This is a genomic window from Microbacterium sp. SGAir0570 (assembly GCF_005491085.2).
GTDB lineage: Bacteria > Actinomycetota > Actinomycetes > Actinomycetales > Microbacteriaceae > Microbacterium > Microbacterium arborescens.
Genome location: NZ_CP027929.1, coordinates 2,832,423 through 2,890,093 on the forward strand (window position 1 = coordinate 2,832,423; position 57,671 = coordinate 2,890,093).

Genomic DNA, 57,671 nt, shown 5'->3' on the forward strand with positions numbered 1-57,671 from the left:
CTCGGGCGAGGACACGAACGACGGAACCGCATCCACTCGGAAGCCCGACACCCCCAGCTGCAGCCAGAACCCCATGATCTTGGCCAGCTCGCGCTGCACGGCCGGGTTCTCGGCGTTGAGGTCGGGCTGGTGGGCGTAGAAGCTGTGGAGGTAGTACTGCTCGGTCCTGTCGTCCCATTCCCAGACGCCGTCCTCCTCGCCCGGGAACTGCGTCTCGCGAGGGTCGTCGGGGATCTCGTCCCGCCAGACGTAGAAGTCGCGGTAGGGCGACTGCCGGCTCTCGCGCGACGAGAGGAACCACGGATGCTGATCGGAGGTGTGGTTCATGACGAGATCGACGATGACCCGGATGCCGCGGTCCTCGGCGGTACGGATGAGCTCGACGAAGTCGCCGTGGGATCCCACCCGCGGATCGACCCCGTAGTAGTCCGACACGTCGTAGCCGTTGTCGCGCCCGGGCGTCGGGTAGAAGGGCATGAGCCACAGACACGTCACGCCGAGATCTGCGAGGTACGGCAGTCGCCGGGCGAGGCCCTGCAGGTCGCCGTCACCGTCGCCGTCGTCGTCGAGGTACTTCTCGACGTCCACGCAGTAGAGCACGGCGTTCTTCCACCACAGGTCGCTCGTGTCGGAGATCCTCATCCGGCACCTCCCGCGAGCTGGGTCTCGGCGCCCAGTCGTTCGCGCAGGGCTCCGAGGAGAGCACTGGCCCGCTCGCCGAGGAAGGCCCGCTGGTCCTGCGAGATCTCGTGGATGTAGAGCCGGTCGAAGCCGGCCTCGACGAGCTCGGCGAGACGATCGGCCAGGTCGGCGACGCCGCTCGGGGAATCGTCCGCGATGAGCACGTGCTCGGCGAGCTCGGCGTCGCTGGGGTCGCCGGCCCGGGCCGCGAAGTCCTCGGGCTGCGCGATGTCCCAGGCCTCCGGCGGCGTCACGACCCCGTGCAGCCACTGGTCGCGTACGAGCGCGGCGGCTTCCTCCCTCGAGCCGGCGAGCGCGATGTGCACCTGAAGGCAGGTGGGCCCGAGGCCTCCGGCATCCAGGTACGCGTCGACGATCTCGGCGACCTGGTCGCGGCTGGTGCCGACGGTGACGAGCCCGTCCGCCCAACCGGCGGCCCAGCGTGCGGTCTCGGGTGAGGCGGCGGTGGCCATGAGGGTCACCGGCCCGGTGGGCAGGCTCCACAGGCGTGCTTCGTGGACGCGGATGCGGCCGTCGTGATCGACCCGCTCGCCGGCCAGCAGTGCGCGCATGACCTCGACGCACTCCCCCAGGCGCGCCGTTCGTTCGTCCTTCGCGGGCCACGCGGCGCCGGTGACGTGCTCGTTGAGCAGCTCGCCGCTGCCGAGGGCGGCGAAATAGCGGCCCGGGAACATCTCGGCGAGGGTGGCGATCGCTTGCGCGCTGACGACAGGGTGGTAAAGCTGACCGGGGGTCGAGACCGACCCGATGGGGAATCGCGTCGAGGCCAGTGCGGCCCCGAGCCAGGCGATCGTGTTGCCCGAGTGGCCCTGGCGCGGGGTCCAGGGCGCAAGGTGGTCGGCGCTGAACGCCCCGTCGAAGCCGACGCGTTCAGCCGCGATGACGGCTTCCAGGAGCGCGCTGGGCGCGAGCTGTTCGTGCGAAGCGTGATATCCGATGAAGGCCATGCCCCAGTCTTTCGGCCGCGTGGAGCCGATGACCTCCGGTTGCCCGATCGGGCCTGTTGCGGTACGGGGCCGTGTCAGGCTCGGCCGGTGGCGTCGTGAAGGCGTGTCAGCGCGTCGCGCATCTCGGCGAGCCGGCCGCGCCCGACGGCGCGACGCCGGAGGCGGGCGAGGATCCACGCCCGCACGGTGCCCGCGCCCGCGTCGAACCAGCGCGCCTCGCGCCAGACGTCGAGGAAAGCCTGGCGCACGGCTTCCTCGGCGGCCTCCCGGCTCGCAGTCAGCCGCAGCGCGAGCCCGAAGGCGGCGCCGGCGGTGGCGTCGTACAGCTCGGCGAACGCACTCCGGTCTCCCGCGGCGACAGCGGTGAGGAGGGCGTGGAGCTGGGCCTCGGAGCCGGGACGTGAGGGCTCGTCCGCGGTCGTGTCCGGCGCGAGCAGATCGGTCATGAGGGAATCGTGCTGCGCGAACGGGCCGCCGGGAAGCGCTTGAGTCTCGGCACCTCCCGTGGTAGGTCGATGCAGTCAGGTGAATACATCCGTCGCGGGTGTGCCGGGCAGGCGGACAGCGAAGCGCCCCGGGGCCGAAGACCCCGGGGCGCTCGCGTGAGGAAGCGTCTTACTTGAAGGCGTCCTTGACGTTCTCGCCGGCCTTCTTGACGTTGGCGGCGGTCTGGTCCTTGTGGCCTTCGGCTTCGAGACGCTCGTTGTCGGTGGCCTTGCCGGTGGCCTCCTTGGCCTTGCCCGCGAGGTCCTGAGCTGCGTTCTTGATCTTGTCGTCGAGTCCCATATCGGCCCCTTCCGTCGATCTGCGTCCGGGTCTGACCCCGGATGCCGGGACGCTTCATCCCGGTTCCCACACGGTAGGTCGACCCGATCCGCACGCGCACCTGCTCGCGTTACGGCCGGGAATGCGGTATGGCCCGCCGTCAGTTCTGCATGTTGATCTGCTGCCCCTTCACGAGCGGATAGTGCACGAGCGAGTCTGCGTCGAGGTCCTCGCGATGCATGTCGACGCCGGAGATCTGGCTGTTCTCGTACGTCGTGTAGTAGTAGACGCCGGTGTCGGTGTTGCAGCACGACGAGTAGATCGTGATCTCGTACTTGCCCTCCTCGCCCACGTGCACGCAGCCGCGCTGCTGAGCCACCGATCCCAGGATCTGGAAGAACTGACTGATCGACTCCGACTCGGACTCGCCCGCGACGGAGTTCATCCTCGTGAACGCGGCTTTGACGAAGCGCGACGACGACGAGAGATCTCCGGGGAGCCCGATCGCGCCCATGCCGCGGCTGTACTGGTCCAGCCCGAGCTCGGGAGCGAAGGTGTTCTCGGGCGGATAGGTCGACAGGTGCATGTAGTCGTTGAGGCCGAACAGCTGGACGTCGAAGGTCGGGTTGTTCGTCAGCACGCCCACGGGATTGTCGTACACCCGCAGCCCTTCGCGAACGCTCTCGACCGTGATCGACCGTGATCGATCCGCGATGATCCAGTGCAGCGGCGACGCCGGGAAGGCGTCGCTGAAGGAGACGTCGGTGATGGTGACGTCGGCAAGCGCCGCCTCGACCTCGTCGACGGTCTCGAAACGACCGAGAACCCAGGGGATGAGCTCGAAGGACGCGATGTTGGTCGTGCCCGCTTTCTCGGGCTTGTAGTCGGCGTTGTCGGGGAAGTTCAGCCCCGCCATGCCGAGCCCGCGCTCGTTGACCGCGTCGTAGTACAGCGGATAGCCGTCGGCGATCGTCGCGATGCCGATGATCGCGTGGTGGCTCTCGAGCGCGTCGGTCGCCCGCAACCGGAAGGGGAAGTTGCGCGGGGTCACGACCACCTCCTCGTGATACGAGAACTCGAGGTCGAGATTGCGGCCGAAATAGTGGTTCTGAGTGGTGTAGCTGACACCTGTGCACACGGTGCACCTCCTGTCACGATGGGCCGCCCGTCGGCCCTCGCCCCACCCCTACCCGACGGCCGACACCGCTCGACAGGGCACTTGACACGCCCACGCCCGGCTTACGACCCGACACTCCCCGAGTCGCGTCCCCGGTGTGAGCGCTCACCTCTCCGTGACAGGATCTCGCACGCCCGCCGCTGACTGCCCCGCAGTTGCGGATTCGTTACCCGCGCAGCTCTTGACACGGCCCGCGTTGTGAGCGCTAACATTCGAGCGTCCCCCCGGGGTGACATGCATCAGAGATCCGGCGACGCCGCCGGACGAAACGAGGAGGTTTCCGATGTCCCAGGTGAAGTCCGTCGTCACCGCGATCGCCATGCTGGGCGTCGTCGCACTCAGCGCCACCGCGTGCGCGAGCTCCAGCTCGCCGGGCGGCTCCGGCGGCGACGACGTCATCACGGTCGGGTTCGCCCAGACCGGTTCCGAGAGCGGATGGCGCAGCGCCAACACCGAGTCGATCAAGGAGGCGTTCTCGGCCGAGAACGGCTTCGACCTGATCTTCAACGCCGCCGACAACAAGCCCGAGGCCCAGATCGCCGCGGTGCGCAGCTTCATCAACCAGGGCGTCGACGCGATCGTCCTCGCCCCCATCGTCAGCGACGGCTGGGACGACGTCCTCAAGGAGGCGAAGGATGCCGGCATCCCCGTCATCCTCGAAGACCGCACCGTCTCGGCATCCGAGGACCTCTACGCCAGCTGGATCGGGCTCGACTTCGAGCAGGAGGGCAAGACCGCCGGCGAGTGGGTCGCCGAGAACTTCGGCTCGAAGCCGACCAACATGGTGATCCTCGAGGGAACGACCGGCTCCTCCGCCGCCACCGATCGGCAGACCGGCTTCGACGCCGCCGTCGCCGGCACCGACATCACGGTCCTCGACTCGCAGACCGGCAACTTCACCCGCGCCGAGGGCAAGACGGTCATGGAGGGCTTCCTGCAGAAGTTCGGCTCCGAGATCAACGTCCTCTTCGCGCACAACGACGACATGGGCCTCGGTGCCCTCGACGCGATCAAGGCGGCCGGCATGAAGCCGGGCACCGACATCCAGATCGTCACGATCGACGCGGTCAAGGACGGCATGACCGCCCTGGCGAACGGCGAGTTCAACTTCATCGTCGAGTGCAACCCGCTGCTCGGCGAGAAGACCGCCGAGGTCGTGAAGTCCGTCGTCGCGGGCGAGTCGGTCGACAAGACCTACATCGTCGAAGACCAGAGCTTCACGCAGGAGCAGGCGAAGGAAGTCCTGGACAGCCGCCCCTACTGATCCGACACCACGAGTGGCGGCCGGTGCGCCGGCCGCCACTCTCCCCCTCCAGAAAGCGGGTCGATGATGACAACGGAACGCCCGGTCGCAGTCGCGATGCGCGGGATCACCATCCAGTTCCCCGGCGTGAAGGCGCTCGACGCCGTCGATCTCACGCTCTACGGCGGCGAGATCCACTCCCTCATGGGAGAGAACGGCGCCGGCAAGTCCACGCTCATCAAGGCGCTCACCGGCGTCTACGCGATCGACAGCGGCAGCATCGTCGTCGACGGACGCGAACGCTCGTTCCGCAGCACGGCCGACGCCCAGGCCGCGGGCGTATCGACGGTCTACCAGGAGGTGAACCTGTGCGCGAACCTGTCGGTCGCCGAGAACGTGATGCTCGGCAACGAGGTGCGCCGCGGCGGACGCATCGACTGGCGAGCGACCCACGAGGCGGCCGCCGGCCATCTCGCGGAGCTCGGTCTCGACATCGACACGCGTTCGGTGCTGGCCAGCCACTCGATCGCGGTGCAGCAGCTGGTCGCGATCAGCCGCTCGATGGTCATCGACACGCGCGTCCTGATCCTGGACGAGCCGACGTCGAGCCTCGACCGCGGCGAGGTCGAGCAGCTGTTCGCCGTCATGCGGCGCCTCCGCGACCGCGGCGTCGCCATCCTGTTCGTCTCGCACTTCCTCGACCAGATCTACGAGATCTCCGACCGTCTCACGGTGCTGCGAAACGGCGGGCTCGTCGGGGAGTACCCCATCGCCGAGCTCGGACGCGAGGCCCTCGTGGCGCGCATGATCGGACGCGAGCTGAGCGCCCTCGACGCCCTGTCGTCGACGGCGGAGCGCGAGATCGACCGCGACGCCGTCCCGGTCCTGCGCGCCCGGGGCGTCGGCCGGCGCGGCGTCATCGAAGCCGCCGACCTCGACGTGCACCGCGGTGAGGTCGTCGGGCTCGCCGGGCTGCTGGGCTCGGGCCGCACGGAGCTCGCGCGTCTGCTCGCCGGCGCCGACCGCTCGGACGGCGGCACCGTCGAGGTCGACGGTGCCGCCGCGCGCCTGACCAGCCCGCGGCACGCGCTCGACCGCGGCATCGCGTTCTCGTCCGAGGACCGCCGCTCCGAGGGCATCGTCGCCGATCTGACGGTCGCCGAGAACATCGTGCTCGGCGTGCAGGCGCGGCGCGGCGCGCTGCGCCGGGTTCCCCAGAGCGAGCGCGACGCGCTCGTCGCGGAGTACCTCGAAGCGCTCGGCGTCCGCCCCGCCGACCCCAACGCCCTCGTCCGCAACCTCTCGGGCGGCAACCAGCAGAAGGTGCTGCTGGCACGCTGGCTCGCCACCGCCCCCGAACTGCTCATCCTCGACGAGCCCACCCGCGGCATCGACGTCGGCGCGAAGGCCGACATCCAGCGCAAGGTCGCCGAGCTCGCGGCTCGGGGACTGGCCGTCGTGTTCATCTCCTCGGAGCTCGAGGAGGTGCTGCGCATCGCGCAACGCGTCGCGGTCCTGCGCGATCGCCGCAAGATCGGCGAGCTGATGACGCAGGATGTGGACGTCGACACACTGGTCGCCTTCATCGCCGAGGGCGACGCCGAGGACCCCTCGGGTAAGGAGAAGATCACGTGAAGAAGCTGTTCACGCACCGGCTCGTCTGGCCGGTGCTCGCCCTCGTGGCCCTGATCGCGGTCAACACCGTGTCGCGGCCCTCGTTCCTGAGCGTGACGGTGCAGAACGGGCAGCTGTACGGCTCGCTCATCGACATCCTCCGCAACAGCGCCCCGCTCATGCTCGTCGCCCTCGGGATGACGCTCGTGATCGCCACGCGAGGGATCGACCTCTCGGTCGGCGCGATCATGGCGGTATCGGGCGCCGTCGCCCTGACGATCATCGAGGCCTCGCCCGAGCCGGGGAACCTCGGCATCGTCGCGATCGCCATCGCGGCGGGCGTGGGCACCTCGCTCGTCCTCGGCGCCTGGAACGGCTTCCTCGTCGCCGTGCTCGGCATCCAGCCGATCATCGCCACCCTCGTCCTCATGCTCGCCGGGCGGGGCGTCGCCCTGCTCATCACCCGCGGGTTCATCACGACGATCAACAGCGAGCCCTACCAGTTCATGGCGCAGGGCTACGTCTTCGGTCTCCCCTTCGCCCTGTGCGTCTCGGTCGCCGCGATCGTCGTCGTCGCCGTCGTCCAGCGGCGCACCGCCCTGGGGATGCTGACCGAGGCGGTCGGCATCAATCCCGAGGCCAGCCGGCTGGCGGGCGTCCGTTCCCGCGGGATCATCTGGGGCACCTACATCGCCAGCGGCACCCTCGCCGGCATCGCCGGCATCCTCTACAGCTCGAACATCATGGCCGCCGACGCGAACGCAGCCGGCATGTACATCGAGCTCGACGCCATCCTCGCCGTCGTGCTCGGCGGCACCTCCCTCGCCGGCGGTAAGTTCAGCATCGCCGGCACCGTCATCGGCGTATTCACGATCCAGACCCTCAAGACCACGATCACCTTCCTCGGGGTGCCGCCCGCCGTGAGCCCCGTTTTCATGGCCGGAGCGGTACTGGTAGTCGTCCTGCTCCAGTCGCGCCGCGTGCGCGGCTGGTTCACCTCCGGCGCCCGCCCCGCGGCTCGCCCCGTCTCCACCCGCTCCGACGCGAAGGTGCTGTCATGACATCGCTCACCGCTGCTCCCCGCGCGCACGAACGCGCCCTGGCCCCGTGGCGCCGCTTCCTCAGCCGCCACATCGCCCTCGTGCCGGTGTTCGCCGCCGCCGCGATCCTCGTCATGATGATCGTGGGCGCGATGATCAACTTCCCGAACTTCCAGCTGCCCCGCATCCTGTCGTCGATCCTGCTCGACAACGCCTACCTCTTGGTGCTCGCGGTGGGGATGACGTTCGTGATCCTCACCGGCGGCATCGACCTCTCGGTCGGCGCCGTGATGGCGTTCACCGGCATCCTGTGCGCACGGCTCTTGTCGGAAGGAGTGCCTGTCGCGGTCGCGGTCCCGGCGATGATCGCGATCGGCGGTGCGATCGGCCTGCTCATCGGCGTGCTCGTCCAGTTCTTCGACGTGCAGCCCTTCATCGCCTCGCTCATCGGGATGTTCCTCGCGCGCGGCCTCGCCTTCGTCGTGAGCCTCGAGTCGATCAAGGTCGCCGACGAGGGGCTGCTGTGGCTGCAGTCGACCCGGCTGTCGGTCGGCGGCGGCTGGTACATCACGCCCACCGGCATCCTGGCCCTGCTCACCGTCGTGCTCGCGGCCCTGGTGCTGCGTTACACGCGCTTCGGTCGCACCGTCTACGCCATCGGCGGCAGCGAGCAGTCGGCGCGCCTCATGGGCCTGCCGGTCGTCCGCACCCGCCTGCTGGTGTACGTCATCAGCGGTGTATGCGCCGGAATCGCCGGCATCGTGCTCACGGCTTACTCGGGAGCGGGCTACCCCCTCAACGGCGTCGGAACCGAGCTCGACACGATCGCCGCGGTCGTCATCGGCGGCACCCTCCTCACAGGAGGCAGCGGCTTCGTCGTCGGGTCGCTCATCGGTGTGTTCGTCTACGGCCTCATCCGCACGATCATCTCGTTCCTGGGCGCCGAGCAGTCGTGGACGCGCATCACCGTGGGTGCGCTGCTGCTCGTGTTTGTCGTGGTCCAGCGGGTGATCGTCAGCCGATCAGCGACGCGGCGGTGACGGCCCGCCGCGCCGCGGCAGCGCGGCGGGCCGTCGGCGCGGCATGATGGTGCGCATGGATCCCGAGGCGGCGCCGACGCTCGAGGTGCGCGGCGCCGACGTGCGCTTCGGCCCCGAGCAGGCGCTCGCGAACGTCGAGCTGCGGCTGTTCGCGGGCGAGGTGCACTCGCTGATGGGCGAGAACGGCGCGGGAAAGTCGACGCTCATCAAGGCGATCACCGGGGCGCTCCGCCTGGACGCCGGCGACATCCTGCTCGACGGGACGCCGGTGCACCTCGCGCGCCCCGCCGACGCGCTGGCGGCGGGTATCTCCACCGTCTACCAGGAGATCGACCTGCTGCCGAACCTCACGGTCGCCGAGAACCTCTCGCTCGGACGTGAGCCGCGTCGGTTCGGGATGATCGATCACGGCGAGATGCGGCGACGCGCGGCGACCGCGCTCGAGTCCCTCGGGGTCTCGATCGACCCGGGTTCGCTGTTGTCGTCGCACTCGCTCGCGGTGCAGCAGCTCGTGGCCATCGCGCGGGCGGTGTCGGGCGCGAACCTCCGTGTGCTCATCCTCGACGAGCCGACCTCGAGCCTCGACGCCGATGAGGTCGCCGAGCTGTTCCGCGTCGTCCGCGAACTGACGGCCCGGGGCGTCGCCGTGCTGTTCGTGTCGCACTTCCTCGACCAGGTCTACGAGCTGTGCGACCGCGTCACGGTGCTGCGCGGAGGCCGGTTCGTCGGCGAGTACTCCACCACCGAGCTGCTGCGCGTCGAGCTCGTCGAGAAGATGCTCGGCGACTCCGCCGCCCGGCTCGCCGCGATCGACGAGGACACCCCGCCTCCGAGCGAAGGCCCCCTCGTGCTGTCGGCCCGCGGTGCGCGCTCGGGCCGGACACGGCATCCGTTCGACCTGGAGCTGGTCGAGGGCGAGGTGATCGGTTTCGCGGGCCTGCTCGGCTCCGGGCGCACCGAGCTCGCCCGTGCGCTCACGGGGGTCGACGGGCTCGACGAGGGCTCGGTGCTTCTGGACGGCGCCCCGCTCGGCGGGCGCGGGCCGCGGTCGGCGATCGGGCGGGGCGTCGTGTACTCGTCGGAGAACCGTCGCACCGAGGGCGTGCTGGGCGATCTCAGCGTGCTCGAGAACATCACGCTCGCCCTGCAGGCGCAGCGCGGCATCCTGCGTCCCGTGGGCGCCGCCCGCGCTCGCGAGCTCGCCCGGAGCTGGATCGAGGCTCTCAACATCCGGCCCGCCGACATCGACCGCCCGGTCCGGGAGCTCTCCGGCGGCAACCAGCAGAAGGTGCTGCTCGCCCGGTTGCTCGCGCTGTCGCCGCGCGTCGTCGTGCTCGACGAGCCGACGCGCGGCATCGACGTGGGCGCGAAGGCCGAGGTGCAGCGGCTGGTCGGCGAACTCGCCGACAACGGTGTCTCCGTCGTCTACATCTCAGCCGAGCTCGACGAGGTGCTGCGCGTCTCGCACACCATCGCGGTCATCCGGGACGGCCGTATCGCCCACGTCCTTCCGGCCGCCGATCTGAACTCCGACCTGCTGATCGCGCTCGTGGCGCGCGCCGACGAGACCGCCGCCGAATCCGCCGCCGACAAGACCGAAGAGGCCGATGACTGACGCGCGCACGCCCCGGGCGGCGAACATCTTCGACGTCGCGAGACTGGCCGGTGTCTCGCACCAGACGGTCTCACGGGTGCTCAACGACATGCCGAACGTGCGGCCCGCGACGCGCGAACGCGTGGAGAAGGCGATCGCGCAGCTGCGCTACAGCCCCTCCCCCGCGGCTCGGGCGCTCGTGACCCGCCGCACCCGAACGATCGGCCTCATCACCCCCGGCACGGTCCAGTTCGGGCCGACGTCGGTCGCGACCCACTTCAACTTCGCCGCGCGGTCGGAGCGCTACAACGTCGACGCGATCAGCTCGCCCGAGAGCGATGTCGTCGCCGTGCGCGCGGCGATCGACGGGCTGCTGCGGCAGCGCGTCGACGCCATCGTCCTCATCGTCGTCGATCTCGACGTGCTGGCCGCCGTGCAGGGGCTCGAACTCGACATCCCGCTCGTCGCCGTCGCCGCCACCAGCCGCCCGCACCCGCAGCTCGTGGCGATCGACCAGTACCGCGGCGCGCGCAGTGCCGTGCGCCATCTCGCCGAGAGCGGGCACCGGCGCATCCATCACATCGCGGGCCCCGCCCGCAACCCCGATGCCGCCGAGCGCGTGCGCGGCTGGCGCGACGAGCTCGTCGCGAGGCGGCTGGACATCCCGCCGCTCACGTACGGCGACTGGTCGGCGGCGAGCGGTTTCGGCATCGCCATCGAGAGCGACATCGCCCCGGGCGACGGCATCTTCGTGGGCAACGACCACATGGCGATCGGCGTGCTCTCTGCTCTGCGTGAGCGCGGCCTGCGGGTCCCCGAGGACGTCGGCATCGTCGGCTTCGACAACGTCCCCGAGGCCGCCTTCCTCTACCCCGCCCTCACCACCGTGGAACAGGACTTCCCGGCGCTCGGCGCCCTGATCATGCAGAAGGTGCTGCTCGTGGTGGAGCAGCCCGACGTCGTGACCGAGGCCACTCCGCTGCCGACCCGCCTCATCGTCCGGCAGTCGTCGGTCTCGGACGGCTGAGCTCCGCGCTCCCAGCGTTCTCGTGACCGGGTGCGGCACGATCGTTCCCATGGTCTCTCGATCCCGGATGCGGCGGCGACGTCGGCGGATCGGGATCGCCGCGGTCCTCGTTCTGGTCCCCGTGCTGCTGGTCACGGTGATCGTGGCGATCGGCGTGACCGCGACGAACCTCGCGATGCGTCCGGGCGACGCGCGGCCGGGCGACGCGCGGCCGGGCGAACAGCCGCGCTCCCTCCCGCCGAACGCGGGGGCCATCGACCCCGGCAACCTCATCGACGACGCGCTGTTCTTCGATCGCGACGCGCTCTCCGCCGCCGAGATCCAGGACTTCCTCGACGACCGCATCGGCGAATGCGTGAACGGGGCGTGTCTGAATGTCGCGACCGCCGGCATCTCGTCGCGCGAGGCGCGCGTGTCTGAGCGCACGGGCGAGGTCATCTGCCGAGCGATCGAGGGCGGCGAGCTGTCCGTCGCGGAGATCATCCACCGTGCGCAGGAGGCCTGCGGGATCTCGGCCCGCGTCATCCTCGTGACCCTCCAGAAGGAGCAGTCCCTGGTCGAGGGACGCGCGGCCCGGGCACCGTCGGAGGGCCGGCTGCGTGCGGCGATGGGCGCCAGCTGCCCCGACACCGCCCCCTGTGATCCGCAGTACGACGGCGTCGGCGCGCAGATCGTCGCCGGGGCGACCGACCTGGCCTCGTACCGGGCGTCGGACTTCATGCGCCAGCCCGGCACGCATTTCATCGCCTTCCACCCCGACCCCGCGTGCGGCGGGACGGATGTCGCGATCGAGAACGACGCGACGGCGGCGCTGTACAACTACACGCCCTATCAGCCCGACCCGGCCGCGATGTCGGCGGGGTGGGGCCCGGGCGGCCCCTGCTCGTCGTACGGCAACCGCAACTTCAGTTACTACTTCGCGCTGTGGTTCGGTTCGGTGCGAGCCGGATGAGGATTCCCGCCGGATAAGTGCCCGCTGTGCGCCTGCTCTGCGCGCACAGGGGGAACCACTATCGTGCGTCAGGTGACGACATCCCCCCGCGACCTGCGTTCGCTCACCGCGGGCGCCGGCTCCTGGCTGCGCCACCGACCGGTGACGATCCTGATCGCCGTTCTCACGATCGGGCTGAGTGTCGCGGGGCTGATCTTCGAGCCGATCGACTGGGGCTTCATCCCCGCCCAGGACGCCGGTGGCGTCGGCGCGGCGACTCGTCACTGGTGGAGCTCCGTGACCTCGTTGTTCGTCGTCGAGACGGTGCCGGCGCTCATCGTGTTCGTCGTTCTCGTGCTCGTGGTGGTGGGCGCCGCCGAACGGGCGATGGGAAGCGTGCGTACCGTGATCGCGTACCTCGTCGGCGGCGTCGCGGCATCCTTCCTCGGTTTCGCGATCGACCTGTTCGAGCAGACCTACCTCGCCGGCATCCCGTTGAACGCCCCGGCCGTCGACGTGTTCTCCCCCACCGCCCCGCTGCTCGCGACGGCCATGGCGGCCAGCTCGTTCTTCGGCACGATCTGGCGGCGTCGAACTCGGCTGCTGGCGGTGCTCTCGGCCGTGACCCTCTATCTCTACTCGGGCGGCGCCAACGACCTGTTCTCGCTCCTCGCCGTGCCGGTGGGGTTCGCGCTCGGCTTCGCGCTCGGTGGACGCAGCAGCGGTTTCCGCCTCGTGCGCAGCTCGTACTACGAGAAGCGGGTGCTCCTCGCTGCCATCGTCGCGATCACCGCGATCGGCCCGGTCGTCGCCACCGCCTCGGGGTCGGGCGCGGGCCTGCTCTCGATCTACGGCTATCTCTCGATCGACCCGCTGAGCATCGTCGACGGCCAGGTGTGCGCATTCGGCTCGGCCGGCGCCCCCTGCCCCGATGACTTCTCCTCCATCTCCGATCTGCAGGGGTGGTCGAGCGTCGTGGCGCTGCTTCCGCTGATCGTCCTCCTGCTCGCGGCGCGGGGCATCCGCAACGGCCGGCGTATCGCGCTCGAGGTCGCCGTCGCGATCAACCTCGCGATGTTCGCCGGCATGCTCTACACGTTCTTCGTGATCGAGCCCGACACCGTCGCCGCCATCGGCGAGGCCGTCAACGCCGAGACCGCGGATTTCGTGTGGCAGACCCTCACCGGGGTGATCGTCGGCGCGATCGTGCCCTTGGGCGTGGCGATCGTGCTGATCCTCTTCCGGGGAGCCGCCCGGGTGACGACCACCGCCGCGGCCAAGCGCACGTTCGTCCTGACGATCGTGATCGGAACGGCGGCGACGCTCGTCGTCTCGTTCGTCGGAACGCTCCTGATCGCCGACGGCTTCCAGCCCGGGGTCGACGCGCTGATGGTGTTGCGCGCGTTGCCCCTGCGTCTCGTGCCGCCGACCCTCATCCCCTCGGACATCATCGAGTTCGTGCCCGAGTCCGGTGCCGCGCAGGCGATGTGGTACCTCCCGTCGCTGGTGTTCTGGCTGATTCTGGTCGTCGCTGTCGCACGCGTGCTCGTCGACTCGCGCACCGTGCTCGACGCGCCCGACCGGCTGCGCGCCCGGGGCGTGCTCGAACGCGGTGGCGGCGACACGCTGTCGTTCATGTCGACGTGGCGCGGCAACTCCTACTGGTTCGCCCCCGATGCCGACGCCGCGATCGCCTACCGCGTGCGCGGCACGATCGCGGTGACCCTCGGCGGTCCGTTCGGACCCGACCACGACCGGCCCGACGTGGTGTCGGGCTTCGTGGAGTTCTGCGGCGCACACGGCTGGACGGCGGTCTTCTACAGCGTCGACGCGCGCGAGGGCAGCGTCTTCGACCACCTCGGCTGGCAGCGGATGCCGGTGGCCGAGGAGGCCGTGCTGCGCCTGCCCGACTGGAACACGGCGGGCAAGAAACGGCAGGACATCCGCACCGCGACCAACCGGGCCTCGCGCGAGGGGATCGCCGCCGTGTGGACGTCGTGGCGGGAGCTCACCTCGAACCAGCACGCTCAGATCCGCGAGATCTCCGAGGGCTGGGTCGCCGACCGCTCGCTGCCCGAGATGGAGTTCACTCTCGGCGGTGTCGACGAGCTCGACGACCCGGCCGTGCGGGTGATGATGGCGGTGCACGAGAGCGGCCGGATCGAGGCGGTCACGAGCTGGCTGCCGATGTTCGAGCACGGAGCCGTGACGGGTTACACCCTCGATTTCATGCGCCGGCGTGGCGACGCGATGAACGGGATCATGGAATTCGTCATCGGCGCCGCCGCCGACCGGATGAAGAGCGACGGGCTCGGGCTGCTGAGCCTGTCGGGCTCGCCGCTGGCCTCGACGCAGCTCGGCGATGACGCCGAGCGCACCAACGTCGCGCGACTGCTCGACCTGCTGGGCGGGCTGCTCGAGCCGGCCTACGGGTTCCGGTCGCTGCTGAACTTCAAGCGCAAGTTCCAGCCCGAGTTCGTGCCGCTGTGGGCCGTGTACCCCGACCCCGCGATGCTGCCGGCGCTGGGCGTCGCTCTGACGCGGTGCTACCTGCCCACCCTCACCCTCGGGCAGGCGGTACGGATGGCGGGGTCGCTGCGCGAGCCCGCCGTCAGCGGCCGAGCCCCCAGTGATCGGCGATGATCTCGAGACCCTGCTGGAAGATGTAGGTCCACGAGGTCGCATCGTGGGCGCTCCCCTGCGCCTCGACGTAGGTGGCATCCATCCCCGCGGCCTGCGCGGCCTGGTAGATCCGCTGCACGCCCGGGAGGAACCCGGCGTCGTTGCTCCCGACGCCGAAGACGGCGGTCATGCCGCGGTACGGCGCGTGGGCCGCCATGATCGCGGCGGGCTTGGCCGCCTCGTAGGCTGCCCGGTCGCCGCCGAAGCCCTGCGCGATCGTCGTCGCCTCGTCACCCAGCGAGGGGAACTCCTCGCCCGAGGCGTCGAGGATCGCGCTGAAGAGCTCGGGGTGGGCCGAACCGAGCTGGATCGAGCAGGTTCCGCCCTGCGACAGGCCGCCGATGCCCCAGAAGTCGGGGGCGTCCAGAACCGGCAGGTTGGCTTTGATCCAGGTCGGCACGTCGACCGTCAGGTAGGTCGCCGAGTTGCCCAGCGGCGAATCGATGCACATCGGGTTGGCGTCGGGCGAGCCGAGCTGATCGGGCGAGACGACGATCGGGGCGAGGCCGTCGTGCGCCGACGCGTAGGCGTCGAGCGACTGCTGCAGGTGGGCGGCGATCAGCGGATCCTGGGGCTGACCGGGCTGTCCGGACAGCACGATCAGCACGGGCAGCAGCGGCGGGTTGTCGGTGAGGGCTGCGGGCGGGCGGTAGATGACGGCCGGGCGGGCGGTGAAGCCGGACGCCGTCGCGGGGATCGTGACCGTGCCGACCTCGCCGGTCGAGGGCATCCCGTCGGGGGCGGTCCAGTCGGCGATCGTCGGACGGTCGGCGTTGCTGTCGAGCGACGGCAGGTCAGCGGAACCGAATGCGGGCATCCCGAGGGCGAGGCGGACGGTCGGGTACTGTCCGAACGCGATGTTCACGCCCATGGCTGCGGTGAGCGCGAAGAGCACGATCGCCAACGGCGCGGCGACGGCCCGGCGCCAGGTGGGACGCCAGAGCGACACCAGGGCGACCCCGATGGCGGCGAACCCGAGCGCGATCCACATCCGCGAGTCGGCCGTGAGGACGACGCCGAACAGGTCGTACTGGTCCGCCAGCAGCCAGGTCAGGCCGATGCCCAGGAGTCCTGCGACGACCGCCGCCGTCGCCGCCGTCATCGTCCAGCGCCGGCGCAGCCAGCGGTTGCTCGGCCGCAGCACGACGAGGAGGACGAACGCGAGGGCAGCCGCGATGCACGTCCCGACGACGGCCGGCCCGGAGAGGATGTTCGTGTCGAGCAGCCAGTTCACATCGACCTCCCGAGGACGGCGCCGCGCCGCAGTGGCGCGACGGGCTCACCGCCCCGCCCCACAGCGTAAACCGGGCCGCGTGCTCGCCTGCGCACGCGGCCCGGTTTTCGCGGCGGTTTCATCAGCTGCGCGACGGCCGCGGACCGGCGAACTCGGGCTGCGGACTCAGTCGGCGTGCTCGGGCGGCCACACGACCGAGAAACGTTCGAAGACGATGTCCTCGTCCTCCGACCACTCGGCGCCACGGGCCGCCGCGACGCGCGTCCAGTAGCGCCGGTGCTCGCGCTGCCAGCTCTCCAGCGAGAGGTCGTCCTCCCCCTCGTCGGCGGCGAAGGCGGCGTCCGCGCTCGCGAACGGCCCGAGGCGCAGCTCTGTGGTGCGGATGACGATGCGCGGGGCGCCCGTGCTGTCGCAGGCGATCCAGTGCGAGCCGATCCGCGGGATGAGGTCGCCCCGCGCGACGAAGTCGGCGACGAGCTCGGCGGTCGCGCGCTTGCCGCCCGCGAGGACGATGCCCAGCAGCTCGTCGGCCAGCCGAGCGTTGTCGCCGAAGTGCTCGACCGTGTACTCGGGAGCCGCGAGGACGGCCTCGGGATGCGCGGACCGGTACTGCTCCCACATCGCCGCGGCCGCGGCCTCGTCGAGGGGCAGGGCGCGGGAGGACCCGGTGGTCTCGGTCATCCCTCCATCCTGGCACCGGACGACACGCCCACCCGGTACGTGCGCACCTCGAAGGGTCGGAGTTCGACGGCCACGCGGCCGGCGTCGTGCACGATCTCGCCGAGGTCGTCCTCGATGAGCGATGCCTCGCGGATCGTCGCCGCACCGTCGATGCGCAGTTCGCCCGCGACACGTCGACCCGCCGGCTCGTACACGCGCACGACGAGGTCGCCCGAGCGATCGGCGGCGAGCTTGACCCCCGAGACCAGGATGCCGGGCGTCGCCGTCACGAGCGGCGCCACGGGCGCTCCGGTGCGCTCGCGCATCGCGGTGTTCAGCGCGAGGCCGGCGGCGGTCGCGGCCTCGATGTCGGCGCCGATCACGAGGCCGTAGCGGTGGCTCTGCTCGCCCTGATCGGTCTCGGGGTCGGGGAAGCGCGGCGCACGCAGCAGCGAGAGCCGAACCGTCGTGGTGACGCCTCGGTCGGGGTCGGCCTCACGCGTGACGTCGTACCCGTAGGTCGAGTCGGTCACGAGGGCGGCCCCGAAGCCCGCTTCGGCGACGTGCACGAAACGGTGCATCGACGTCTCGAACTTCGCCGCCTCCCAACTGGTGTTGGTGTGGGTCACCCGCTTGGCGTAGCCGAACTGCGTCTCGGCCGCGGTGTGCTCGGCCTGGATCGCGAGCGGGAACGCGACCTTGAGGAACTTCTCGACCTCGTGCCAGTCGGTTCGCTGCGAGATCTCGATCGTGCGCGAGCCCGGGCGCAGCACGAGCTCCTGCGTGAGCGCCGAGGCCGAGAACGAGCGGGCGATGCGCACGTGGGCCGCGCCGTCACGGATGTCGGCGGCGAGCGCGTCTATGCCGACGATGTCGGTGACGCGATTGCGGTAGAAGCGGTCGACGTCCCAGGCATCCCACATGTTGGGGAAGTCCTGGTGCAGCTGCAGGAGGTTGGCCGGCTCACCGGTCGGGATCGTCTCGCGGCCGGTGGCGAGATCGATCGCCGAGGTGATGAGCCCCGCGTCCGAGATCGTCACCCGGACGAGATCGTTGGTCAGCACGAATCCGCCGTCGTGCTCGCGCACCTCGACGACACCGGCCGGGGGCGCGGCGGACGCGGCACCGAGACCCGGCACCCCGTCGCGTGTCAGCGGCGAGGCGTTGAAGACGATGCGCTCGTCGCCGCTGCCGGCCAGCAGCTCCTGGGCCCGGTCGATGAGGGCTTCGGCGGCCGCCGCGACGCGCCCGTACTGTTCGACGGCCTCGCGGTGCACCCAGGCGATCGAGGTGCCGGGGAGGATGTCGTGGAACTGCTGCAGCAGCACCTGCCGCCACAGCGCGTCGAGTTCGTCGTAGGGGTAGTCGGCGCCCGTGCGCCAGGCGGCGGTCGCCCACCAGGCCTCGGCCTCGATGAGCAGGTGCTCGGTGCGCCGGTTGCCCTGCTTGGTCTTGTGCTGGCTCGTGAGGGTCGCGCGGTGCAGCTCGAGGTACAGCTCCCCCACCCACACCGGCGGCTTCGGCAACTCCGCCATCGCGCGCTCGAAGAACGCGTCGGGATGCTCCCACTGAACACGCGCGCTGCCTTCGAGGTCGGCCAGTCGCTCGGCCTTGCCGGTCATCTCCCGGGTCGTGCCGCCGCCGCCGTCGCCCCACCCGACGGGGGCGATGGATCCGGATGCCACGCGCGACTCGCGGAACTGCCGCGAGGCCTTGGCGACCTCCATGCCCGACAGCTGCGAGTTGTAGGTGTCCATCGGCGGGAAGTGGGTGAACATCCGCGACCCGTCGATGCCCTCCCAGGCGAAGGTGTGGTGCGGGAACCTGTTGACCTGGTTCCACGAGATCTTCTGCGTGAAGAACCACTCGAACCCCGCGCGGCGCATGAGCTGGGGCAGCGCCGGGGAGTACCCGAACGAGTCGGGCAGCCAGACCCCGCGCGAGCGGATTCCGAACTCCTCCTCGAAGAAGCGCTGCCCGTAGAGGAACTGGCGGGCGATCGCCTCGCCGGTGGGCATGACGGTGTCGGACTCGACCCACATGCCGCCCAGCGGCAGGAAGCGGCCCGTCGCGACGGCATCCTTCACCTTGGCCCACACCTCGGGACGATGCTCCTTGAGCCAGGCGTACTGCTGCGCACTCGACATCCCGTACTGGAAGTCGGCGCTCTCGCCCAGCAGCTCCGTCATCGTCGTGCTCGTGCGCGCGACCTTGCGGATGGTCTCGCGCACCGGCCACAGCCACGCGGAGTCGATGTGCGCGTGGCCGATCGCGGAGATACGGTGTGCGCTGGCCTCGGCGGGCGAGGCCAGCACCTCGGCGAGCGCGGCGCGCGCGTCGGCGGCGGTCTCGGGGATGCGCTGCAGGTCGAGGAGGTCGAGCGCGTCGTCGAGCGCCTGCAGGATGCGCATGCGGCGGGGCGCGGTCTCGGGCAGCTCGGCCTGCAGCTCGACGAGCACCTCGAGGTCGAGCGCGAGCTCGTGCACCTCGGGCTCGAACACGGCGAGGTCCATGTGCCGCACGGTGTAGAGGGCCCGCGGCGAGGACGTCCGGATGTCGCCCTCCTGCGTCGGGAGGAAGGGGTGGTAGTCCAACAGCACGGGGTTGGCCGCGGCCTCGATGTAGAACTCGACCTCCTCGTCGCCCGCCGCCTCCTCGGCGATGCGCACCCACTGGTTGCGCGGGTTGAGCGACTTCACGGGTTCGCCGCTCGGCAGGTACACGAGACCCTCGCACTGGAAGCCGGGCATGTTCGGATCGAAGCCGAGGTCGACGAGGGCCTCGACCCGGCGACCCGCCCACTCGGCCGGCACCCGGCCCCGCACGCGGAACCACGTCGTCGACCACGCCGGCCCCCAGGGCGATCCCGCCTCGAACGGCTCGAACTCCAGCGCCAGTCCGTCGGCAGCGGCGATGGGCTCGCCCGGCAACCGGTTCGCCGCGATCTCGAGTGGGGTGCGGTGCGAGTGGATGGCGGGGCGGATGCGCTCGGTGAGCACGCGAGCGGCGCGGCCGGTGGTGAGGGGGATGTCGTCGTGCATGGGCGGGTGGGTCCGTTCAGTCGGTCGGGCGGTCGGGCGGTCGGGCGGTCGGATCGTCTCAGGGCATGGTGGCGGCGGCGCCACCGCCGAGGACCGGCGCGACGGTGGCGCCGGCGCCGGCATCCACCCGCTCCATCCTCTCGATCCCGCGGGCGGCCAGCAGCGCGTCGTCGGCCTGGCGCGAGGCGAGGACGACCTGCGGGCCGCGGCCGTCGCGCTCGGCGGCGCGCACCCAGGCTTCGAAGAACGCGCCGCCGGGGGCGCATTCCGCGCGATGGGGGCGGGTGTCGTCGAGCACGAGAGCGACGGGCGACGGTGCGGGCCGGGGCGCTCCGCGCAACTCGCGGGCGAGCTCGGCGAAGCGGCGGCCCGTGGGTTTGACCACGCCGTCCTCGTCGATCAGCCCGAGGTCGTACTCGACCGGCGGGAAGTCGAGCATCGAGCGCGCGACGTCGTGCGAGCACCACCACGTGATGCCGGAGAGGACGGGGACGTCGGCGGCGCGGCGCACCGTCTGTTCGAGGAAGTCGGCGGCGTCGTCGCGATCGACGACCGTGACGGGGGCCCCGACCTCCTGCAGCCAGACGGGGCGGTCGGCCAGGGCGTGCCAGGCGGCGGCGAGCTGGACGAGGTACTCGCCATGCCGCACCGACCCGGCACCGAGGCCGCCGTGGCGCTGCGCCGCGCCGTTGAAGACCCACGAGTGGACGACGGTCTCATCTCCCTGCTCGGCCGCATGCCGCGGGAGGAAGGGCTGCCGCTCGTCGTACCAGGTCGCGTCGTAGGCGGCGTGCGTGATGAGGCCCGGCGCGCTCTCGCGGGCGACGCCCAGCAGCCGCACGAGCCACTCCTCGGCCTGCGCCTCGTCGATCGGGTGCGGGTGCGGGTGCGGCCGGGCCGCGAACTGGTTGACCTCGTTGCCGAGGGTGAGCCCCATGACGTTGAGGCGCCCGCGCAGAGCCTCGCCGAGGGCCCGGAGGTACGCCTCCTCCCCCGCGAGGGCGACGGGGTCGGTGAAGATGTTGCGCTCGTGCCACGTCGTGACCCACGCGGGCAGGAAGTCGAAGCTCGACAGGTGACCCTGCAACGCATCGACGTTGACGTCGAGATCGAACTCGGCCGCGGCATCCACCACCTCGCCGATGTCGGCGAGCGCCGCCGGGCGCAGCAGGCCCCGGTTCGGCTGGACGAGGTGCCACAGCGGGAAGAGCCGCACGTGGTCGGCCTCGAGCCCGGCGATCGCCTCGAAATCGCGGCGCACCTCGTCGAGGTCGAGGTCGAGCCACGCGTGGAACCAGCCGGAGCGGGGCGTGTAGTTGACGCCGAATCTCAGTGCGGGGTGGATCTGGGAGGTCATGGGGCCTTCCGGGGTCGGGGACGAGGGCGAGAGGATGCGGGACGGGGCTCAGCCCTTGACCCCGCCCTCCTCGACGCCCTTGAAGAAGTGGCGCTGCAGCGCCGCGAAGACGATCGCGATCGGGATGAACGCGATCATCGAGCCCGCGGCGATCATGCGCTGGTCGTTGGAGAACGTGCCCGACAGGTACTGCAGGCCGATCGTCAGGGTGAACTGGTCGGGACTGGTGAGCACGATGAGCGGCCAGAGGAAGTCGTCCCAGGCGCCGATGAAGCTGAAGATCGCGATGACGGCGACCGTTCCCTTCACCGACGGGAGCGACACGCTCCAGAACCGCTGCAGGGCGTTCGCACCGTCGATGATCGCCGCCTGGTCGATCTCTTCGGGCAGCACCCGGAACGCGTTGTACATCAGCAGCACGTTGAGGGTCGCGACCATCCCCGGCAGCGCGACGCCGAGAAGCGTGTCGGCGAGGCCGAGGTTCCGGATCGTGACGAAGTTGGCGATGATCGTCGCCTCGCCCGGCAGGATCAGGGTGGCCAGGAACAGCCCGATGACGATCTTGCGCCCCCGGAACCGCAGGCGCGACAGCGCGAAGCCGGCCAGGGTCGAGAAGACGACGTTGCCGCCGACGGCGAAGACCGCGACGAAGAGCGAGTTGCCGATGAACTGCCACACGGGGATCGCGTCCATGACGCGCGCGTAGTTGTCGAGCGTGGGCTGCGAGGGCCACAGCTGCGGGATGCGGGTGTAGATGTCTTCGCTCGTGCTCTTGAGCGACGTCGACAGCTGCCACAGGAACGGCCCGATGCTGATGAACAGCACGAACACCAGCAGGGCGTAGCGCGCGACGATCTCACGGGGACGCATCGACCCGAATCCGCCGCCGCGGCGCCGCCGCGGTTTTCCGACCGGCACGGGCCCCAGCTCGGCCTGCTCACGGGTGACGGTGCTCATTCGCTTCTCCTGCTGTTGATCTTGGCCAGGACGAGCATCGGCACGAGGGTCACGAAGAACATGAGGATGCTGAGCGCACTCGCGTAGCCGAGATCGCCCGAGAACCCGCGGGAGTACTGCTGGATCAGCATGACCATCGTCATCGCCTCTCCGCCGGCTCCGCCCGTTCCCCCGGTCATGATGAACACCTCGCTGAAGACGCGGAGCGCGGCGATGCACACCAGCACGGCGATGAGGAACATCGCTCCGCGGACGGCGGGGAGGGTCACGGAGAAGAAGCGGCGCACGGCGCCGGCACCGTCCATCGCCGCGGCCTCGTGCAGGTCGCGGCTGACGTTGCCCAGGGCGGCGAGGTAGATGATCATGTAGAACCCGAGCCCCTTCCACACCGTCAGGCTCACGGCGCTGAGGATGATGAGCCAGCGGTCGGTGAGGAAGGGCAGCGGCTGCTGGATGATCGACATCGCCTGGGCGAGTCCGTTCACCAGCCCGCGGTCGTCGAGCATGAAGGTCCAGATGAGGGCGACCACGACGGCGGAGGCGATGACGGGCGTGTAGAACGCGGTGCGGAAGAACGCGATGCCGGGCAGCTTCTTCTCGACCAGGAGCGCGATGAGCAGCGGGAGGATCGTCAGCAGCGGCAGGCACACGAGCATGAACACGACGCTGTTGAGCAGCGCGCCCATGACCTGGTCGTCGCGGAGGATGAGCTCGAAGTTGCGGAATCCGACGTACTGCTCGTTGCCGCCGAGCGGCTTGGCGTTCGTGAACGCCATGCGGATCGTGTTGAGCGAGGGCCAGATCGAGAAGACCGCGAGCCACAGCAGGGCCGGGGCGAGGAAGAGCCAGGGCGTCCAGGCGCGCGTCGCCCTCGCGGGTCCATGTCCGGCCCCCGCGGCCGGGGCGACCCCGGCCGCGGGGAGGTTGGTGACGGTCATGGCCGGGCCTACTGGCGTGCCAGCAGGTCGTTGAGCTTCTCGACCGACTTGTCGAGCGCCTCCTGGCCCGAGATGTCGCCGCGGATGGCCAGGGCGATCTGCTGGTTCAGGTAGTCGTTCATCGCGCCGTTGACCGAGTAGGGCGTGAGCACCTCGGCGGTCTTCAGCGACTCGAAGCCGGTGATGCGGGCCTTGGCGGAGGGCGTGCCGTCGTCCTCGGTGAAGTAGGGGTCGGCGTCGGATCCCTGCGTCGAGGGGAACACGTTCGCGATGTGCGCGAAGGCGTTCTGGTTCTCGGCGTTCGTGACGAACTCCGCGAAGGCCAGCGCCGCGGCGAGGTTCTCGCTGCCGGCCGCCACGCTCACGCCCTGCACGTACAGGGGCGAGATGTTCAGGGCGGGGCTGATGGCGACGTTGCCCTTCAGGCTCGGGTTGTTCTCCTCGAACGAGTCGATGGCGGTCGCGCCCCCGGTCGTCCACGCGACCTTGCCCTGCGTGAACAGCTGCGCGTTGCCGAGGTAGTCGGCGTTGAGCACGGTCGGCGGCATCTCGCCGTTCGCGTACGCCTTCGCGTAGCGGTCGACCAGCGCCGCAGCCTCGGGGGTGTTGAAGACGAACTCGGTGCCGTCGTCGTTGAGGATGTCGATGCCCTCGAGGGTGAAGTCGCCGATGCCGGGCACGCGGCTGATGAGGTAGTTGTCGGGGCAGGCGTCCGCCATCGTGGCCGCCTGGGCGAAGAGCTCGTCGGTCGTCTGGGGCGGGTTCGCGGAGTCGAGGCCGCACGCGTCGAGCTGGGTGGAGTTCCAGTAGTTGACGTCGGTGCCGAGGTACCAGGGGTAGCCGTACACGCCCTCGACGCCGTCGAAGCGGTAGGCGTCGACCGACCCCTCGAAGTAGGTCGACTCGAGGTCGGTGGCTGTGCTGACGTCGTAGAGCAGGTTCTGCTTCGCCAGGGGCAGCGCGAAGTCGGGCGGCAGGTTGATGACGTCGGGAAGCGTGTTCGTCGACGCCTGCGAGAGCACCTTCTCGGAGTATCCGTCGCCGGGCTGGTCGAGCAGTTCGACGGTGACGTCGGGGTACTTCTCCTCGAAGGCGTCGATGACGCCGTCGAGGTACTCGGCGTAGGTGGGGGTCAGCGACCAGGTCTGGAACCGGATCGAGCCCGCGACCTCGCCGTCGGGGTCCGAGCCGGCTCCGGTCCCGCTCGAGCAGCCGGCCAGCAGCGCGGTGGCGGCGAGCAGTCCGAGCCCGGCGACAGCCGGTGTGCGCAGGTTCCTCATGGTGTGCAACTCCTTCGTATGCAAACGGTGCGACGGGGTATAGCCTGAGCAACTAAACCGAGTAAGTCGAGGATGGACTTATCCGGTTCAGTTCTCGAGGAGGAGCGGATGTCGACACCGCGGAAACGGGCGACCATCGCCGACATCGCCCACCGGGTCGGCGTGTCGAAGGCGGCGGTGTCGTTCGCGCTCAACGACAGACCCGGGGTCAGCGCCGAGCTGCGTGACCGCGTGCTCGCCGTCGCCGCCGAGCTGCGCTACCGCCCCAACTCCGCCGCCCTGGCGCTGGGACGCTCGCGCGTCGACGTCATCGGCCTCGTGATCAACCGCCCCGCCCGGACCCTCGGCACCGAGGCGTTCTTCCCCGAGCTGATGGCCGGCATCCAGGCCGGGCTCTCCGAGACCCACACCGGGCTGCAGACCCTCGTCGTCTCCTCTCTCGAGGAGGAACTCGCGGCGTACAGCACCTGGCAGGCGACGCAACGGGTCGACGGGGTGATCGTCGTCGACCCGCGCCGGGACGACGCCCGCATCGCGCTCCTGGCCGAGCTCGACCTGCCGGCGGTGCAGATCGGCAGCCATCCGAGCACGGACGCCGCGATCCCGAGTGTCTGGATCGACGACCACGCCGTGGCGACGGCGCTGTTCGAGACCCTCTTCGACCTCGGGCACCGCCGCGTCGCGCATGTGACGGGCCCCCTCGACTTCGAGCACACCGAGCTGCGCCGGTCCGCCCTGAGCGAGTGCGCCCGGCGCTACGACGCCCCGCCGCCGATGTCGATCGAGACGGACTACTCCGCGGAGCAGTCGGCCGAGGCCACGCGGGCGCTCCTCGGCGGCGACGAGCGGCCGACCGCGCTGGTCTACGACAACGACGTCATGGCCCTCGCGGGGCTGCGCGTCGCACAGGAGCTCGGCGTCCCGGTCCCCGCCGCCGTATCGGTCGCGAGCTTCGACGACTCGATCGCGATGCGGCTCGTGCGCCCCTCCATCACCGCGCTCACGCGCGACACCTACGCCCTCGGCGAGCTCGCCGCCCGGACGCTGATGGAGGTCATCGGATCGGACGCCCCGGTAGCGTCCGTGGCTGCGGCCCCGCCGGCGCTGTCGGCGCGCGAGAGCACGGCGCCCGCGAACGCCTCCACCTGAGCGAGGTCGATCCGGGATGTCGCTTCGAAGCGCACGGCCGCGAGGGGCGCCCCGGCATCGCCCCGCACGGCGAAGGGGCGCGTCTGCGATGCGGTCTCGAAAGCCTCGTCGACGCGCTCGTCGAGCTCGCGCCACTTCCCCGAGACGGTGCGCCCGCGCAGCCGCCAGGATGCCGTCGCCGGTGGGCCTGCCGGGGTGACGGTGTAGAGGCCGACGCCCGCGGACGTTCGCAGGGGAAGCTCGACGGCGTCGCCGGGTTCGAGGCGCAGGACGGTGTCGCCGGTGTCATCGGTGACCGAGCGCGGCCTGACCTCGAGCAGGTCGTCGAGCGGCTCGGCCGCGAACTCGGTGCTGAACGATGTGGGCCGCGTCTGCCGGGCCCACCCCGTCGGCTCGTCGGCGAGCACCACCTCGATGCGCTCGGCGCCGCGGACGACCGCCGCGGGCACCGCGACGCTCTCCCACGCCCGCCCGTCGATCCGCACCTCGCGGATGTAGGGCAGCCCGGCGCCGGTCGTGATGATCTCGAGCGGACGCCCGCGTCCTTCGGGATGCAGCACGACGCGGGGCAGCAGGGGCGGCGTGAGCACGAACTCGCCCGAACCGGGCACGAGCGGGTAGAGGCCGAGGACCGCGAAGAGGTACCACGCCGACATCTCGCCGTTGTCCTCGTCGCCCGGGTACCCCTGGCCGATGTCCGATCCGACGAACAGCCGGTCGCGGGCCTCGACGACGATGCGGTGGGCGTCGTCGTGCCGCCCGGCGAAGCAGTACATGAACGGGATGTGGTGTGCGGGCTGATTGGACAGCCCGAGCATGCCCATGCGGACATCCCGCGCCTCGCTCATCTCGTGGATGACGAAGCCGTAGGATCCGACGAGGCCCGGGTCCGCCGTCTCGCGCGTCGCGAAGAAGACTTCGAGCGCGGCGCCGAGCGCGGCCTCGCCCCCGTGCAGCGCGGCGAGCCCGGCACCGTCGTGCGGCGCGGTGAACATCGTGCCCCACGCGTTGGTCTCGGTGTAGTCGTGCCCCCACTCGGCGGGGTCGAAATCCTCGGCGCGCACCCGCCAGTCCCCGTCGGGGCGTCGCCCGAGGAAGAAGCCGAGATCGGTGTCGCCGTGCCGGCGGAGGCCGGGACGGAACACCGAGCGGTAGGCCAGCGCGCGGCGCCCGAGGTACTCGGCTTCGGCTGCGAGGCGATCGCGCTCGGCGGCATCCTTCGACTGACGCAGCAGCGCGTGGGCGAGCCGCGCGGCGGCGGCGTCGTTGATCGCGTTGTCGAGCGTCCACGACATGCCCTCGTGGGTGGCGGTGTCGGTGAAGCCGCGGAAGATCGCGGGACGCAGCCCCTTGCGTCCCACACGCGGGTCGGTCGAGGGCACCGTGGCGTGGTGCAGCGCCGAGCGATAGGCCTCCCGCGTGTCGATCGCGACGTCGAGGGCATCGAGGCCCGCGAAGACCGTGTCGCTGGTCGTGCCCGTCATCGAGTCGACCGGGCCCGGCGCGCTCCACCGGGCGACCCACCCGGCATCTCGGAAATGCTGCACGAAACCGTCGGCGAGGGCCGCGGCGGTGCGCGGGGCGAGCAGACCGATCAGCGGCCAGGCGGTGCGATAGGTGTCCCAGAATCCGTTGTTCGACGAATACACGCCCGGCCGCACGACGCCGTCGATCGGGCTGCGGTAGCGGGGGCCCTCGGGCGACGGCTCGTCGTGAGCGTTCGGGTAGCTGAAGACGCGGGCGAGCGACCCGGCGATCGAGCGCAGGGTGTCGCCCGGGATGCCGTCGAGCCCGTCGATCTCGACCCGATCGAGCGCCCCGCGCCAGGCGGCCTCGGCCGCCGCCCGCATGTCGTCGATGCCGCCGGCGGCTCGGGCGTTCTCGGCCGCCTGCGCGGCGTCGATCGTCGACATCCCGATGACGATGTCGGCATCGGCTCGCTCGAAGACGATGGCACCGCGGAGCGTGCCGCGCGCGAGCGCGAGGTCGTGGCGACGAACGCCCGGCAGCACGGTGTGCACGTGATGGTCGGGGCGGTCGCCGCCGTCGCGGAGGTGGACGTCGAGGTGCAGCGCCCCGTCGCGCTCCGCCCACGCGGCCGAGACGGCCTCGCCGAGGTGGTCGACGACCACTGAGAGCTCGTCCGTGTGCGAGCGGAACCGCATCCCCACCGCGTGGCGGGCCGCCGTCAGCAGCGCCGACACGCCGTCGAGCTCGACCCGGTACTCATGCGGCGCGGCGAGCTCGTCGGCGCGGTCGAATCGGCGCGCCCGCCTCCGGCGGTCGCGGTGGGGTCGCGCGCTCGGGCTCGGCATGATCTCGAACACCCCGCGGTCGCCGATCCAGGGGCTCGGGATGTGGCTCGTCGCGAAGGCCTCGATCGCCGGCCGGTCGACCTGGTACCGGTAGGGCCAGTTCCCCGCCGCGGCGTCGGTCATCGGCAGGGCGAACACCCCGCCGTGGGGCAGGGTCACGATGGGGGCGGTGTTCCCCCGCGAGAAGCGATCCGACCCCCGGGTGCCGCGGCGGGTGTCGGCCCATCCCAGCAGATGGTCCGGACGGGGCGGCGCGGGCTCGACGGTGGGCGGCGCGACGAAGACCGTGCGCCGGTGCACGCTCGGGCCGAACACGACGCGGACGGCCGCGATCCGGCGCCCGGCGACCGCTCCGAGGTCGATCGTCCGACGGTTCCACTGATCGACCCACATGCGTTTCGCGCGCGCCTGGGCCCCGGGGGCGAGCGCATCGCCGTACTGGTCCCGCACGCCGGCGCCCGAGAGCGTGCCCCCGTCGTCGAACACGAGGTCCACGGTCACGGCGGTCGCCGCATAGCGGTCGTCCGCTGCGCCGCCACGGGCGTCCACTGCGACCGGGAGCATCTCGACGACGAGCTGCTCCCCCGCCGCGACGCGGCGCCCGCGGAGCTCGGGGAGCTCGCTCACGTCCGGCAGGTCGGTCTGAGCCGCCCCGACCCCGACGTCGATGCGGAAGCAGCGACGCGGGTCGGTCTCGGCGGTGTCGGCGGGCGTGAAAGCGGGGACGGCGCGGCGGACCCGGGGGCTCTTCGGAGAAACGGGAAGCATCAGCCGACGTAGACCGCTTCCTGTCCCGAGAGCTCGCGAGTGAACGACGACACGTAGGCGCTGCGGTCGCCCGCGGTCAGGTTGTACGTCACATAGACGCCGTAGCCCTCTTGCACGGTGCGACGGGCGAGGTTCGCCGCTGTGGCGGCCGATGTCTGCGTCAGATCGATCGCGGCGGGACCGAGCCGGTCCTTGCCGACGCCGGGGTACGCGGGAACGTTGTACTGGCCGTAGTAGGGGTTCCAGATGTAGTCGAGCTTGTCGAGCACGGATGCCGGAGCCGACTTCAGGCTCGCGGCCGCCTCCCCGATGTCGTAGAGCGAGATGATGCTGCCCGCGGGGAGCTTCGCATCGAGCGCGTCGACGAGCCAGCGCGCGGAATCGGCGTTCGCCGCCGGCACTCCGTTCGAGCCGTACGACACCCACTCGTCGTCGATGTCGACGCCGTCGAGACCGTACTGCTCGACCACCGCGGCGACCTGGTCGGCGAAGGCGGCGGCCGCGGGCTGCGACGGGAAGTTGGCGAAGCCGGCGGCCTGGTGATTGCCGAGCAGCGACAGGGTGACCTTGATGCCCTTGTCCTGCAGCGGCCGGATCTGCGTGTCGGCGTTCTCGAGGGTCGCGGTCACCTGATCGTTCAGGTGCAGTGTGGCCGCGTTGCCGTCGGAGTTGATGTTGGCCGCGAAGATGATCGCGACATCGAAGGCGTTCGACCCGTCGGCGAGCTCGTAGTCGCCGACCGTGCGCAGCTCGTTGCTGTTGACCTCGACGTACGCCACGGTCAGCGGGTCGGTCGATGCCGCCGTGGCCGCGGTCGCGGGCGCGAGCCCGGCTGCGGCCAGAGCGGCCGCCGCCAGGGCGGCGAGCGCGGCGGAACGGCGGGCGGGACGGGGGATCCTCGACATGATGCTCCTCATTGAGTTCGCTGTCGCCGGCGAGGTGCCGACGCGTGCCAGCGAACCGGACTTAACCGGATTAGTCAACGATGGAGCCGGCGCTCGTCACCGCCGCAGCACGGCCTTTGCGCCGGCGATGGCTCCCACGACCGCCGCGGATGCGGCGGCGGATGCCGCTGCGTACAGCGGGCCGCGGTGGCGGATGGCCCAGGTCTGCACGCTCCCGCCCCGCGCGCGGTCGTCGAACGCACCGTGGGCGCCGTGGTCGCCCGGCACCGGCTCGTACAGGTTCGGGGCCGTCCCGGATGCCGCCGAGCCCGGCGCGAACTGGCCTTCCCACGCGTTCTTCGCCAGGTACCAGTCGAGGAAGCGGCCCGCGACGCGGGTGCCGAGGATGAGCCCGACGGTCGACTCCCCCACCCACGTGCGCCGGCGGGGCCGGTCGGCGACGTCGGCGACGGCTCGCGCTCCGACCTCGGGCTGGAAGATGGGCGGGACGGGCTGCGGATGCTGTGAGAAGTTCGACTTCACCCACCCGAACTGGGTCGTGTTGAGGGCGGGCATGTCGACGATCGAGACGGCGACGCGGCTCTTCTCGTGGGTGAGCTCGGAGACGACGGAATCCGTGAACCCGTGGATCGCGTGCTTCGCCCCGCAGTAGGCGGCCTGCAGCGGGATGCCGCGGTGGGCGAGCGCCGATCCGATCTGGATGATGTGGCCGCGGTCGCGGTCGCGCATCCGCCGGAGCGCCGCGCGCGTGCCGTTGACGGTGCCTAGGTAGGTCACGGCCGTCGCGCGGTCGAAGTCGTCGACCGACGTGTCGAGGAACGTGGCGATCGCGCCCGACATGACGTTGTTGACCCACAGGTCGATCGGACCGAGGGCGCTCTCGACGCCGGCGGCGGCGCGGTCGACGGCATCCGCGTCGGCCACGTCGACCGGCACCGCGTGCGCCCGCCGCCCGGCCGCTTCGATGTCGGCGACGGCGCCGTCCAGCCCGTCACGCCCGCGCGCCAGGACGGCGACGTCCCAGCCGCGGCGTGCGAGCTCACGGACGATGGCTCGCCCGAGGCCCGCGCTTCCTCCGGTGACGACGGCGACTCCGCGCCCGCTCGTTGCGGCCATGACGATCTCCTTCCACCGAGGCATCCACGGTGGAAGCTCGCGATCGCGACCATTGTCGGCACGCGAGCACGGGGGAACGCAGCCGTTGCCAGGCAGGGCGCGATGGTCTAGGGGAAGCGTCTCGAGGAACCGTCGTGGCGCGCTCAGCGCATGCCCGTCATGCGGTCCCACTCGATCGACTTGAACTGCAGGAAGGTGCAGAGGTTGCCCGCGAAGGCGACCTCGGCGGCGAGCCCCGCCATCTGGTACGGCGTGAGGGTGAGGTCGTCGGAGCGCGCCGTGAGCGTCGCTTCCCACTCGGGATCGTCGATGGCTCGCGGCTGCATGTAGATGTCGGCGGGCGCGTTCGTGAGATGGACGATGACGAGTCCGGTGTCGAGACCGTCCGAGCCGTCCTGGATGGCGACCTTGACCGTGACGCCGGGCGTCTTCCCCTGTTCGAGGAACTCGGCGACCCACTCTTCCAGGAGGGTCTTGGTCCGCACGGGGACCCGAGGGATGTCGTCGCTCATCACGTGGAATTTTGTCATATCCCGAATGAAAAAACCCGCCGTTTCCTGCTGGATACGGTGATGAATCGAACTACCGTCCGTCGGGGAGCAGCGCGTGCGTCTCGCGCCATGCGCGAAGCGCGCCCGCGGCGATCGAGACGTCGTCGGAGGCGACGGCGTCGTCCCCGACGATCTGCACCGACTCATGGCCTTTGCCGGCGATGAGGACCGTGTCGCGGGGTCCCGCATCGGCGACGGCCGCGGCGATGGCCGAGGCACGGTCGCGGACGACGCGGACGTTCTCGACCGAGCGGAACCCGGCGAGGATGTCGGCGACGATGGCGTCGCCGTCCTCGTGATGGACATCGTCGTCGGTCACGACGATGTCATGCGCCAGTTCCTCGGCGATGACGGCCATCTCGGGCCGCTTGCCGCGGTCGCGGTCGCCGGTGCAGCCGAACACCGCGGTGAGCCGGCCCGGGCCGCCCGAGAGGGCGATGAGCGCCTGCCGCAGAGCGTCGGGGGTGTGGGCGTAGTCGACGATGACCTGCGGCCCGGCGCCGGGCGATACGACCTGCATGCGTCCGGGAACCCGGCCGATCGCGCCCACCGCTCGCGCGATCGCGTCGGGCGCCACGCCCTGCGCGCGGAGGATGCCCGCGACCATCGTGAGGTTGTCGACGTTGAAGCGGCCGATGAGCGGCGAGGCGATGTCGAAGCGCGCGCCGTCGATCGTGAGGGCGAAGTCGGCGCCGTCGGGGCGCACGCGGATGTCGTCGGCTCGGACTGCCGCCGTGGGCACGCCGCCCGTCGATACGCCGACGTCCTCGATCCCGATCGGCAGCGCGACTGCCGCGACGTAGGGATCGTCGAGGTTCCGCACCGCCGCGCGGACCCCGGGCAGCCGGAAGACGCCCTGTTTGGCCTGACCGTACGCCTCCATCGACTCGTGGTAGTCGAGGTGGTCGCGGGTGAGGTTCGTGAAGGCGGCGATGTCGAAGTGGCAGCCGTCGACGCGCCCCTGGGTGAGGGCGTGCGAGCTGAGCTCGATCGCGACCGCGTCGGCGCCGGCGTGACGGATGTCGGCGAGGAGCTCGTGCATGTCGACCACCGAGGGCGTCGTGAGCGAGGTCTTGGCGAGGGCGCCGAACAGGCCGGCGCCGAGCGTGCCGATGGTCGCGGCGCGCTGTCCGAGGAGCTCCCAGCTCTGGGCGAGGAGTTGCACCGTCGAGGTCTTGCCGTTCGTGCCGGTGACGCCGACGAGGGTCATGCTCGCCGACGGGTGCCCGGTGTACCTGTCGGCCAGCCGCCCGATGACCGTCGCCAGATGCGGGATGCCGCGCACGCGCGCATCCACGTGCGTGACGCTCGCGTCGGTCAGGACCAGAGCCGCGCCGCGCTCGAGCGCCTGCGTGATGTGGCCGCGGACCCGTTCGTCGCGGCCGAGCGCGACGAAGACGTCGCCCGATCGGACGGTGCGGCTGTCGCCGCGCAGCCGCCCGCCGGCGATGTTCCCCCCGGCGACCCCCGTCGCCCACCAATCGGGGTCGAGGCTCCGACCCTCCCCAGCGTCTTGCATGTACCGCCCCACTGCTCTCTGACCCGACGCTCCCATGAGCGGGTGATCACCCGCGGGAAGGACACGTCGGAGCCTGAGATTGGCACTGTAACGTAAGTGCCGCGTAAGCCTGCGGTCATCAAGCCTGGGGCTCGGGCACCATCCGCAGGCCGTCGGCGCTGTTGGCCGATTCCATCAGTGCGTCGATCCACTTCGGGTTGATCTGCGGCTGGCGGCTGCCGGCGAACTGGAACTGGACCGAGATCGTGGGGTGCAGCCAGAAGTCGCGACGGCTCGTGCCGTGCGGCGACGTCGTCTCGAACATCAGCGGTTCACCGCGCCGCAGCTTGGTCATCAGGACCAGCCGGAGGTGTGCGAGCGCACGATCGTCGATCTCGACGAAGTTGGCCGCGTTGTCGTAGAAGAATCTGCCCACTGCTTGAGCTTAAGCGCGACCGGGCAGGAGCGGGCCGGCTTGACGTCCGCCGCTGCAAGGAGCCGACATCGAGCGGTCCGGGCACGGCGAGGCTCGCGCTCAGAGGTAGAAGCCGTGGCGTTCGAGCATGCTCACCGCCTCGTCGCGGGTCGAGGCACCGAGTTTCGCGTACAGCGACCGCAGCTGCGTCTTGATCGTGTTGACCGAGAGGGTGAACTCGCCCGCGATCTCGGCATAGGTCTTGCCGCCGCGGAGCGCGGAGGCGACGGACCGCTCGCGGGGCGTCAGGGCGGGCAGCGTCTGCGCCGACGCGCGGGGTTCGAGGAGCCGGAATCGATCACTCGCCTCGGCGACCCGTGCCGCGAGATCGGGGTGGCGCGCGCGAAGCCGTTCCCGCAGCGGCGTCAGCTGCGTCTGCGGGACCGTCAGGAACGGGCCGACCAGGTCGCCGGCGTGCACGGCGAGGCCGCACGCCTCGTCGAACAGGTCGTCGGCGACCTCGCGCTGCCCGAGGCGGTCGCGAGCGACGGCACGCCGCACCAGGACGATCGCGAGGGTGCGCGGGCAGTGCTCGGTCCCGAGCTCGAGGCATCCGTCGGTCACCTCGAGCGCCGCGCGATCGTCGCCCAGTGCGAGGTACGCGGCCGCGCGCTGAGCGTTGAAGCAGACCGCGTGACTGGCAGGCGGGACCTGCGTGTCGAGCAGCGCGAGCGCACGACGGGCTGAGCCCTGGGCGAGCGTCGCCTCGGCGAGGACCGAGAGCGCGAGCTGTCGCACGAGTCGGTGGCTGAGGTGCGACCAGGCGCCACCGAGCACGGACCGCAGGCCCGCGGCTCCCGAGACCACATCGCCGAGCATCACCTGAGCGATGGCGTCGGCGGTGGCGGCGGCGTGCCGCGCATACGGATCTCGCGGCGCGAGCGAACGAAGCACTGCCGCGGCACGCTCGACCCGGGCCGCGTCGACGGCCCCGACCGCCAGAAGGATGTCGGCGAGGGCGAGGGCATGGTCGGTGTCCGAGGCGTTCCAGCGGTTCGACCGCGACAGCTCGGCGCAGGCCTCTCGAGCGGACTTCGCGGATGCGAACTCGCCGTTCACCGCCAGGGCCAGAGTCTGCACGGCGGCGGCGCGGTAGCGCACGGTGTCGCTGTCGGCGAACGTGAGTGCGCGCGAGACGTATAGGCCCGCGTCGCGCGGGCGCCCGGCCGAGGCGTAGGCCTCGGCGACGGCGGCGAACAGCGACGCCATCGAGTCGAGCCCCAGCACGGCGCGCCCGCGCAGACGACCCTCGGTGAAGTGGGCGTCGATGAGGGCGAGCGCGCCGTCGAGGTCGTCGAGCCGCACGTGTGCGATGAGCATGCCCTCGAGCAGGTGGATGTTCGATTCGGTCCACAGCTGCGGCGTCGTGCCCACGTCGAGTGTGCGCAGCCGGGCGAGGTCGACCTGAGTCGGCCACCCCGAGCGGGCCCCGGGCAGGCTGCCGCTCACGACGCGATGTGCCGTCGCGCGTAGTTCATGGGTGCGGCTCGGATGCAGGATGGCGCGGCGCTCGATCGTCACGATGGGCCTCCGGAAGTGCTCGAGATGCGACGCGACTGTCGCATCGTCGCGAGAGAGAAGCCGTGTCACGCGAATCGTGACGCGAATTCGGAGCATCAGTGGACGCACTGCCCGCGCCGAGGAAGGCTGTCCACCCCGGATGCAGGTTCAGAATGGTGGCGGCTCACCCGGGAGCAGTCCGCCGGTTCCCGCATCCGGTGGCGGATTCGCGGTGTCGCTGGTGAAGCACACCGCGGGTATGGGTACGTCTTCGCGGTAGGCCCGTCCGAGGGGTGAGGTCCATTCCAGGACTCCGCCGCCGAGCTGCCGGACTTCCCATTTCGTGAATTGCTTCATCGAATGGTGTCGTTGGCAGAGGTGGGCGAGGTTGAAGATGTGGGTGTGCCCGCCGAGGGCGTGATCGATGGTGTGGTCGATCTCACACCGGATGGCGGCGCGTCGGCATCCGGGGAACCGGCAGTGCTGGTCCCGGGCCATCAGAAGCTTCTTCATTGAAGCGGTAGGCCGGTACGTGTCGATCTCGACCGGGGTCCTGGTGACCGGATCGATAAACAGCCGGTCCCATTCGCTGACCTGCCCGGCGAGCTGCCGTGCCGTTTCGGCATCGATCAGCGCAGCGCCCACAGCTTCGGCGGGGTTGTCATCGCGCCCCATCAGCGTCTCGGCGGTGACGGCGACTTGCACCCGGGCCCGGATGGCACCGAGTCCACCGGCACGGTCGGTGCCGTAGGTCGGGTCGACCACCGGCGCTCCGCCGAGGACGAGGTCGCCAAGGATGTCGGCCCGCAGTTGATCCATGGTCCGCGTATCGGCGGGCTCGCCCGACCCGGCGGCATCCGGATCGCCCGGGTTAGGGCCATCCGCGCCGCCGGCGCCAGCAACATCCGCGCCAGCAGCCGCGCCCCCGTCCGCTCCGGCGCTCTCCACCCGGGCGTCCTTGACCGACTGTCCCATCTGAGTGAGCCGGTCGAGCATCCCCGCCGCGATCACCGTGGGCAGACTGGCGACGAGGTTCGACATCCCGTCCGTGCCATGGAACACGCGTACGCACCGTTCCGCGACCGCGGTCTTATGCCGCTCGGTGAAGGCCTGCGGGTGCAACCTGGCCGCCAGAGCCTCCAGCGCACCGCGCACCCGGGAGGGCACATCCCGCTCGCACACCCCGATCGCGGCTTCCGCGTACGCCGACCGCACCTCGACCGGCACCTCGGCGCCGACCCGCACGACCACATCGACATGTCCGCGTTCGATCCGCCGTGAGACCCACGCCTCGAACACCGCGGGATAGTCGTCGATGACGGTCATCGCATGGTCGATCTCACCCTGCAACCGCCGGTCGGTGAGCCGCGCCATCCCCGCCGCCTCGGCCGCGACCGAACGCAGCTCCATGTCCGACGCCATCCCCCGCACCCCATCACGGCGAGCCTCACGCAACGCCGACCAGCCCAGCTCCGCCAACGCCCGAACCCGCGCGACATCCCCGGCGTGGACCAGGTCGAGCGCGTCGGCGAATCCCGCGAGGGCCTCGGCGTGCGGCGACGCATCCGCGGCCGCGCCGTCTCCGAGCCTCCCAGCGCTATTCGATGTCATGTTCCCATTGTGACAGCACCCTCAGACATTATGATCGAACACATCTTCTCCTGAGAATAGGACGAACCAGCCCCATTCCGGGGAGGAATCGACGAGCAAGCGAAACCAGCCGACGAACCCCCGCCAGCGCCGAACTCACCCGCGCAAAAAGATTTCGCCGTTCCGCGTCACGATTCGCGACATCCGGCTTCTCTCGATGCATGTACGCAGCGACCAACGCTCTTCCGGCATCACCCGCAGCTGTCATCGGCTCCGGCGCGCAGCCCCGCGCAGCACTCCGACGCGACCGGGCCGGCGACGCCGTCTTCCGCGCCCCGTTCTGGGCGAGCCGGCGGACGCGCGCGGCTCGGCAGTCCGCCCCCGAGGGCGCGATCCGCCCGTCGCGCATCGAGGTCCGCGGCGCCGCCGTGCGCGTGGTGTGGGGATGGCAGGGTTGGCGCGACCGGACGTGGCAGCGCGGTCACGTCGGCTTCGTCTGCTCATCCCGCACGATCGACGATCAGACCGGCCCTGCGCAGCTCATCCTCGTGGTCGACAAGCTGCGGGACGAGGGAGCGGTCGCGGCAGTGCTCTCGTGCGATGCGTTCACACCCGAGACGTTTGCGGCGCTGACCCGCCACCTCCGCAATTTCGAGGCGATCGGTGACGCGGAACGCTCGTCGGCAGACCCGCTCGCCCGGCTGAGACCGCACCTGAACCCGCGACCGGGCTCCTCGCCCTCTCAGTTCGACTCGCTACGATGAGTGAATTCTCATCCGGGTCGGGGTCCGGATGGCATTCGAACGGATGGAACACGGCCATGCCCACGGAGCCGGCCTCCGATGACGCCCTCGTCGAGCGCGCACGGAACCACGATCAGCATGCCTACGGTGAGCTGTGGGTACGCCACTCGGCCGCCGCTCACGCCGTCGCCCGCGCATATTCATCGCTCGATCCCGACGATGTCGTCGCGGAGGCGTTCGCTCGCATCCTGTCGGCGATCCGGCGCGGTGGCGGCCCGTCGATGGGGTTCCGCCCCTACCTGCTCACCTCGGTGCGCAACGTGGCGCACGAGTGGGGCGCGCAGCAGCAGCGCACGTTCGCGACCGATCTCGAGGATGCGGCCGACGAGGTGTCGCCCGACACCGAACGGTCGGTGATCGCGGGCTTCGAGTCGAGCGCCGTCGCGTCGGCCTTCGCGACGCTTCCGACCCGCTGGCAGGAAGCGCTCTGGTACAGCGAGGTCGATGGCCTGAAACCGCGGCAGTTCGCTCCGCTGCTCGGGCTCGCGCCCAACGCGGCATCCGCCCTGGTCGTGCGCGCCCGGCGCGGTTTCCGCGATGCCTGGGTCTCCGCTCAGCTGCGCCGGGCAGACTCGGAGGAATGCCGCCGGACTCTCGAGATGCTCGGCACCCACGCGCGATCCGCGCTCGCGCGGCGCGACGCGCGGCGCGTCGAACAGCACCTCGCGGAGTGCGACGGCTGCGCGCTGGCGTGGGCCGAAGCGCGCGACGTGTCGTCCCGCCTGGCGCTCGTGCTGCTGCCCCTCGTCGTCGGCATTCCCGCCACCGCGTCGTACGCCGCCTGGACTCAGTCGGGAGCAGCGCAGGTCGCGACCTTCGCGCTCGGCCCGAGCGGCGCAGCCGGCGCGGTCAGCACCCCGGGCCACCTCCGCCCCGGCAGCTCCGCCGCGCGCTCGGGGTGGCGCCATCCCCTGCTTCACCTCGCGGTCGTCGCCGCGGCCGGGACGGCGATCGCCTTCGCCGCGCCGCTCCTCGGTCCGGCGGAGCTGCCCGCGAGCACGACCGAGGCGCTGCCGCATCCGTCGAATCCCGCGACGGACGCCGCGAATGACCCGCCCACCGCCTCCGAGACCTCTACACCGCCGACCGCACCATCCGACGCGCCTCCCCACGACGGGGACGGACCGCTCACCGACGGCCGGTCCGATACCGATGATGCCGAGACCGCTCCCCGTGCAGGCATCCTCCCCCGCCTGTCGCCGGCCGAAGCCGCACCGACCCCGGCGCCCAACCCGAGCCCGAGCCCGAGCTCGAGCCCGAGCCCGAGCCCGAGCCCGACGGTGCCCAGCAGCCCGATCCCGGGTGCAAGCTCGACCCCGACACCCGCACCGACCCCGACTGCAAGCCCGACCCCGACGCCCGCACCGACCCCGACTGCAAGCCCGACCCCGACGCCCGCACCGACCCCGACTGCAAGCCCGACCCCGACACCCGCACCGACCCCAGCGCCCAGCCCGACACCCGTACCGGCCCTGCCCGCGCCGACTATGACGGTCGACACCGGTGCGGGGCCGAGCGTCTACCCGCTCATCTCCGGGGGAGCCGAACCGGGAGCCGCCATCGAGATCGTCGACGAGACCGGCACGGTCCGTGCCCGGACGACCTCGGACGAAACCGGTGCATGGTCGGTCTCAGATCTCTCGAACGGACGCGACCAGACGGATGCCGCGGCCTACCTGCCTGCGGGCGACCATGAGCTGTCCGCACGGCAGACCAGCGCCGGCCGGACCTCCCCGCTCAGCGCATCGGCCCCCGTCTCCGTTCTGCCGCCGCCGGTGCCGACCTCGCCTCTCGCCGGCGCCGCGGTCTCGGCCGATGGGTTCGAGCTCAGGATCTCCGGAGAGCCGAACCTCCGGGTCCAACGCGCCAGGGTCGGCGATGCCGCGCCCTGGCGCAGCCAGCTCATGCGCCTCGACGGCGAAGGTGCGGTGACCGCGCGCTTCTCCGTCCCCGCTCCCGGCCCCGTCATGCTCGGGGTGCGCTACCTCGATCCCGCCACGGGGCGGTTCGGGCCGGCATCCTTCGTCTCGTTCACGGCGTACTGAACACACCGCGCAACGCAGCCCACGCGGTCAGTGCCCACCGACGTTGCCGGTCAGGCGCCCGTGCAGAGCGGATGCCGCGGCATCGAGCCCCTCGATCGTGACGGTCTTGCCGTGCCGGTCGTACTTGTTCACGACCGCGTCGAGCGCGGCCACGGTCGAGGCATCCCAGACGTGCGACCGACTCATGTCGATCACGACGCGCTCGGGGTCCTCGGCGTACGCGAACTGCGTCGTGAGGTCGTTGCTCGAGGCGAAGAAGAGCTCGCCGTCGACCTCGTAGCGCGCCACCGGCTCGTCGCCGGCAGGGTCGAGCCGGCGGGTGACGGTGACGAGATGCGCGACGCGACGGGCGAACATCACCATCGCGGCGAGCACGCCGAGGATGACGCCGACCGCGAGGTTGTGGGTCCAGACCGTCGCGACGACGGTGATGAGCATGACGGCCGTCTCGCTCTTCGGCATCCGCCGGAGGGTCGCGGGCCGGATGCTGTGCCAGTCGAACGTGGCCACCGTGACCATGATCATGACCGCAACGAGCGCCGCCATCGGCATGATCGCGACGACGTCGCCGAGCGCGAGCACGAGGATCAGCAGGAACACCCCCGCGAGGAAGGTCGAGATGCGCGTGCGCGCCCCCGACGCCTTCACGTTGATCATCGTCTGCCCGATCATGGCGCAGCCGCCCATCCCGCCGAACGCACCCGACAGGATGTTCGCGGCCCCCTGACCGAGCGCCTCGCGAGTCTTACGCGAGTGGGTGTCGGTGATGTCGTCGACGAGCTTCGCGGTCATGAGCGATTCGAGCAGACCCACGACGGCCATCGCGAGGGCGTAGGGCGCGATGATGCGGAGCGTCTCGAGCGTGAGCGGAACGTCGGGCACGAACAGTTCGGGCAAGCTCGCGGGCAGCTCCCCCTGATCGCCGACGGTCGGCACCTGCCAACCGAAAGCCACGACGGCCGCGGTGAGCAGCACGATCGTGACGAGCGGGGCCGGGATCGCCTTCGTCAGCCGCGGTAGCACGACGAGGATCACGAGCCCCGCGACCACGAGCGGCCAGACGAGCCACGGGATGCCGGCACCGAAGAGCTGCGGCAGCTGCGCGAGGAAGATGAGGATCGCGAGCGCGTTGACGAAGCCCACCATCACCGACCGCGGGATGAACCGCATGAGCTTCGCGACGCCGAGCACCGCCAGCACGATCTGGATGACACCCCCGAGCAGGACGGTGGCGACGAGGTAGTCGATGCCGTGCTCGCGCGCGACGGGCGCGATGACGAGGGCGATCGCGCCGGTGGCGGCGCTGATCATGGCCGGGCGTCCGCCGAGGAACGCGATCGCGACCGCCATGACGAACGACGAGAACAGCCCGACGCGGGGGTCGACGCCGGCGATGATCGAGAACGCGATCGCCTCGGGGATGAGCGCGAGGGCGACGACGAGCCCCGCCAGCACCTCGCGCGTCAGCAGCCGAGGGCTGCGGAGGGCCTGCACGACGGTGGGTTCGATGCGGTAGCGCGACGCGCTGTCGCGGGCGGGGGTGACGGCGGTCACGCGGTGCCTTTCGGTCGGTGCCCGGCAGGGCGGGCGGGCGATCGCGCGAGCGCGCGCAGCGCCGGCTGTCCGACGCGGGAAGAATGAAGGGGGTCGGCGCGGAACGGCGCCGACAAGAATCTAACGTAACGTGAGGTTTGATGTCGAATCGCGATGAGGTCACCATGCGCATCGGAGAGGTGACCGAGCGGACCGAGATGTCGTTCCGCACACTCCGGCACTACGACGAGATCGGCCTCGTCACCCCGTCGGCGCGCACCGAGGGCGGGTTCCGCCTCTACACAGAGACCGACGTCGCCCGCATCCTGCTCATCCGACGCATGAAGCCTCTCGGCTACAGCCTCGACGAGATCCGGGAGCTGCTCGACGTCGTCGATGCCCTCACCGCCACCCCGGCCGACGCGGAGCTGCGCGCGCGCCTCGAGGCGATCCGGGCCGGCGCGGCCGAGCGTCGCGAGAAGCTGACCCGCCAGGTCGCGATGGCCGACGAGTTCCTCGCGCAACTCGGCGACATCTGACCGGTCTCGCACCGGGACGCCGCCGCCCGCTGCCGCAGCTCACGCGTAGGCCCGATGCACGTGCCACCCGCCCGCGCCGCAGTACACGTCGAACACGAACGCCTCGCCATCGGCATCCGTCGCCTGGAAGCGCCAGCCGTAGAGCCCGCGTCGCCGGTCATCGTCGGCGGCGAGAGACCAGACCGAGTCGCGCAGACGGGTCGGGATGTCGCTGACGGTCCAGCGCCGGCCCGCGTAGAACATCCGCGCGGGGATGTCGTCGACGAGCCAGAGGGTCACGTCATGGGCGCTCGTCGTGTCGGTCATGACAACCGAGGATAGAACACATCTTCGATACTCGCCAGGGCGCGCCGTCGACACTCGGCGCGCCGGCCGCGTCAGCTCAGCCTTCGCCGCGGTCGACGCCGATACCCGCCACGCCTCGGATGTCGTCGACGCCGACGACGTCCGCCATGGTCACGACCCCGCGAACACCGCGCTCGACCATGCGGGTCGCCGCGAGGGCCGCCATCCGCCCCGTCGCCAGCGACTGACCCTCTCCCGAGGCCGAGAACCGGCGGCCGCTCTGCCGATGGACGGCGCCGACGCGCCAGCGACTCGTGCCGAGATGCGGCGCGCGGCGAAGCAACGGTGCCAGCAGTGGAAAGACCCCGACGGTGCGCAGCGCAGCCGTCGCCACCCTGCTGTCGAGCGCCAGCCAGCTCCGGACGGCGACGCCCGACCGCGAGCCCCACAGCAGATCGTCGGGGAAGTCCGCACGGAGATATCTTCGATTCTCCGCCGCCGACCGGAATCGCCGGACCGACCGCAGGTTGACGATCCGCTCAGCCTCCGGCGCGGCGTAGAGCGGCGCGCCGGCGAGCCGGACCGTCCAGTCGACGGCTGCCGCACCATGCGACTCGCCGGCCCCGAGCATCACCGTGACGTCGACATCGTCGCCGGGGGCGGCACCGAGCGCGCTCGCCAGAACGGTGCTCACCCCCGGCGCGATCCCGGCCCCGAGCAGCACCGCCCCGCCGTCGGCGACGCCGCCCGCGAGCCGAGCGAGGTGGGATGCCGTCGCCGACACGTCGACAAGAGGCGTCGAACCGACCGCCTCCTGCACCGCGGTGATCTCGAGCCCGCTCGCATCGATCACGGCATCCGCTCGGCGCGCGGCGGCGGCGAGCACCTCGCGGCCCTCGAGCGTCGTGACATCGACGGCGAGACCGCCCGGCCCAGGGCGGCGCGATGCACCCACGACAGCATGGCCGCCGGCGCGCAGCGCGTCGGCGGCGGCAGCGCCGACCGCTCCGCGCGACCCGAGGACGAGAACGGACAGCTGTGACATGAAAACTCCAAACGTCTGGTTGGAGACCACCGTATGCACGGGACGTCGAACACGCCAACCAGAAGGTTGGAGTTGCTAGGCTCGGATCATGGCGTGGGACACCGAGGCGACGCGGCGCCGCCTGCTCGAAGCCGCGACCGAGCACTTCTCCGCGCGGGGATACGCCGGCGCGCGTGTCGAGGCGATCGCCCGGACCGCCGGGGTGAACAAGGAGCGCATCTACTCGTACTTCGTCGACAAGGCGGGACTGTTCGGCGCCGTGCTCGCCGCCGAGGTCGACCGCCTCCTCGACGGCATCGAGGTCCGCGGCACCGGTGCCGACGCGCTCGGCGGGCTCGCCCACGACCTTTACGACCGAGCCGCGTCGCACCCGCAGCTCGCACGCCTGCTGTCGTGGGAGAGTCTCGAGCTCGATGCGCCGGTGTCGGGGCCCAGCCGTGCCGAGGGGTGCGCCGCCATGGTCGACGCTCTTGCTGCCGCTTTGCCGGGCCGCTCCCGCGACGAGGCGGCGCAGCTGCTGGTGAGCATCATCGCGATCGCGACGGCCGAGGGATGCCTCCCCCACCTGGTCACGCTCATCACGGGCTCGGCATCCGCGGACGCCCGCCGAGACGCCGTCGTCGCGCAGGCCCGATCGCTCGCCTGAAGCGTCGACCGAATCTGTCTACGCTGAGGCGATGGACCTCCACAGCCTCTTCGGACTCTCCGGCCGACGCGCCCTCGTGACCGGCGGGAGCTCCGGCATCGGCCGCGGAATCTCCGAGGCACTGGCGGCCGCGGGAGCCGAGGTCGTCATCGCCGCCCGCGGTCGCGACCTGATCGACGAGACCGTCGGGCGCATCCGCTCCGAGGGCCGGCGCGCGTCGGGAATCGTCGCAGACCTGTCCTCGCGCGCGGGCTGCCACGAGCTCGCCGATCAGGCCGGCGACATCGACATCCTCGTGAACTCGGCGGGCATCAACATCCGCCCTCCCCTCCTCGAGCTCGATGAACCCGCCTGGGACGCCACGATGGCCGTCAACCTCGACGCGCCCTTCATCCTCGGCCAGCGATTGGCCCCCGGGATGATCGAGCGCGAATACGGCCGCATCATCTCCATCAGCTCGCAGCAGGCGAGCCGCGCCTTCGCGTCGAGCGGCGCCTACGGCGCATCGAAGGCCGCCCTCGAGGGTCTCGCCCGCTCGCAAGCGGAGGCGTGGTCGGCAGCCGGGGTGACCTCTAACGTGCTGGTCCCGGGTTTCGTCCTCACACGCCTCAACCAGCGCCTCGCCAGCGACCCCGACGTCGTCGACGCACTGGCCGCCCGCACCTTCGTCGGCCGCAACGGCCTGCCCGACGACTTCGCCGCCGCGGCGATCTTCCTCGCCGGCCCGGGCTCGGCCTATGTGACCGGCCAGTCGATCGCCGTGGACGGCGGCTTCTCGGTCCACTGAGGCTGACCTTCCTTCGCCCATACCAGGTGAGCGCTCCCACGGGAAGGGCTCCCCTTCGACCCGGGGCTCGGACAGACTGAGCCGCTAGGTCGATCAACACGGGGAGTCGTCATGGCAGTGCAGGGTGAGACATCGTCGGCATCGGCAGTCCTCGACGCGCTGTGGGCGTACGAGGCCGCGGAGGGCGCCATTCGACTGCGCCTGCGCGACTCGATGCTCGTGTGCGAGAACGACCTGATCGCGCTCGAGAAGCTCATCGAGGCACAGGACCGCGACATCGCGCTGACCCCGTCGAACATCACCCAAGAGCTCGGGATCTCGTCCGCGAGCACGACCGCCATGCTCGATCGCCTCGAGCGCTCCGGGTATCTCCGGCGGCAGCCGCATCCGTCCGACAGACGCAAGGTCTTCGTGACGCTCGGCGATCGCCCGGTCGAGCGCCTGCGCCAGTCGGGATCGGACGTGCAGCATCGCGTCGAGGACGTCATCGCCCATATGCCGCCCGGATCCGCCGCCGTGCTCGTCGATTTCCTCTCGCGCATGCGGGTCGCCGCCGAAGCGGCCTGAGGTGGCGTCCCCGGCACGCGGGGCCGCGCTCTCGCGCCTGTTCCGGCTCTCGCGACAGGTCTGGGTCCGCGCCGCCGCGTTCACCGCGATCGCGGTGGTCGTCGCCCTCGCAGCCGGTGTCATCGGCGCGATCATCCCGTTCGAGCTCGTCATCGATCTCGGCCAGAACTCGGTCGATTCGATCCTGCAGATCCTCGCCACCGCGATGCTCACGGCGACGACGTTCTCGATCACCGCCATGGTGACGGCCTACTCGTCTGCCACGACCACGGCGACGCCCCGCTCGACGCAGCTGCTGATCACCGACCCCACATCGCAGAACGCCCTGTCGACGTTCGTCGGGGCGTTCGTGTTCTCGCTCGTCGGGATCATCGCCCTCTCGACGGGCTACTACACGGAGCAGGGGCGGACGATCCTGTTCGTCGGTACCCTCGCGGTCGTCGCCTTCATCGTCGTCACGCTGCTGCGGTGGATCGCCCACCTCGCGCGGTTCGGCCGCATGGCCGACGTGATCGACCGCGTCGAAGAGGCCGCGACGGCCTCGCTCGTCGCCTATGCCCAGACGCCGACGCTCCGCGCGCAGCGGCTCGTCGACATGCCCGTCACCGCGGTGCCGGTGTGGGCCGAGTCGGTGGGCTACGTCGCCCACATCGACATCGCCGCCCTCGACCGCGCAGCCCGCGAGGGCGGCATCCGCATCCTCGTCGCGACGCCGCCGGGAAGCATCGCCGACCGGACGCGGCCGCTGGCTTACCTGTCACGACACGGGGGCTCGCGACAAGACGAACTGCAGGATGCGGCGCGCCGGGCCTTCCGCCTCGCCTCGCACCGCGATTACGAGCAGGATCCGCGACTGGGCGTCATCGCGCTGACCGAGATCGGCAGCCGCGCGCTGTCACCCGCGACGAACGATCCGGGTACGGCGATCGAGGTCATCGCCGCGCTGCAGCGCGTGTTCACCCGCTCGCTCGAGATCGAAGCCGACGACCGGGTCGAGTTCGCACACGTCTCGGTGGCACCGCCGCGGCTCGCCGACCTGGTCGCCGACGCGTTCCGCCCCATCGCGCGGGACGGCGCCGCCCTGCTCGAGGTGCAGATCCGTCTGCAGAAGTGCCTCGCCGCCCTCGCGGCCGCCGCGCCGGAGCATCGACGGCTCTTCGCCGACACGGCCGCCGATGCCGTGCGCCGCGCGCGATCGCAGATGGATGCCGGAGACCGACGGACCCTGCGCCGGACCGCCGCCGCCGTCTGGCAAGCCCCGCCGCGCCCCTGACCCCCGGTCGCCCCGCACCCCACCCGAGGCTCACCGCCCTAGCCCGTGCCCCGATGCAAGGCATCCGCCCCGACACCCCGGCCCGGATGCCGCATACCCGGCGCGTCGCCCGCGATCCCTTGCATCCGCGCACCCGAGGCACCGGCTCAGGACGTCAGCGGCACACCCGTCATCCGTCGCCCCGGCGCCCAGCCGAAGAGGAGCAGCGCCGCAGCGAAACTGATCGGCCCGACCAGGTGGAAGACCTGCGACAGCGCAGACACGTCACCACCCGAGGTGCCGAAGGTGTCGGCGATCGACATCCCGATCGAGAATCCGGCGAACAACCGCAGGAACAGCGCGGCCCCGATGATCGAGAGGTACAGGATGCCGAGCCGGCGGGGCGTCAGCCATGCCCCTCCCCTCGTCAGCGCGGCGACTGTCACAGCGGCTGCCGCCACCAGCCACACCCCGCCCCACACGGCCACCGACTGTGCAGCCAGCGCCGGATCGAAACCGTCGGCCGCGATCATCTCGGCGTAGATGGCGCTCAACTCGTAGCCGGGCACCTTGGCGAGCGGGTTCCACACCAGCAGATCGAGCGCGCCGAGCACGAGCAACACCGTGATGAACACGAGCCCCGCGATCGCGACCGGCCGCCGCCGGGCGAGCGGCGAAGACCGGTCCTCCAGGACGAGCGGCGTCGAGCGCCAGGCAGCGGCCAGCCCGACCGCGGCGCCGCCGACCGTGAGGCCGACGCCCGCCGCGCTCACCTCCGCTGCCAGGGGATGCGCCGCGGCGAGCGCGAGGAGGAGGATGCCGAACGCGGTGACCGCGAACGCGACCCTCACGACCGCCGATCGCGACAGCGCGGCCGCGCCGATGAAGAGGGCGATGGCGAGCAGCACTCCCCCGAAGAGGGCCACGCTGAGCACGGAGCGTCCGACGGCGAGCGCAAGCTCGATGACAGCCGGAATGGCGACCGCAGGCGAGCCGAGATCCACCGTCAGCCAGAGCGCGGCCGAGGTCGCTCCGACCGCGGCGAGCAGCGAGACACCCCGCCGGCTCAGCCTCCGCGAAGCGGTGCCTCGGGGCTCACCGGTCAGCATCGGAGCGTCGCGATCCGCGGTGAGCGCGACCGCGATCGCGCCGCGCACGACGTCACCCCGGCGCACCCCGACTTCGTGAGCCCCCGCGACATCCGCCCGCCACTGCTCGAGATGGCGTGCGCGCGACGCGGCCGGCATCGTCCGGCTCACCGCTCGAAGGACGAGGTCGAGGTCGAGGTCGAGGGTCACGCGATCGCTCCCCTCGCGTCACCGCGGCCACGCCCGGGCTCGGGCTCCTGCCGACGCGCGCGGCGTCGCTGCATCCGCACCGCATGCTCATCGACGGCGGCGCGGGCTGCGGCGAGGCCGTCCGGCGTCAGGCGGTACAGGCGCCGCCGGGGTCCGCTGCGGCTCGGGTCGACCTCCCACTCAGAGGTCACCCACTCCATCGACTCGAGGCGTTCGAGGATCGGGTACACCGTTCCCGCGGGCCGCCCCGTTGTGCTGACGATGCGCAGCCCCCACACTCCCTCGGCCTCGAGGATCAGAATCTCGAGCACGTCCACCGTGGCCGGCGTGATGCGTTTGAGCGGCTGCATGCTCGCACTCTATCTCTATATACCTAGAGATAGAGTGGGAGTCGGGCCGAGATGCAAGGCATCCGTCTCGACACCCCGGCCCGGATGCCGCTCCCCCGGCGCGTCGCACACGATCGCTTGCATCCGCGCACCGGCCGACACAGCGCATCGGCCGACGCAGCGCACCGGCCGACACAGGGCACGGCCGACACAGATCAGGGCGGTCCAGGTCAGGGCCGATCGTCGAGCACGCGGCCGATCTCGCGCCGGCTCGACACACCGAGCCGGCGCATGATGTTGGCGACGTGGTAGTCGACGGTCCGTTTCGAGAGGTGCAGGATGCCCGCGATCTCACCACTCGTGTATCCCTGGCCGACGGCTCGGGCGACCTTGCGCTGCTGCTCGGTCAGCCGCGCCGCAGGTTGCCCGCTCCGGTCCCCGAGCATCAGCTCGGCGGTCGATTGCGCCACGATGGCTTCGTACCTCTCCGCCAGCCCCGCCGCTCCCAGGTCGGAGAGTTCGGCGCTGGCCTCTTCATAGGCAGCCAGCGCCCGCACCGGGTCGGGCACCCCGAGCGTGCCGAAGCGGCTGTAGTAGATGCCCGCCACCGTTCGGACCCAGGCCCGGCCCAGCGGATCGAGGTCGGGCGACAGGCGGTCGAGGGAACGCGCGACGGCATCGGCCGCCTCGGGGTGCCGCCCGTCGTACTCGGCCAGGATCGACACGTACGCCCAGTAGTACGCGCTCTGCTCCGCACCCTCCATCCGCGCCCAGATCGCGACGCCGCGACGGAACTCGTCGATGCGGCCGAGGTGCCACGCGGCCAGCAGGTTCAGCATCCACCACTCGTCGCGCCGGTACGGCCGCCGGTAACCCGGCTCGGCAGCATCCTCGAGCGTCCGCCTCAGCCCGGTCCAGTCGCTTCGCGTGATCGCCACCATCAGTCGGGCATGCGTCAGCACCATGTGCGCGAGGAACGACGGAGTGTCCCGGCAGAGTAGTTCGGCACGTTCGAGCACGAGCCCGCCGGCCTCGAGGTCGCCGCGAAGAGCGAGCAGCAGCCCGTGCACGGCCAGAGCCTGCGGCTCGAGCCAGTCGTGTTCCACCGATTCGAGGGGCGCGACGGTCGCGCGCACGACATCCACGGCATCCCGCCACCGGCCCTGCCGGATGCGGACGAACGCGAGCTCGACCTCACCGTGGATCCTCACGCCGGGTCTCCACTCGGGAGCGAGCCGGGCGCCGCGGCCCAGGTTGATCGCTGCTTCACCGAGACGGCCGGCGGTGTGCTCGATGCTGCCGAGGCAGATGAGCGCGAGCGCGTGGTCGGCGGTGAGGGTGTTGCGCATCCGGAGGGGCGCGATCGTCTCGGCGAGGGCGCGGCGTGCGCTCATGCCCCCGCCGGTGTGCAGTTCGACGAGCGCATCGAGGCCGAGCAGGTCGAAGTGCAGGTACGGGGGAAGCGCGGCCGCGCCCTCGCCGGCATCAGCGGATGCGGTCGCCACCGCGGCACGCGCCGCATCGATGCACTCGCGCGCCCGGACCCAGGCGCCCGAGGCGGCAGCGCCGGTGGCGAGGTAGGTCAGCAGCAACGGCAGCAGGGGCCCCTCTTCGCCGAGAGGGTCGGGGTCCGCTCCCGGGAGGCTGTCGCGGGCGACCGCCGTGATGCGCGACATCGCACTGTCGAGGTCTCCTGCGCCGATTCTCAGCACGGCGAGCACCCCATCGCGGAGGACGCCCGCGGACATCGCGGCGACGTCGGCCCGGTGCGCTTCCAGCAGGTCGGCGCGATACGCCCGGAGCGCGATGGAGCAGGCGAGAGGCAGCCCCTCGGCGTCGCCCTGCGCGTGCGCGCTCATCGCGGTGCGCACCGCGACCTCGGCCTCGCGCCGCCGCCACGCCGCGCGAGCCTCGATGATGAGCTGGTCCGTCGCCATCTGCTTCCTTCGGTTCGGGTCAGTCTGCCAGGCCCGATGGCCAGGGACACCACACAGCGCCCGGTCGGAATTCGCGTCGCGGCGTCCACCCGGTCGCGAGTAGCATTCGCCGTCACGCCGTGACCGCCGGACGGCTCTCGGGGCGGGAGAGCCGACACGCCGGTTAGGCTGACGGGGTCGTCCAGCCCTCGACGGAAAGAGCTCCCGATGTTCGAGATCATGACCGTCTGCACCGGTAACGTGTGCCGCTCCCCGCTCGCCGAGCAGCTCCTGCGCACGCGTCTGGCGGGACTGCCCGGAGCCGTCACCAGCGGCGGCACCTACGACATGGGCGGTGCGCCGATGCCGGCCGAAGCCCAGCGCCTCGCGGTCGAGAACGGCGTGAGCGCCGAGATGGCCGACGCGCACCGCTCGCAGCTCATCTCGCCGGCGCGCCTGTCGTCGCCGGATCTGATCCTGGCGATGGCGCGCGAGCACCGCCGCAGCATCGTCGAGCTCGCACCCAGCCGCCTGCGCGCGGCGTTCACGCTTCGTGAGTTCGCACGGCTGGCTGCCGACGCGAGCGACGACGAGATCCGCGGCGCCGCGGATGCGGCAGGCGACGATCCGTCGGCGCGTCTGCGTGCCGCCGTCGCCGTCGTCGCGTCACACCGGGGCATGGCGCTGCCGCCCGAGTCTCCCGACGACGACGACGTCATCGACCCCTACCGCCGCTCGTGGAACACCTACCAGCTGTCCGGGTCGCAGCTCGTACCGGCGATCGACGAGGTCGTCCGAGCCGTCCGTCTGGCCGTCGCCGCCTGACAGGCCCACCACCCCGCCGACCAGGTCGACTCGCCGCTGAACGCGGATCCCGCACCGCGAGCATCCGCAGTTCCTGGCGAACCGACCGAGGACGGGCTGAACCGGTGCCTACGGGAGGATGACGGCGCCACCGGGAAGCGTGCCGTCTCCTCCGGTGTTCCCGCCCGTGCCGTCGCCGCCGCCCGATCCGTCGCCAGTGCCGGAGCCGTCTCCGCCGGTATCCCCTCCGCCGGTGTCGCCGCCCGTGGCGGGATCGCTCGGTGTGGGCTCGGGGGTGACCGTGCCGCCCGTGTCGCTGTTGCCGCTCCCCGTGCCCGGGCTGGTCGACCCGCGGCCGGTGGTGTTCCGCGCGGCCTCGCGCTCGGCGATGATCGCGGCGACCGCCCGTTCGTGGTCGCGGCGCAGGGCGTCGACGAGCGGCGGATACGCGACCATCTCAGCAGCCCCGAGGCCACCGGCGGCCTGCGCGGCAGGCACGGCAGCAGCGGCCGCGGTCACGGCGTCGCGGAACGACGGCAGCGCCTCGGCGTACTCGGTCACCTCTGCCTCCGCGGAGGCCGGGAAGCTCGCGCCCAGCGCCGCGATCGAACCCACGAACGCATCGCGGAGGGCGACGACCTGGCTTCGCACGGCCCGCGTCTGCTCGGTCATCGCCGTCAGCTCATCGGAGCGCTCGCGCACGACGTCGATCTGGGCTCCGACCTGCGCGAGGTCATCCGTGTCGATCGCAGGCCGGGTATATGCGGCGGGAGTCGACGGCACCTCGATCGCGTCGAGTCCGGCCCGGAGGTCGGCGACCGCCTGCACTGCGGCCGCCCGCGCAGACTCGTCGACGTATCCGGCGACTGTCGCGAGCGCGGGCTCGACCCCGTCGGCCTCGGCGCGCGCCTCGGCCATGAGGGTCTCGATGCGGGTGACACCCGACTGCACGGCCTGCTCGCCGTTGGCGAGGGAGGCCTCGTCGACCGAAAGCGCTCGAAGAGCGGATGCCGCGGGGCTGGCGTTCGCGAACTGGATGGCGCCGAACACGCCGACCACGGTGACGACGGCGACAGCGAGCACGGCGAACGCGACGTTGAGCCAATCGGTGCGCTTGTGACCGCGACGCGGCATCTTCGGGGCGCCCGACTTACCCGCGATGTGCACGGGGCTCGCGGACTGTGCGGCGGCGGCGACCATCGCGACGAGCTGCCCGGTCTCATCGGGTCGGGCGAGTGGGACAGCCTGCTCCATCCGCGGGGGGCCGACGAGCGCGGCGAGGCGGCGCTCGTCGATGATGCTGTCCGCGGCGCGGATGCCGTCGTCGCCCGATCGGCGATCGTCGGTGAAGAGATCGGCGAGAGAGTTCATCCGGAAGTGCCTCGGACTCGGACTCGGGCGCACGGAAAGCGCGCGGATGTCGGTGGAGCGTCTGGTCTCGTGAAAGGATACCCGGCGACACCGACGACAGGAGAAACGTGGAACTCCACGACTACATCCGCATCCTGCGCCGCAACATCGTTCTGATCATCGCGACCACGCTGATCGGCATCGCCGCGGGCGCGGCGTCGGCGCTCCTGACGCCGCCGCGTTACGACGCCACGACTCAGCTGTTCGTGGCGACGCAGTCCTCGGGCGATGCGTCCAACAATGAGCTGCGACAGGGCACCGACTTCGCCCGGCAGGCGGTTCAGAGCTACGTCAATATCATCCCGACGGCGCTCGTCCTCGACCCGGTGATCGCCGATCTCGGCCTCGACGAGAGCGCCGCGCAGCTCGCCGAGCGCGTCTCGGTCTCGGCGACCCAGAACACCGTCGTCATTTCCATCACCGTGTCCGACCCGGGTCCCGAGGGCGCGGCGCGCATCGCCAATGCGATCGCCGACAGCTTCACGACCGTCGTGTCCGAACAGCTCGAGCGCTCGACCGCCGAGCGTCCGAGCCCGGTGCGGATCGAGACGGTCCAGCCGGCCCAGGTGCCGGTCGATCCCGCGGCCCCGAACATGCGCCTCGCGCTCGCCCTCGGCGCGCTGGTGGGTCTCGCCGCGGGTGTCGCCGTCGCGATCCTGCGGGCGGTCGCCGACACCCGCATCCGCACCGTCGAGGACGTCGAGAAGATCGTGCCCGCTCCGCTGCTGGGGGGAATCGCGCTCGATCCGGAGTCGAAGAAGCGGCCCCTCATCGTCGCCGCCTCCGCCCGTGACCCCCGCGCGGAGGCCTTCCGCGCGCTGCGCACGAACGTGCAGTTCCTCACGACGACCGGCGGGCCGCTGGCGTTCGTCGTGACGAGCGCGAACCCGTCGGAGGGGAAGTCCACCACCGCCGCCAATCTCGCGATCGCCTTCGCCGAGGCGGGGTCGAAAGTCGTCCTCGTGGATGCCGATCTGCGGCGCCCGAAGACGGCGGAGTATTTCGGCATCGAGGGCGGCGTGGGACTCTCCGACGTCCTGGTGTCCCGCGCGAGCCTGCTCGACGTGCTCCAGCGGTGGGGCCAGGGGACGCTTTTCATCCTCCCCTCTGGCGCTGTCCCGCCGAATCCCGCGGAACTGCTCGGATCGACCACGATGTCCAAGCTCCTGGACGAGCTGCGAACCGCGTTCGACGTCGTCATCATCGACGCCCCGCCGGTGCTCGCGGTGACGGATGCCGCTGTCGTCGGCCGCGCCGTCGATGGCGTCATCCTCGTCGCGGCGGCGGGCTCCACCACCCGCGCGCGCCTCACCTCGGCGGTGAAGAACATCGAGACCGCCGGATCGCGTATCGCCGGGACCGTCGTGACGATGCTGCCGACGGCGGGTGCCGACAAGACCTCGTACGGCGTTTACGCCTACGTCGCAAAGGGCGATTGATCGTCCGAACCCACCTCTTGTCCGGTACCGGATGAGCCGTGTGGAACAATGACAGAGCCGTCGCACCGGACACTCATAGGGGGAATTACTACGTGGAACTCCGCGATTACCTGCGCATCCTGCACAGGAATTGGATTCTCCTTCTCGCTCTCCTGATCATCGGAACAGGAGCCGGGGCGGCATATGCCCTGCTTCAGACGCCGCGGTACGAGGCATCGACCAGCCTGTACGTCTCGGTCCGCACCGAGGGTGCCGCCACGGGAGAACTCGTGCAGGGCACGACGTTCGCCCGCCAGATGGTCACCAGTTACGTCGACGTCATCCCGACCTCGCTCGTCCTCGAGCCGGTGATCGACGAGCTCGATCTCGACCAGACCGTCGCTCAGCTCGCGTCGCGCATCACGGCGACCACTCCGGTGAACACGGTGCTGATCAATATCGGCGTGACCGACACCGACCCCGAGCTCGCCGCGCGGATCGCCAACGCGACCGCCGAGAGCTTCACCACCGCGGTGCAGAACACGATCGAGCGCCCCGCGGACGGTCAGGGGACGAGCCCCGTCCAGGTCACCGTGACGCAGCTGGCGACCGCGCCCGAGCGCCCCTCCAGCCCGAACGTCCCGCTGTACATCGCCGTCGGAGCGCTGCTGGGCCTCGCCCTCGGCGTCGGCTTCGCCGTCCTGCGGTCGGTGCTCGACACCCGTATCCACACGCTGCACGACATCGAGCAGCTCACCGACAGGCCCATGCTCGGCGGCATCGCGTTCGACAACGAAGCGTCGAAGCGGCCCCTCATCGTGCACGCCGATCCCCGCAGTCCCCGTGCCGAGTCGTTCCGCACCCTTCGCACGAACCTGCAGTTCCTGAACGTCGAAGACGGCCCGCGCAGCTTCGTCGTCTCGAGCGCCGGCCCCGGCGAGGGCAAGTCGACCACGACCGCGAACCTCGCGATCGCCCTGGCCGAGACCGGCGCCCGGGTCGCGCTCGTCGATGGCGACCTGCGACTCCCCCGCGTCGCCGACTACATGGGCATCGAGGGCGGCGTCGGCCTCACCGACGTCATCATCGGACGCGTCCCGCTGGTCGACGCGCTGCAGAAGTGGGGCCAGAACCAGTTGTTCGTGCTGCCCAGCGGCCCGGTGCCGCCGAACCCGAGCGAGCTGCTGGGGTCGAGCTCGATGGACAACGTGCTCGCGGCGCTCACCGAGCACTTCGACTACGTGCTCATCGACGCGCCGCCGCTGCTGCTCGTCACCGATGCCGCGGTGCTCAGCAAGAAGACCCGCGGTGTCATCATGGTCGCCGCCTCGGGCCGCACGAAGAAGCAGGAGCTGCAGGGAGCGTTCCGCACCCTCGACACAGCCGGCGGAACGCTGCTCGGTGTCGTCGTGACGATGCTCCCGACCAAGGGACCCGACAGCTACGGCTACGGCGCCTATACCTACGGTTCGACGCACGTCGTCGACCAGGCGCCGGTTCAGCTCAGCCGCGCCGACGCCAAAGCCAAGCGGCGAGCGGACCGCACCGAGTCGACGGGCGTGCGTCGCAGCTGAAGCCCCTGGTTCTCGATCGAACGAGCCCGCGAAGTCGTAAAGCTTCGCGGGCTCGTTCGTTCACGCGGTGCGATGACTCAGCCCGCGGGACAGACGACGATGCCCGGCGCCTCCGCCAGCGGGGCCGCAGCACCGCACAGGTCGGCTCCGCCCAGGTCGAGTCGGGGGTAGCCGGCGATGTTCTCGGGCGGAGCGTCGAGCAGCGCGACGTGCGCGCCGGACATCACGACGACCGCGACGAGTCCGCCCCAGTGCGTCGCGATCCAGTCGGCCTCGACCGAGGCGACGGCGGCCGCCTGCTCGCGCTGCGCCGCGAGCTCCGTGCCATCCCGACCGGCAGCGGTGACCCCGGCGCTGCTCCCGGAGACGACGAGGCAGCCCGCGAGAGCGGCGGACACCACCACAGATGCCGCGCGCGCGGCGGCTCCCGACCGCCACAGCTGTCGCACTGCCGGGATGAGCGCCGCCACGAGCACGGGAGCGAACGCGAGGATGCCGGGGGCCGGATGCCGCACCCACAGCGGCAGGTGGCCGGCGGTCGACCACCAGCCGACGAAAGCTCCGAATCCGAGCACGGCTGCGGCGGCGAGGTGCGCGCGCGGCTCCGCGGCGAGCGTCGCCCAGAACCGATCGGTGCTCGGCCGGTAGCGCAGCACGAGACCGGCGATCAGCACGACGATCGCGAGCACGACGGCGGCGACGACGACGGCGGCGGGCAGGTACCAGGACGAGGCGAGGGTCGTCAGCTTCTCGCCGAACGTGGTGTGCGCGACCTGTCCCCCGCTCCGGATGAAGTCGCGGGTCGCGCGCAGGTGGTCGACGAAGCCGCGGGGTCCGAGCGAGATGAAGGCGAAGATCTCGACGAGCACGGTCGGCACCGCCAGGGCGATCGCGGGCGCAATCAGGGCGCGCAGGCGCCGCATCCAGGGCCGCCCGTGCTGGAGCAGCAGCACCGCGACGACGAAGGCGGGGAGCGAGAGCAGGGCGATGTACTTCGCCTGGATCGCAAGTCCCACGAGAAGCCCCGCCAGCCACGGGCGCGTGCGCAGCGCGACGAGCGCCCAGGCGAGCAGGGCGGCTGCCGGTACCTCGCCGAGCACGTCGGCGGGACCCTGGATCGGTGAGGGCAGCGCGGCGGCGGTGAACGCGAGCGGGACGGCGACGGCGACGAGCGCGCCCCAGCGTCCGCCGATCCGGCGGCCCAGGATGCCGACAGCGACGAGCAGCGCGACGAAATACGCCGCCGGCACGAGACGGCCGCCGACGACCAGGTCGACGCCGGTCGCGAGCACGGCGGCGATCGGCAGGAGCACGACCGGTCCCGTCGAGATGCGCGCGTCGAAGGGCGTCAGCTCGCTGCCCGAGAGGGTGCCGTCGCTGGTGTAGCCGAGTCCTTGGAGGAGGTTGACGGGCACGGTCAGGTTGAACGCCTCGTCCTCCCAGAGCCGCGTGGCCGAGATGCTCTGCCAGAGGACGATCCCGTGGGCGGCGACGAGAAGCGCCGCGACGATCCAGAATGCGACGGTCCGGAGCGTGCGGGTCACGTCAGGCCTCCCGGCGAGCCTGCTCGCGCACGCCGCGCATGGGGGCAGCCGGGCGCAGCGAGAGCCGCCACAGCTCGATCAAGGCGTCGCGCGCGAAGGCCCGCAGGCGCGGCGGCGGCAGCATCGGCTGTCCGCTGGTCCCCCACATCGTGCCGGTCGTCTCAGCGCCGCGGCGCGGAAGACTCCGAACAGCGACGTAACGCACGCTCATGCGCCCGCGCGCTTCCGCGAGCGAGAAGTGCACGTGCGGCACGAGCGCATCGGCGCCGACGGCGTCGAGCAGCGTCGCGATCACCTCGGGCCGGTAGGCGCGGAGCGGGGTGTTGATGTCGGGGACTGCGCGTCCCGCGAATGGGCGGACGATGAGCCGCAGGCCGGCGCTCAGCATACGGCGGTACCAGGGATCATCGCGGCCGCGGCGCACGCCGTGCACGACGTCTGCGCCCTCTGACTCCACAGCCCCCACGACACGTGCGATGTCCTCGCCGGTGAACTGCCCGTCGCCGTCCACGTGGACGATGAGGTCCGCTGATGTCGCGAGCCCGGCACGGTAGGCGGCGAGCGCGGTGGGGCCGTGTCCGCGGTTGGCGGGCTGGGTCTGCACCTCGACGCCGGGCAGCTCGAGATGCGCGACGACAGACGCGGTGGCGTCCGTCGATCGGTCGTCGGCCACGATGATGTCGAGGCGGTCGCAACGCGACGCGAGATGCTCGTGGATCTCCTCGAGGAACCCGGCGATCCCGTCGGCCTCGTTGTACGCGGGCATGACGATGGCGATATGCGTGAAACTCACGTGGCTCCCCGTGCTTTCCGGTGATGTCCCCGGGCGCGGACAACGCCTGTAGCCTAGTCGAGCCATGTCACTGCCCCCTCGCGTGAAGCGCGCTGCCGCTCTGAGCGCGCGCTTCCTCACCGTCGGCGGCATCAGCACTCTCATCGAGGTCGTCACCTTCAACATCCTGCTGTTCGGGCTCGGCTGGGATGCCGTCGCCGCGAAGGTCGTCGCGTCGCTCGTGGCTCTCGTGAACGCCTACTTCGGCAACCGGCAATGGACGTTCAAAGACCGTGCCCGTCGGCGTCGCTGGGTCGAGATCACACTGTTCGTGATCGTCAACGCCGTCTGCACGGCGCTCGGTGCGCTCCTCGTGTGGGGCGGCGTCGAGGCGGCATCCGCTGTGCTCGGACGCCCCGCCGGACCATTCGTCGTGAACGTCGTCAACCTCGTGAGCATCGTCGTCGTCGTGCTCGCCCGCTTCGGCTTCTATCACTCGGTCGTGTTCCGAGCGTCGCTGGCGCAACGATAGTCGACCCCGATCACCGGCGCGAGCGTACGGCGATCCGGATTCGCGATCGGCGACGGGCTCTACTGTCGTAAGTCTCGACGATGAGCGCCGATGGCACCGCCGGCGGGGTGAGCGTGCGCTCCACGACCTGCCACCCGGAAGCGGACTCAGCCATCTCGATCGTCGAGTCGAGTTCTCCACCGATCCCCACGAAGCGAACATGATCGATCGAGCCTCGCCCCGTGACGAATAACACGACACGAACCGCGAGTGCCCCGCGACCGTCGGTATGCGCCTCCGCGGATAGCGGCTCCGCACTCACGCCGTCGACGAACCCGATCTGCACGTCGATCTGCCGCTCGAAATCGATCTCAACCCGGTGAATGACGCCGCCCGCGATTCGGGCGCTGCTCCGAGAGACTCGGGCAGGTCGGGCCTGAGGCCCGAACGAAAAAAGCGCGTTGCTGCCGCCCCGCGCGAGAACGATGCTGCGCGCG

49 protein-coding genes and 1 pseudogene (2 of these 50 cut by a window edge) are annotated in these 57,671 nt (G+C 71.0%); 20 read left to right on the forward strand and 30 right to left on the reverse strand.

The window, feature by feature from the left end; translation table 11 throughout:
• From C1N74_RS13385 to bsh, 5 genes are all read right to left on the reverse strand, one after another.
• Positions 1–642, reverse strand: the start of a protein-coding gene (locus C1N74_RS13385; protein WP_064955383.1) for an alpha-amylase family protein. It extends 1,011 nt beyond the left edge of the window; 642 of the gene's 1,653 nt are visible here — the first part of the coding sequence; the start codon lies at positions 640–642; its stop codon lies off the left edge, out of view.
• Positions 639–1,649 (reverse strand): LLM class flavin-dependent oxidoreductase, encoded by a 1,011-nt coding sequence (locus C1N74_RS13390; protein WP_137750709.1) that lies wholly within the window; start codon positions 1,647–1,649, stop codon positions 639–641. Before C1N74_RS13390 ends, C1N74_RS13385 begins: the two co-directional genes overlap by 4 nt.
• A gap of 74 nt (positions 1,650–1,723) precedes the next feature.
• On the reverse strand, positions 1,724–2,095 hold the full coding sequence (locus C1N74_RS13395; protein ID WP_023954314.1) for a sigma factor: 372 nt from the start codon (positions 2,093–2,095) through the stop codon (positions 1,724–1,726).
• Positions 2,096–2,264: 169 nt separating this feature from the next.
• On the reverse strand, positions 2,265–2,435 hold the full coding sequence (locus C1N74_RS13400; protein WP_023954312.1) for a CsbD family protein: 171 nt from the start codon (positions 2,433–2,435) through the stop codon (positions 2,265–2,267).
• A 139-nt stretch (positions 2,436–2,574) separates the two neighbouring features.
• The gene (gene bsh, locus C1N74_RS13405) at positions 2,575–3,552 is read right to left on the reverse strand and encodes a choloylglycine hydrolase (protein ID WP_071919120.1); all 978 of its coding nucleotides are present in this window, start codon (positions 3,550–3,552) and stop codon (positions 2,575–2,577) included.
• A gap of 322 nt (positions 3,553–3,874) precedes the next feature.
• Between bsh and C1N74_RS13410 the strand changes: the two genes are divergently transcribed.
• The 8 genes from C1N74_RS13410 (at position 3,875) to C1N74_RS13445 (ending at position 14,723) form a co-directional block, all read left to right on the forward strand.
• Entirely contained in the window at positions 3,875–4,855 is a 981-nt protein-coding gene (locus C1N74_RS13410) for an ABC transporter substrate-binding protein (RefSeq protein ID WP_023954308.1), read from the forward strand.
• A 66-nt stretch (positions 4,856–4,921) separates the two neighbouring features.
• On the forward strand, positions 4,922–6,469 hold the full coding sequence (locus C1N74_RS13415; RefSeq protein WP_258317928.1) for a sugar ABC transporter ATP-binding protein: 1,548 nt from the start codon (positions 4,922–4,924) through the stop codon (positions 6,467–6,469).
• Positions 6,466–7,509: an ABC transporter permease gene (locus C1N74_RS13420; protein ID WP_064955389.1), complete on the forward strand. Its 1,044-nt coding sequence runs from the start codon at positions 6,466–6,468 to the stop codon at positions 7,507–7,509. Before C1N74_RS13415 ends, C1N74_RS13420 begins: the two co-directional genes overlap by 4 nt.
• Positions 7,506–8,528 (forward strand): sugar ABC transporter permease YjfF, encoded by a 1,023-nt coding sequence (locus C1N74_RS13425; RefSeq protein WP_071919118.1) that lies wholly within the window; start codon positions 7,506–7,508, stop codon positions 8,526–8,528. The genes C1N74_RS13420 and C1N74_RS13425 overlap by 4 nt, the downstream gene beginning before the upstream one ends.
• Positions 8,529–8,574: 46 nt before the next feature.
• Positions 8,575–10,143: a sugar ABC transporter ATP-binding protein gene (locus tag C1N74_RS13430; RefSeq protein WP_064955429.1), complete on the forward strand. Its 1,569-nt coding sequence runs from the start codon at positions 8,575–8,577 to the stop codon at positions 10,141–10,143.
• Positions 10,136–11,149 carry a LacI family DNA-binding transcriptional regulator gene (locus tag C1N74_RS13435; protein ID WP_023954298.1) on the forward strand — a complete coding sequence of 338 codons (1,014 nt, stop codon included), beginning with the start codon at positions 10,136–10,138 and terminating at the stop codon, positions 11,147–11,149. Before C1N74_RS13430 ends, C1N74_RS13435 begins: the two co-directional genes overlap by 8 nt.
• 49 nt (positions 11,150–11,198) lie before the next feature.
• A complete protein-coding gene (locus tag C1N74_RS13440; RefSeq protein WP_137750711.1) occupies positions 11,199–12,101 on the forward strand; it encodes a hemagglutinin in 903 nt (300 codons plus the stop codon).
• 72 nt (positions 12,102–12,173) lie between these two features.
• Positions 12,174–14,723: a bifunctional lysylphosphatidylglycerol flippase/synthetase MprF gene (locus C1N74_RS13445; protein WP_137750712.1), complete on the forward strand. Its 2,550-nt coding sequence runs from the start codon at positions 12,174–12,176 to the stop codon at positions 14,721–14,723.
• Here C1N74_RS13445 and C1N74_RS13450 read toward each other — a convergent pair.
• The 7 genes from C1N74_RS13450 to C1N74_RS13480 all read right to left on the reverse strand — a co-directional run bounded on the left by C1N74_RS13450 (position 14,692) and on the right by C1N74_RS13480 (position 24,229).
• On the reverse strand, positions 14,692–15,996 hold the full coding sequence (locus C1N74_RS13450; protein WP_023954292.1) for an esterase family protein: 1,305 nt from the start codon (positions 15,994–15,996) through the stop codon (positions 14,692–14,694). The two genes, C1N74_RS13445 and C1N74_RS13450, sit on opposite strands and share 32 nt — an antisense overlap.
• A gap of 165 nt (positions 15,997–16,161) precedes the next feature.
• Positions 16,162–16,677 (reverse strand): ASCH domain-containing protein, encoded by a 516-nt coding sequence (locus C1N74_RS13455; protein WP_023954290.1) that lies wholly within the window; start codon positions 16,675–16,677, stop codon positions 16,162–16,164.
• Positions 16,674–19,697 (reverse strand): glycoside hydrolase family 38 C-terminal domain-containing protein, encoded by a 3,024-nt coding sequence (locus C1N74_RS13460; RefSeq protein ID WP_137750713.1) that lies wholly within the window; start codon positions 19,695–19,697, stop codon positions 16,674–16,676. The genes C1N74_RS13455 and C1N74_RS13460 overlap by 4 nt, the downstream gene beginning before the upstream one ends.
• A 58-nt stretch (positions 19,698–19,755) precedes the next feature.
• A complete protein-coding gene (locus tag C1N74_RS13465; protein ID WP_219994742.1) occupies positions 19,756–21,054 on the reverse strand; it encodes a glycosyl hydrolase in 1,299 nt (432 codons plus the stop codon).
• 48 nt (positions 21,055–21,102) lie between these two features.
• Positions 21,103–22,011: a carbohydrate ABC transporter permease gene (locus C1N74_RS13470; protein WP_023954284.1), complete on the reverse strand. Its 909-nt coding sequence runs from the start codon at positions 22,009–22,011 to the stop codon at positions 21,103–21,105.
• On the reverse strand, positions 22,008–22,949 hold the full coding sequence (locus C1N74_RS13475) for a carbohydrate ABC transporter permease (RefSeq protein WP_083990490.1): 942 nt from the start codon (positions 22,947–22,949) through the stop codon (positions 22,008–22,010). The genes C1N74_RS13470 and C1N74_RS13475 overlap by 4 nt, the downstream gene beginning before the upstream one ends.
• Before the next feature lie 8 nt (positions 22,950–22,957).
• On the reverse strand, positions 22,958–24,229 hold the full coding sequence (locus tag C1N74_RS13480; protein WP_197690594.1) for an ABC transporter substrate-binding protein: 1,272 nt from the start codon (positions 24,227–24,229) through the stop codon (positions 22,958–22,960).
• A gap of 108 nt (positions 24,230–24,337) precedes the next feature.
• On the opposite strand from C1N74_RS13480, the gene C1N74_RS16685 reads away from it, so the two are divergent.
• Positions 24,338–25,378: a LacI family DNA-binding transcriptional regulator gene (locus tag C1N74_RS16685; protein WP_081731794.1), complete on the forward strand. Its 1,041-nt coding sequence runs from the start codon at positions 24,338–24,340 to the stop codon at positions 25,376–25,378.
• A gap of 413 nt (positions 25,379–25,791) precedes the next feature.
• On the opposite strand, the pseudogene C1N74_RS13490 reads toward C1N74_RS16685, so the two are convergent.
• From C1N74_RS13490 to C1N74_RS13525, 8 genes and pseudogenes are all read right to left on the reverse strand, one after another.
• Positions 25,792–28,461, reverse strand: a pseudogene (locus tag C1N74_RS13490) (glycoside hydrolase domain-containing protein); the annotation flags it as partial.
• Complete coding sequence (locus C1N74_RS13495) at positions 28,461–29,366, reverse strand: endo-beta-N-acetylglucosaminidase H (RefSeq protein WP_023954274.1); 906 nt, start codon at positions 29,364–29,366, stop codon at positions 28,461–28,463. The pseudogene C1N74_RS13490 and the gene C1N74_RS13495, both read right to left, overlap by 1 nt.
• Before the next feature lie 96 nt (positions 29,367–29,462).
• A complete protein-coding gene (locus C1N74_RS13500; RefSeq protein WP_137750715.1) occupies positions 29,463–30,482 on the reverse strand; it encodes an SDR family oxidoreductase in 1,020 nt (339 codons plus the stop codon).
• Positions 30,483–30,625: 143 nt separating this feature from the next.
• Complete coding sequence (locus tag C1N74_RS13505) at positions 30,626–30,994, reverse strand: hypothetical protein (protein WP_036304791.1); 369 nt, start codon at positions 30,992–30,994, stop codon at positions 30,626–30,628.
• Positions 30,995–31,064: 70 nt separating this feature from the next.
• Positions 31,065–32,552, reverse strand: coding sequence for a UDP-N-acetylmuramoyl-L-alanyl-D-glutamate--2,6-diaminopimelate ligase (locus C1N74_RS13510; protein ID WP_181405539.1), 1,488 nt, complete (start codon positions 32,550–32,552; stop codon positions 31,065–31,067).
• Positions 32,553–32,670: 118 nt separating this feature from the next.
• Complete coding sequence (locus C1N74_RS13515) at positions 32,671–32,967, reverse strand: hypothetical protein (protein WP_023954266.1); 297 nt, start codon at positions 32,965–32,967, stop codon at positions 32,671–32,673.
• 99 nt (positions 32,968–33,066) lie between these two features.
• Entirely contained in the window at positions 33,067–34,596 is a 1,530-nt protein-coding gene (locus C1N74_RS13520; RefSeq protein WP_167366994.1) for a helix-turn-helix transcriptional regulator, read from the reverse strand.
• A gap of 78 nt (positions 34,597–34,674) precedes the next feature.
• Positions 34,675–36,117 (reverse strand): HNH endonuclease signature motif containing protein, encoded by a 1,443-nt coding sequence (locus C1N74_RS13525; protein ID WP_137750717.1) that lies wholly within the window; start codon positions 36,115–36,117, stop codon positions 34,675–34,677.
• Positions 36,118–36,317: 200 nt separating this feature from the next.
• On the opposite strand from C1N74_RS13525, the gene C1N74_RS13530 reads away from it, so the two are divergent.
• Both C1N74_RS13530 and C1N74_RS13535 read left to right on the forward strand, forming a co-directional pair.
• Positions 36,318–36,860 carry a hypothetical protein gene (locus C1N74_RS13530; RefSeq protein ID WP_071919108.1) on the forward strand — a complete coding sequence of 181 codons (543 nt, stop codon included), beginning with the start codon at positions 36,318–36,320 and terminating at the stop codon, positions 36,858–36,860.
• Between the two features lie 56 nt (positions 36,861–36,916).
• The gene (locus C1N74_RS13535) at positions 36,917–38,944 is read left to right on the forward strand and encodes a sigma-70 family RNA polymerase sigma factor (protein ID WP_181405540.1); all 2,028 of its coding nucleotides are present in this window, start codon (positions 36,917–36,919) and stop codon (positions 38,942–38,944) included.
• Positions 38,945–38,971: 27 nt separating this feature from the next.
• On the opposite strand, the gene C1N74_RS13540 is transcribed toward C1N74_RS13535, so the two are convergent.
• Entirely contained in the window at positions 38,972–40,498 is a 1,527-nt protein-coding gene (locus tag C1N74_RS13540; RefSeq protein ID WP_064955399.1) for a SulP family inorganic anion transporter, read from the reverse strand.
• Positions 40,499–40,638: 140 nt separating this feature from the next.
• Between C1N74_RS13540 and C1N74_RS13545 the strand changes: the two genes are divergently transcribed.
• The gene (locus C1N74_RS13545) at positions 40,639–41,016 is read left to right on the forward strand and encodes a MerR family transcriptional regulator (RefSeq protein WP_137750719.1); all 378 of its coding nucleotides are present in this window, start codon (positions 40,639–40,641) and stop codon (positions 41,014–41,016) included.
• A gap of 39 nt (positions 41,017–41,055) precedes the next feature.
• Here C1N74_RS13545 and C1N74_RS13550 read toward each other — a convergent pair whose 3' ends face one another.
• Together C1N74_RS13550 and C1N74_RS13555 are read right to left on the reverse strand one after the other, a co-directional pair.
• On the reverse strand, positions 41,056–41,322 hold the full coding sequence (locus C1N74_RS13550) for a hypothetical protein (protein WP_023954252.1): 267 nt from the start codon (positions 41,320–41,322) through the stop codon (positions 41,056–41,058).
• 76 nt (positions 41,323–41,398) lie between these two features.
• Entirely contained in the window at positions 41,399–42,346 is a 948-nt protein-coding gene (locus C1N74_RS13555; protein WP_137750720.1) for a saccharopine dehydrogenase, read from the reverse strand.
• An 88-nt stretch (positions 42,347–42,434) separates the two neighbouring features.
• Between C1N74_RS13555 and C1N74_RS13560 the strand changes: the two genes are divergently transcribed.
• From C1N74_RS13560 to C1N74_RS13575, 4 genes are all read left to right on the forward strand, one after another.
• Entirely contained in the window at positions 42,435–42,992 is a 558-nt protein-coding gene (locus C1N74_RS13560; RefSeq protein WP_137750721.1) for a TetR/AcrR family transcriptional regulator, read from the forward strand.
• Positions 42,993–43,023: 31 nt separating this feature from the next.
• The gene (locus tag C1N74_RS13565) at positions 43,024–43,779 is read left to right on the forward strand and encodes an SDR family NAD(P)-dependent oxidoreductase (RefSeq protein ID WP_088380902.1); all 756 of its coding nucleotides are present in this window, start codon (positions 43,024–43,026) and stop codon (positions 43,777–43,779) included.
• A gap of 111 nt (positions 43,780–43,890) precedes the next feature.
• Positions 43,891–44,346, forward strand: coding sequence for a MarR family winged helix-turn-helix transcriptional regulator (locus C1N74_RS13570; RefSeq protein ID WP_023954245.1), 456 nt, complete (start codon positions 43,891–43,893; stop codon positions 44,344–44,346).
• Between the two features lies 1 nt (position 44,347).
• Entirely contained in the window at positions 44,348–45,619 is a 1,272-nt protein-coding gene (locus tag C1N74_RS13575; protein ID WP_181405541.1) for a DUF2254 domain-containing protein, read from the forward strand.
• A gap of 146 nt (positions 45,620–45,765) precedes the next feature.
• Here the strand turns inward: C1N74_RS13575 and C1N74_RS13580 are convergent, their stop codons facing one another.
• The 3 genes from C1N74_RS13580 to C1N74_RS13590 all read right to left on the reverse strand — a co-directional run bounded on the left by C1N74_RS13580 (position 45,766) and on the right by C1N74_RS13590 (position 49,162).
• The gene (locus C1N74_RS13580) at positions 45,766–46,896 is read right to left on the reverse strand and encodes a hypothetical protein (RefSeq protein ID WP_137750723.1); all 1,131 of its coding nucleotides are present in this window, start codon (positions 46,894–46,896) and stop codon (positions 45,766–45,768) included.
• Positions 46,893–47,246 carry a PadR family transcriptional regulator gene (locus tag C1N74_RS13585; RefSeq protein WP_137750724.1) on the reverse strand — a complete coding sequence of 118 codons (354 nt, stop codon included), beginning with the start codon at positions 47,244–47,246 and terminating at the stop codon, positions 46,893–46,895. Before C1N74_RS13585 ends, C1N74_RS13580 begins: the two co-directional genes overlap by 4 nt.
• 209 nt (positions 47,247–47,455) lie before the next feature.
• The gene (locus C1N74_RS13590) at positions 47,456–49,162 is read right to left on the reverse strand and encodes a LuxR family transcriptional regulator (RefSeq protein ID WP_137750725.1); all 1,707 of its coding nucleotides are present in this window, start codon (positions 49,160–49,162) and stop codon (positions 47,456–47,458) included.
• A gap of 207 nt (positions 49,163–49,369) precedes the next feature.
• On the opposite strand from C1N74_RS13590, the gene C1N74_RS13595 reads away from it, so the two are divergent.
• A complete protein-coding gene (locus tag C1N74_RS13595; protein ID WP_071919100.1) occupies positions 49,370–49,966 on the forward strand; it encodes a low molecular weight phosphatase family protein in 597 nt (198 codons plus the stop codon).
• 108 nt (positions 49,967–50,074) lie between these two features.
• Here C1N74_RS13595 and C1N74_RS13600 read toward each other — a convergent pair whose 3' ends face one another.
• Complete coding sequence (locus C1N74_RS13600) at positions 50,075–51,316, reverse strand: hypothetical protein (protein WP_071919099.1); 1,242 nt, start codon at positions 51,314–51,316, stop codon at positions 50,075–50,077.
• A gap of 107 nt (positions 51,317–51,423) precedes the next feature.
• Between C1N74_RS13600 and C1N74_RS13605 the strand changes: the two genes are divergently transcribed.
• The gene (locus tag C1N74_RS13605) at positions 51,424–52,794 is read left to right on the forward strand and encodes a polysaccharide biosynthesis tyrosine autokinase (RefSeq protein ID WP_023954223.1); all 1,371 of its coding nucleotides are present in this window, start codon (positions 51,424–51,426) and stop codon (positions 52,792–52,794) included.
• A gap of 92 nt (positions 52,795–52,886) precedes the next feature.
• On the forward strand, positions 52,887–54,347 hold the full coding sequence (locus C1N74_RS13610) for a polysaccharide biosynthesis tyrosine autokinase (protein ID WP_137750726.1): 1,461 nt from the start codon (positions 52,887–52,889) through the stop codon (positions 54,345–54,347).
• Positions 54,348–54,424: 77 nt separating this feature from the next.
• On the opposite strand, the gene C1N74_RS13615 is transcribed toward C1N74_RS13610, so the two are convergent.
• Together C1N74_RS13615 and C1N74_RS13620 are read right to left on the reverse strand one after the other, a co-directional pair.
• Positions 54,425–55,891 (reverse strand): glycosyltransferase 87 family protein, encoded by a 1,467-nt coding sequence (locus tag C1N74_RS13615; RefSeq protein WP_064955408.1) that lies wholly within the window; start codon positions 55,889–55,891, stop codon positions 54,425–54,427.
• Between the two features lies 1 nt (position 55,892).
• Positions 55,893–56,684, reverse strand: a complete 792-nt coding sequence (locus tag C1N74_RS13620; RefSeq protein ID WP_023954217.1) for a glycosyltransferase family 2 protein — start codon at positions 56,682–56,684, stop codon at positions 55,893–55,895.
• Between the two features lie 64 nt (positions 56,685–56,748).
• On the opposite strand from C1N74_RS13620, the gene C1N74_RS13625 reads away from it, so the two are divergent.
• Entirely contained in the window at positions 56,749–57,195 is a 447-nt protein-coding gene (locus tag C1N74_RS13625) for a GtrA family protein (protein WP_137750728.1), read from the forward strand.
• A 10-nt stretch (positions 57,196–57,205) separates the two neighbouring features.
• Here the strand turns inward: C1N74_RS13625 and C1N74_RS13630 are convergent, their stop codons facing one another.
• Positions 57,206–57,671 carry the final stretch of a hypothetical protein gene (locus tag C1N74_RS13630; RefSeq protein WP_137750729.1) on the reverse strand. 1,850 nt of this gene lie beyond the right edge of the window, so the window shows 466 of its 2,316 coding nt (coding positions 1,851–2,316); the start codon falls outside the window, past its right edge; the stop codon is at positions 57,206–57,208.

Bases quoted from the DNA above. Each gene is read 5' to 3' on its own strand.
- C1N74_RS13390 (WP_137750709.1), bottom strand. From the start codon at position 1,649: ATGGCCTTCATCGGATATCACGCTTCGCACGAACAGCTCGCGCCCAGC.
- C1N74_RS13395 (WP_023954314.1), bottom strand. From the start codon at position 2,095: ATGACCGATCTGCTCGCGCCGGACACGACCGCGGACGAGCCCTCACGT.
- C1N74_RS13400 (WP_023954312.1), bottom strand. From the start codon at position 2,435: ATGGGACTCGACGACAAGATCAAGAACGCAGCTCAGGACCTCGCGGGC.
- C1N74_RS13410 (WP_023954308.1), top strand. From the start codon at position 3,875: ATGTCCCAGGTGAAGTCCGTCGTCACCGCGATCGCCATGCTGGGCGTC.
- C1N74_RS13415 (WP_258317928.1), top strand. From the start codon at position 4,922: ATGACAACGGAACGCCCGGTCGCAGTCGCGATGCGCGGGATCACCATC.
- C1N74_RS13425 (WP_071919118.1), top strand. From the start codon at position 7,506: ATGACATCGCTCACCGCTGCTCCCCGCGCGCACGAACGCGCCCTGGCC.
- C1N74_RS13430 (WP_064955429.1), top strand. From the start codon at position 8,575: ATGGTGCGCATGGATCCCGAGGCGGCGCCGACGCTCGAGGTGCGCGGC.
- C1N74_RS13435 (WP_023954298.1), top strand. From the start codon at position 10,136: ATGACTGACGCGCGCACGCCCCGGGCGGCGAACATCTTCGACGTCGCG.
- C1N74_RS13440 (WP_137750711.1), top strand. From the start codon at position 11,199: ATGGTCTCTCGATCCCGGATGCGGCGGCGACGTCGGCGGATCGGGATC.
- C1N74_RS13455 (WP_023954290.1), bottom strand. From the start codon at position 16,677: ATGACCGAGACCACCGGGTCCTCCCGCGCCCTGCCCCTCGACGAGGCC.
- C1N74_RS13460 (WP_137750713.1), bottom strand. From the start codon at position 19,697: ATGCACGACGACATCCCCCTCACCACCGGCCGCGCCGCTCGCGTGCTC.
- C1N74_RS13465 (WP_219994742.1), bottom strand. From the start codon at position 21,054: ATGACCTCCCAGATCCACCCCGCACTGAGATTCGGCGTCAACTACACG.
- C1N74_RS13470 (WP_023954284.1), bottom strand. From the start codon at position 22,011: ATGAGCACCGTCACCCGTGAGCAGGCCGAGCTGGGGCCCGTGCCGGTC.
- C1N74_RS13475 (WP_083990490.1), bottom strand. From the start codon at position 22,949: ATGACCGTCACCAACCTCCCCGCGGCCGGGGTCGCCCCGGCCGCGGGG.
- C1N74_RS13480 (WP_197690594.1), bottom strand. From the start codon at position 24,229: ATGAGGAACCTGCGCACACCGGCTGTCGCCGGGCTCGGACTGCTCGCC.
- C1N74_RS16685 (WP_081731794.1), top strand. From the start codon at position 24,338: ATGTCGACACCGCGGAAACGGGCGACCATCGCCGACATCGCCCACCGG.
- C1N74_RS13495 (WP_023954274.1), bottom strand. From the start codon at position 29,366: ATGTCGAGGATCCCCCGTCCCGCCCGCCGTTCCGCCGCGCTCGCCGCC.
- C1N74_RS13500 (WP_137750715.1), bottom strand. From the start codon at position 30,482: ATGGCCGCAACGAGCGGGCGCGGAGTCGCCGTCGTCACCGGAGGAAGC.
- C1N74_RS13505 (WP_036304791.1), bottom strand. From the start codon at position 30,994: ATGAGCGACGACATCCCTCGGGTCCCCGTGCGGACCAAGACCCTCCTG.
- C1N74_RS13510 (WP_181405539.1), bottom strand. From the start codon at position 32,552: ATGCAAGACGCTGGGGAGGGTCGGAGCCTCGACCCCGATTGGTGGGCG.
- C1N74_RS13525 (WP_137750717.1), bottom strand. From the start codon at position 36,117: ATGACATCGAATAGCGCTGGGAGGCTCGGAGACGGCGCGGCCGCGGAT.
- C1N74_RS13530 (WP_071919108.1), top strand. From the start codon at position 36,318: ATGTACGCAGCGACCAACGCTCTTCCGGCATCACCCGCAGCTGTCATC.
- C1N74_RS13535 (WP_181405540.1), top strand. From the start codon at position 36,917: ATGCCCACGGAGCCGGCCTCCGATGACGCCCTCGTCGAGCGCGCACGG.
- C1N74_RS13545 (WP_137750719.1), top strand. From the start codon at position 40,639: ATGTCGAATCGCGATGAGGTCACCATGCGCATCGGAGAGGTGACCGAG.
- C1N74_RS13550 (WP_023954252.1), bottom strand. From the start codon at position 41,322: ATGACCGACACGACGAGCGCCCATGACGTGACCCTCTGGCTCGTCGAC.
- C1N74_RS13555 (WP_137750720.1), bottom strand. From the start codon at position 42,346: ATGTCACAGCTGTCCGTTCTCGTCCTCGGGTCGCGCGGAGCGGTCGGC.
- C1N74_RS13560 (WP_137750721.1), top strand. From the start codon at position 42,435: ATGGCGTGGGACACCGAGGCGACGCGGCGCCGCCTGCTCGAAGCCGCG.
- C1N74_RS13565 (WP_088380902.1), top strand. From the start codon at position 43,024: ATGGACCTCCACAGCCTCTTCGGACTCTCCGGCCGACGCGCCCTCGTG.
- C1N74_RS13570 (WP_023954245.1), top strand. From the start codon at position 43,891: ATGGCAGTGCAGGGTGAGACATCGTCGGCATCGGCAGTCCTCGACGCG.
- C1N74_RS13585 (WP_137750724.1), bottom strand. From the start codon at position 47,246: ATGCAGCCGCTCAAACGCATCACGCCGGCCACGGTGGACGTGCTCGAG.
- C1N74_RS13590 (WP_137750725.1), bottom strand. From the start codon at position 49,162: ATGGCGACGGACCAGCTCATCATCGAGGCTCGCGCGGCGTGGCGGCGG.
- C1N74_RS13595 (WP_071919100.1), top strand. From the start codon at position 49,370: ATGTTCGAGATCATGACCGTCTGCACCGGTAACGTGTGCCGCTCCCCG.
- C1N74_RS13600 (WP_071919099.1), bottom strand. From the start codon at position 51,316: ATGAACTCTCTCGCCGATCTCTTCACCGACGATCGCCGATCGGGCGAC.
- C1N74_RS13625 (WP_137750728.1), top strand. From the start codon at position 56,749: ATGTCACTGCCCCCTCGCGTGAAGCGCGCTGCCGCTCTGAGCGCGCGC.